At 69.1% G+C, this 56,851-nt stretch carries 53 protein-coding genes and 1 pseudogene (1 of these 54 cut by a window edge); 31 read left to right on the forward strand and 23 right to left on the reverse strand.

Annotated elements, in window-relative coordinates; all coding sequences use genetic code 11:
• A partial coding sequence (locus A5767_RS12725) for a hypothetical protein (RefSeq protein WP_231913183.1) occupies positions 1-579 on the reverse strand: 579 nt, incomplete at its 3' end.
• A 143-nt stretch (positions 580-722) separates the two neighbouring features.
• Between A5767_RS12725 and thyX the strand changes: the two genes are divergently transcribed.
• The 6 genes from thyX to A5767_RS12760 all read left to right on the forward strand — a co-directional run bounded on the left by thyX (position 723) and on the right by A5767_RS12760 (position 9,042).
• Positions 723-1,478, forward strand: a complete 756-nt coding sequence (gene thyX, locus A5767_RS12730) for an FAD-dependent thymidylate synthase (RefSeq protein WP_064852456.1) — start codon at positions 723-725, stop codon at positions 1,476-1,478.
• A gap of 83 nt (positions 1,479-1,561) precedes the next feature.
• Positions 1,562-2,467: a 4-hydroxy-tetrahydrodipicolinate synthase gene (dapA, locus tag A5767_RS12735; protein WP_064852441.1), complete on the forward strand. Its 906-nt coding sequence runs from the start codon at positions 1,562-1,564 to the stop codon at positions 2,465-2,467.
• Positions 2,467-4,272 carry a ribonuclease J gene (locus tag A5767_RS12740; protein WP_019289160.1) on the forward strand — a complete coding sequence of 602 codons (1,806 nt, stop codon included), beginning with the start codon at positions 2,467-2,469 and terminating at the stop codon, positions 4,270-4,272. The genes dapA and A5767_RS12740 overlap by 1 nt, the downstream gene beginning before the upstream one ends.
• A 77-nt stretch (positions 4,273-4,349) precedes the next feature.
• Complete coding sequence (locus A5767_RS12745) at positions 4,350-4,976, forward strand: TIGR03085 family metal-binding protein (protein ID WP_039587011.1); 627 nt, start codon at positions 4,350-4,352, stop codon at positions 4,974-4,976.
• 92 nt (positions 4,977-5,068) lie between these two features.
• A complete protein-coding gene (locus A5767_RS12755; protein ID WP_197483243.1) occupies positions 5,069-7,840 on the forward strand; it encodes a DNA translocase FtsK in 2,772 nt (923 codons plus the stop codon).
• Between the two features lie 218 nt (positions 7,841-8,058).
• Positions 8,059-9,042 (forward strand): TerC family protein, encoded by a 984-nt coding sequence (locus A5767_RS12760; RefSeq protein WP_006551278.1) that lies wholly within the window; start codon positions 8,059-8,061, stop codon positions 9,040-9,042.
• Here the strand turns inward: A5767_RS12760 and A5767_RS12765 are convergent.
• Positions 9,032-9,316, reverse strand: a complete 285-nt coding sequence (locus tag A5767_RS12765) for a YciI family protein (RefSeq protein WP_064256241.1) — start codon at positions 9,314-9,316, stop codon at positions 9,032-9,034. The genes A5767_RS12760 and A5767_RS12765 overlap by 11 nt on opposite strands.
• A 26-nt stretch (positions 9,317-9,342) precedes the next feature.
• Positions 9,343-9,870 carry an amino-acid N-acetyltransferase gene (locus A5767_RS12770; protein WP_228045020.1) on the reverse strand — a complete coding sequence of 176 codons (528 nt, stop codon included), beginning with the start codon at positions 9,868-9,870 and terminating at the stop codon, positions 9,343-9,345.
• 43 nt (positions 9,871-9,913) lie between these two features.
• On the opposite strand from A5767_RS12770, the gene pgsA reads away from it, so the two are divergent.
• From pgsA to pspM, 4 genes are all read left to right on the forward strand, one after another.
• Entirely contained in the window at positions 9,914-10,693 is a 780-nt protein-coding gene (gene pgsA, locus A5767_RS12775) for a CDP-diacylglycerol--glycerol-3-phosphate 3-phosphatidyltransferase (protein ID WP_064852442.1), read from the forward strand.
• A 210-nt stretch (positions 10,694-10,903) separates the two neighbouring features.
• Entirely contained in the window at positions 10,904-11,290 is a 387-nt protein-coding gene (locus A5767_RS12780; RefSeq protein WP_006551282.1) for a helix-turn-helix domain-containing protein, read from the forward strand.
• 200 nt (positions 11,291-11,490) lie between these two features.
• Entirely contained in the window at positions 11,491-12,297 is an 807-nt protein-coding gene (gene pspA, locus A5767_RS12785) for a phage shock protein PspA (protein WP_006551283.1), read from the forward strand.
• 26 nt (positions 12,298-12,323) lie between these two features.
• Positions 12,324-13,133 (forward strand): phage shock envelope stress response protein PspM, encoded by an 810-nt coding sequence (gene pspM, locus A5767_RS12790; RefSeq protein ID WP_006551284.1) that lies wholly within the window; start codon positions 12,324-12,326, stop codon positions 13,131-13,133.
• Positions 13,134-13,192: 59 nt separating this feature from the next.
• Here the strand turns inward: pspM and A5767_RS12795 are convergent, their stop codons facing one another.
• The 3 genes from A5767_RS12795 to A5767_RS12805 are packed head-to-tail and all read right to left on the reverse strand — an operon-like array spanning position 13,193 to position 15,088.
• Positions 13,193-13,798, reverse strand: coding sequence for a CbiQ family ECF transporter T component (locus tag A5767_RS12795; protein WP_019289168.1), 606 nt, complete (start codon positions 13,796-13,798; stop codon positions 13,193-13,195).
• The gene (locus tag A5767_RS12800; RefSeq protein WP_064256239.1) at positions 13,795-14,475 is read right to left on the reverse strand and encodes an energy-coupling factor ABC transporter ATP-binding protein; all 681 of its coding nucleotides are present in this window, start codon (positions 14,473-14,475) and stop codon (positions 13,795-13,797) included. The genes A5767_RS12795 and A5767_RS12800 overlap by 4 nt, the downstream gene beginning before the upstream one ends.
• Positions 14,476-14,491: 16 nt before the next feature.
• Positions 14,492-15,088 (reverse strand): biotin transporter BioY, encoded by a 597-nt coding sequence (locus A5767_RS12805; protein ID WP_033096533.1) that lies wholly within the window; start codon positions 15,086-15,088, stop codon positions 14,492-14,494.
• 248 nt (positions 15,089-15,336) lie between these two features.
• Here A5767_RS12805 and A5767_RS23385 point away from each other — a divergent pair, with 248 nt between their 5' ends.
• From A5767_RS23385 to recX, 6 genes are all read left to right on the forward strand, one after another.
• Entirely contained in the window at positions 15,337-15,510 is a 174-nt protein-coding gene (locus A5767_RS23385; protein WP_006551287.1) for a hypothetical protein, read from the forward strand.
• Between the two features lie 15 nt (positions 15,511-15,525).
• Positions 15,526-16,248: a PIG-L deacetylase family protein gene (locus A5767_RS12810; protein WP_033096535.1), complete on the forward strand. Its 723-nt coding sequence runs from the start codon at positions 15,526-15,528 to the stop codon at positions 16,246-16,248.
• A gap of 40 nt (positions 16,249-16,288) precedes the next feature.
• Positions 16,289-17,434 (forward strand): glycosyltransferase, encoded by a 1,146-nt coding sequence (locus A5767_RS12815; RefSeq protein WP_183079138.1) that lies wholly within the window; start codon positions 16,289-16,291, stop codon positions 17,432-17,434.
• Positions 17,435-17,471: 37 nt separating this feature from the next.
• The gene (locus A5767_RS12820) at positions 17,472-17,666 is read left to right on the forward strand and encodes a DUF3046 domain-containing protein (protein WP_006551291.1); all 195 of its coding nucleotides are present in this window, start codon (positions 17,472-17,474) and stop codon (positions 17,664-17,666) included.
• 277 nt (positions 17,667-17,943) lie between these two features.
• On the forward strand, positions 17,944-18,987 hold the full coding sequence (gene recA / locus A5767_RS12825; RefSeq protein ID WP_006551292.1) for a recombinase RecA: 1,044 nt from the start codon (positions 17,944-17,946) through the stop codon (positions 18,985-18,987).
• A 104-nt stretch (positions 18,988-19,091) separates the two neighbouring features.
• Complete coding sequence (gene recX / locus A5767_RS12830) at positions 19,092-19,709, forward strand: recombination regulator RecX (protein WP_033096537.1); 618 nt, start codon at positions 19,092-19,094, stop codon at positions 19,707-19,709.
• A gap of 56 nt (positions 19,710-19,765) precedes the next feature.
• Here the strand turns inward: recX and A5767_RS12835 are convergent, their stop codons facing one another.
• From A5767_RS12835 to A5767_RS12850, 4 genes are all read right to left on the reverse strand, one after another.
• Positions 19,766-20,674: an amino acid ABC transporter permease gene (locus A5767_RS12835; protein ID WP_064852443.1), complete on the reverse strand. Its 909-nt coding sequence runs from the start codon at positions 20,672-20,674 to the stop codon at positions 19,766-19,768.
• A complete protein-coding gene (locus tag A5767_RS12840) occupies positions 20,671-21,351 on the reverse strand; it encodes an amino acid ABC transporter permease (protein ID WP_006551296.1) in 681 nt (226 codons plus the stop codon). Before A5767_RS12840 ends, A5767_RS12835 begins: the two co-directional genes overlap by 4 nt.
• A 123-nt stretch (positions 21,352-21,474) precedes the next feature.
• Positions 21,475-22,308 (reverse strand): glutamate ABC transporter substrate-binding protein, encoded by an 834-nt coding sequence (locus A5767_RS12845; RefSeq protein ID WP_006551297.1) that lies wholly within the window; start codon positions 22,306-22,308, stop codon positions 21,475-21,477.
• A 68-nt stretch (positions 22,309-22,376) separates the two neighbouring features.
• Positions 22,377-23,105 carry an amino acid ABC transporter ATP-binding protein gene (locus A5767_RS12850; protein WP_006551298.1) on the reverse strand — a complete coding sequence of 243 codons (729 nt, stop codon included), beginning with the start codon at positions 23,103-23,105 and terminating at the stop codon, positions 22,377-22,379.
• A gap of 225 nt (positions 23,106-23,330) precedes the next feature.
• Here A5767_RS12850 and miaB point away from each other — a divergent pair, with 225 nt between their 5' ends.
• The gene (gene miaB, locus A5767_RS12855) at positions 23,331-24,860 is read left to right on the forward strand and encodes a tRNA (N6-isopentenyl adenosine(37)-C2)-methylthiotransferase MiaB (protein WP_033096540.1); all 1,530 of its coding nucleotides are present in this window, start codon (positions 23,331-23,333) and stop codon (positions 24,858-24,860) included.
• The gene (locus A5767_RS12860) at positions 24,848-25,441 is read left to right on the forward strand and encodes an Rv2732c family membrane protein (RefSeq protein ID WP_016692697.1); all 594 of its coding nucleotides are present in this window, start codon (positions 24,848-24,850) and stop codon (positions 25,439-25,441) included. The genes miaB and A5767_RS12860 overlap by 13 nt, the downstream gene beginning before the upstream one ends.
• 76 nt (positions 25,442-25,517) lie before the next feature.
• Here A5767_RS12860 and A5767_RS12865 read toward each other — a convergent pair whose 3' ends face one another.
• Positions 25,518-26,930 (reverse strand): DUF349 domain-containing protein, encoded by a 1,413-nt coding sequence (locus tag A5767_RS12865; protein ID WP_033096541.1) that lies wholly within the window; start codon positions 26,928-26,930, stop codon positions 25,518-25,520.
• A gap of 149 nt (positions 26,931-27,079) precedes the next feature.
• Here A5767_RS12865 and A5767_RS12870 point away from each other — a divergent pair, with 149 nt between their 5' ends.
• The 5 genes from A5767_RS12870 (at position 27,080) to A5767_RS12890 (ending at position 32,241) form a co-directional block, all read left to right on the forward strand.
• Positions 27,080-27,793, forward strand: coding sequence for a hypothetical protein (locus A5767_RS12870; RefSeq protein WP_064852444.1), 714 nt, complete (start codon positions 27,080-27,082; stop codon positions 27,791-27,793).
• A complete protein-coding gene (gene miaA, locus A5767_RS12875) occupies positions 27,790-28,752 on the forward strand; it encodes a tRNA (adenosine(37)-N6)-dimethylallyltransferase MiaA (RefSeq protein WP_064852445.1) in 963 nt (320 codons plus the stop codon). Before A5767_RS12870 ends, miaA begins: the two co-directional genes overlap by 4 nt.
• A 10-nt stretch (positions 28,753-28,762) precedes the next feature.
• Positions 28,763-29,629, forward strand: coding sequence for a diaminopimelate epimerase (gene dapF, locus A5767_RS12880; RefSeq protein ID WP_064852446.1), 867 nt, complete (start codon positions 28,763-28,765; stop codon positions 29,627-29,629).
• 105 nt (positions 29,630-29,734) lie between these two features.
• Positions 29,735-31,201 carry a GTPase HflX gene (gene hflX, locus A5767_RS12885; RefSeq protein ID WP_064852447.1) on the forward strand — a complete coding sequence of 489 codons (1,467 nt, stop codon included), beginning with the start codon at positions 29,735-29,737 and terminating at the stop codon, positions 31,199-31,201.
• Positions 31,201-32,241 (forward strand): hypothetical protein, encoded by a 1,041-nt coding sequence (locus A5767_RS12890; RefSeq protein WP_064852448.1) that lies wholly within the window; start codon positions 31,201-31,203, stop codon positions 32,239-32,241. The genes hflX and A5767_RS12890 overlap by 1 nt, the downstream gene beginning before the upstream one ends.
• Positions 32,242-32,243: 2 nt before the next feature.
• Here the strand turns inward: A5767_RS12890 and A5767_RS12895 are convergent, their stop codons facing one another.
• From A5767_RS12895 to A5767_RS12910, 4 genes are all read right to left on the reverse strand, one after another.
• Positions 32,244-32,501, reverse strand: coding sequence for an HPr family phosphocarrier protein (locus A5767_RS12895; RefSeq protein WP_006551308.1), 258 nt, complete (start codon positions 32,499-32,501; stop codon positions 32,244-32,246).
• 123 nt (positions 32,502-32,624) lie between these two features.
• Complete coding sequence (locus A5767_RS12900) at positions 32,625-34,715, reverse strand: PTS fructose transporter subunit IIABC (RefSeq protein ID WP_006551309.1); 2,091 nt, start codon at positions 34,713-34,715, stop codon at positions 32,625-32,627.
• Between the two features lie 8 nt (positions 34,716-34,723).
• Positions 34,724-35,713 (reverse strand): 1-phosphofructokinase, encoded by a 990-nt coding sequence (pfkB, locus tag A5767_RS12905; RefSeq protein ID WP_024100688.1) that lies wholly within the window; start codon positions 35,711-35,713, stop codon positions 34,724-34,726.
• Positions 35,710-36,477: a DeoR/GlpR family DNA-binding transcription regulator gene (locus tag A5767_RS12910; RefSeq protein WP_019289185.1), complete on the reverse strand. Its 768-nt coding sequence runs from the start codon at positions 36,475-36,477 to the stop codon at positions 35,710-35,712. Before A5767_RS12910 ends, pfkB begins: the two co-directional genes overlap by 4 nt.
• Positions 36,478-36,610: 133 nt before the next feature.
• Between A5767_RS12910 and ptsP the strand changes: the two genes are divergently transcribed.
• The 3 genes from ptsP to A5767_RS12925 all read left to right on the forward strand — a co-directional run bounded on the left by ptsP (position 36,611) and on the right by A5767_RS12925 (position 41,016).
• Positions 36,611-38,278, forward strand: a complete 1,668-nt coding sequence (ptsP, locus tag A5767_RS12915) for a phosphoenolpyruvate--protein phosphotransferase (RefSeq protein WP_064852449.1) — start codon at positions 36,611-36,613, stop codon at positions 38,276-38,278.
• A 131-nt stretch (positions 38,279-38,409) separates the two neighbouring features.
• Positions 38,410-39,702, forward strand: a complete 1,293-nt coding sequence (locus tag A5767_RS12920; protein ID WP_064852450.1) for a solute carrier family 23 protein — start codon at positions 38,410-38,412, stop codon at positions 39,700-39,702.
• A gap of 171 nt (positions 39,703-39,873) precedes the next feature.
• On the forward strand, positions 39,874-41,016 hold the full coding sequence (locus A5767_RS12925; protein WP_006551314.1) for an acyl-CoA dehydrogenase family protein: 1,143 nt from the start codon (positions 39,874-39,876) through the stop codon (positions 41,014-41,016).
• Between the two features lie 75 nt (positions 41,017-41,091).
• Here the strand turns inward: A5767_RS12925 and lexA are convergent, their stop codons facing one another.
• The gene (gene lexA, locus A5767_RS12930) at positions 41,092-41,802 is read right to left on the reverse strand and encodes a transcriptional repressor LexA (protein WP_006551315.1); all 711 of its coding nucleotides are present in this window, start codon (positions 41,800-41,802) and stop codon (positions 41,092-41,094) included.
• 565 nt (positions 41,803-42,367) lie between these two features.
• Here lexA and A5767_RS12935 point away from each other — a divergent pair.
• Together A5767_RS12935 and nrdR are read left to right on the forward strand one after the other, a co-directional pair.
• A complete protein-coding gene (locus A5767_RS12935) occupies positions 42,368-42,631 on the forward strand; it encodes a LysM peptidoglycan-binding domain-containing protein (protein WP_006551316.1) in 264 nt (87 codons plus the stop codon).
• 193 nt (positions 42,632-42,824) lie between these two features.
• On the forward strand, positions 42,825-43,295 hold the full coding sequence (gene nrdR, locus A5767_RS12940; protein ID WP_006551317.1) for a transcriptional regulator NrdR: 471 nt from the start codon (positions 42,825-42,827) through the stop codon (positions 43,293-43,295).
• Positions 43,296-43,337: 42 nt separating this feature from the next.
• Here the strand turns inward: nrdR and hrpA are convergent, their stop codons facing one another.
• Both hrpA and A5767_RS12950 read right to left on the reverse strand, forming a co-directional pair.
• Positions 43,338-47,231 carry an ATP-dependent RNA helicase HrpA gene (hrpA, locus tag A5767_RS12945; protein ID WP_064852458.1) on the reverse strand — a complete coding sequence of 1,298 codons (3,894 nt, stop codon included), beginning with the start codon at positions 47,229-47,231 and terminating at the stop codon, positions 43,338-43,340.
• Between the two features lie 67 nt (positions 47,232-47,298).
• Positions 47,299-48,100 (reverse strand): annotated as a pseudogene (locus A5767_RS12950) (LLM class flavin-dependent oxidoreductase).
• Positions 48,101-48,224: 124 nt separating this feature from the next.
• Between A5767_RS12950 and A5767_RS12955 the strand changes: the two are divergent.
• Positions 48,225-49,418 carry an aminotransferase family protein gene (locus A5767_RS12955; RefSeq protein ID WP_050993478.1) on the forward strand — a complete coding sequence of 398 codons (1,194 nt, stop codon included), beginning with the start codon at positions 48,225-48,227 and terminating at the stop codon, positions 49,416-49,418.
• Here the strand turns inward: A5767_RS12955 and A5767_RS12960 are convergent.
• On the reverse strand, positions 49,378-49,644 hold the full coding sequence (locus A5767_RS12960) for a hypothetical protein (protein WP_006551320.1): 267 nt from the start codon (positions 49,642-49,644) through the stop codon (positions 49,378-49,380). The two genes, A5767_RS12955 and A5767_RS12960, sit on opposite strands and share 41 nt — an antisense overlap.
• 72 nt (positions 49,645-49,716) lie before the next feature.
• Here A5767_RS12960 and A5767_RS12965 point away from each other — a divergent pair, with 72 nt between their 5' ends.
• Together A5767_RS12965 and A5767_RS12970 are read left to right on the forward strand one after the other, a co-directional pair.
• Positions 49,717-50,427 carry a hypothetical protein gene (locus A5767_RS12965; RefSeq protein ID WP_064852451.1) on the forward strand — a complete coding sequence of 237 codons (711 nt, stop codon included), beginning with the start codon at positions 49,717-49,719 and terminating at the stop codon, positions 50,425-50,427.
• Positions 50,428-50,528: 101 nt separating this feature from the next.
• Positions 50,529-51,458: a hydrogen peroxide-inducible genes activator gene (locus A5767_RS12970; protein ID WP_039587038.1), complete on the forward strand. Its 930-nt coding sequence runs from the start codon at positions 50,529-50,531 to the stop codon at positions 51,456-51,458.
• Positions 51,459-51,495: 37 nt separating this feature from the next.
• On the opposite strand, the gene A5767_RS12975 is transcribed toward A5767_RS12970, so the two are convergent.
• The 4 genes from A5767_RS12975 to A5767_RS12990 form a co-directional block, all read right to left on the reverse strand.
• Positions 51,496-52,260 carry a LysR substrate-binding domain-containing protein gene (locus tag A5767_RS12975; protein ID WP_006551323.1) on the reverse strand — a complete coding sequence of 255 codons (765 nt, stop codon included), beginning with the start codon at positions 52,258-52,260 and terminating at the stop codon, positions 51,496-51,498.
• A gap of 40 nt (positions 52,261-52,300) precedes the next feature.
• Positions 52,301-54,805 (reverse strand): DEAD/DEAH box helicase, encoded by a 2,505-nt coding sequence (locus tag A5767_RS12980; protein WP_006551324.1) that lies wholly within the window; start codon positions 54,803-54,805, stop codon positions 52,301-52,303.
• A gap of 67 nt (positions 54,806-54,872) precedes the next feature.
• Positions 54,873-55,910, reverse strand: coding sequence for an alpha/beta fold hydrolase (locus A5767_RS12985; RefSeq protein WP_064852452.1), 1,038 nt, complete (start codon positions 55,908-55,910; stop codon positions 54,873-54,875).
• Between the two features lie 174 nt (positions 55,911-56,084).
• Positions 56,085-56,851, reverse strand: the 3' portion of a protein-coding gene (locus A5767_RS12990; RefSeq protein ID WP_064852453.1) for a proteasome assembly chaperone family protein. 256 nt of this gene lie beyond the right edge of the window; the window shows 767 of its 1,023 coding nt (coding positions 257-1,023); its start codon lies beyond the right edge, outside the window; its stop codon occupies positions 56,085-56,087.

Below are 56,851 nucleotides of genomic sequence, written 5' to 3' on the forward strand. Positions count from 1 at the left end.
GGGGGCGGGGGGGCGGGGGGGGGGGGGGGGGGGCCCCGGGGGGCGGGGGCGCCCGGGTACGCCGGGGGAGGGAGGCGGGGAGGGGGGGGGGGGGGGGGGGGGGGGCTTCGCCCAGCCACCCTGACGGCGCCATTCGTCGGCGCGGCGCTGATAGCGCATCTGCTCCCGTAGGGCGCCCTGTACCGCCTGCGCCATCCAGGAGTTGAGTGACACTCCGCTCTGCTGCGCCGCTTCCTCGGCCTTGGTCTTGATCTGTTCGACGAGGCGCAGGGTGACCCGGCTGATGTCGCCCGTCATCTCCTCGAAGGACGGCGTCGGATCCTCGTGCGGGGGAGCGGGTTCGCTGTGGACGGCGAGGACGGCATCGGTGCCGTCGAGGCGCACCGTGACGGTGCGGTCGCCGAGTTCGTCGCTGATCTCGTTGGCCATGTCGGACAGTGCTGCCAGGACCGCGAGGCGGACGGGTGCGGCGATGGCGGTCGCGAGGGCTGCGGCGGTGCGTCGGGTCTGCTCGTCGCCGAGTTCGGCTGCGGAGATCACGGAGTCCGTGATGGCGGACGTGTATTTGTCGATGTCCATGACGCCAGTGTGACGTCACCGATGATGTCACGCAAGGTGTCATCGTGATGTCATCGATCGTCGCAGGTCGAGGCGCGTTAGTGTGCGGACGGAAGAGACGGCGCGTCCAGAGGATGCGCGACGACCGAGGCGAGGAGGAGACGATGGCGCCCGAACCCGCCGTTCCGAAGGTCCGGCTCATCGCCACGACGGAGTTCCACGTCCCCTACGACGTCGACTGGGACACCGACGCCGAGGGCGGCGAAGCGCTCGTCGAGTTCGCCGGTCGCGCCTGCTACCAGAGCTGGTCCAAGCCCAACCCCCGCACCGCGACGAACGGCGGATATCTCCGTCACCTGCTCACCGTGGGGCACCTGTCCGTTCTCGAACACGCGACGGCGACCTTCTACATCACCGGCATCTCCCGTTCGTGCACGCACGAGCTGATCCGGCACCGGCACTTCTCGTTCTCGCAGCTGTCGCAGCGTTTCGTCGCCGACGGTGAGGTGCCCGTGGTGGTTCCGCCCGCGATTGCGGGCGATGCCGAACTCGAGGAGTTGTTCTTCGCGGCCGCGGAGCGCAGCCGCGAGGCGTATGTGGCGCTGTTGGCGGCGCTCGACGAGAAGCTCTCGCATCTTCCCGCCGGTCCGTTGCGCGCCAAGCAGGTCCGGGAGGCCGCCCGGGCGGTGCTCCCCAACGCCACGGAGACCCGCATCGTCGTCACCGGAAACTACCGATCGTGGCGTCACTTCGTCGCCATGCGCGCGACCGAACATGCCGACGTCGAGATCCGGCGTCTCGCCGTCGAATGTGTGCGTCAGCTCGCGGATGCCGCACCGAACGCGTTCTCGGACTTCGCGATCACGAAGCTGGCCGACGGCAGCGAGATCGCAGCTCCCACGCTTGCGACCGACCTCTGATCGACCGCTACACCGATCTGTGATCCGTCTTCGGAGGGCAGGCATGTGTCGAGCCGGCCCTGCCACGCGGTAGCCTTCTGACCATGACCAACGGTGATTCCGCAACTGCTGTCGAGCTTCCGTTCGGCACCGTCGCCACAGCGATGGTGACCCCGTTCACTGCCGATGGCAAGCTCGACGTGGATGCGGGCGTGAGTCTGGCGAACTACCTCGTCGACGGTGGCTGTGACGCACTGGTTCTCGCCGGTACGACCGGCGAATCGCCCACGACGACCGAGAACGAGAAGATGGAGCTGATGCGGGCCGTGCTCGCATCCGTCGGCGACCGCGCCAAGATCATCGCCGGGGCCGGCAGCAACGACACCGCCCACAGCGTCGAGCTCGCCCGCGACGCCGCGCGAGCCGGTGCACACGGCCTGCTCGTGGTGACCCCGTACTACTCGCGGCCCCCGCAGGCCGGCCTCTACGCCCACTTCGTCGCGGTGGCCGACGCGACCGATCTGCCGGTCATGCTCTACGACATCCCACCTCGATCCGTCGTGCCGATCGAGACCGACACACTGCGTCTGCTCGCCGAGCACCCGCGGATCGTCGCGGTGAAGGACGCCAAGGGCGATCTGAACGCGGGCGCCGAGCTGATCGGTACCACCGACCTGAAGTTCTACTCGGGCGACGACCCCCTGAACCTGCCGTGGCTGTCCGTCGGCGCCGTCGGATTCGTCAGCGTCATCGGCCATCTCGTGCCCGGTCGCCTGCGCGAGCTGCACACCGCTTTCGAAGCCGGCGATCTCGAACTCGCCCGCCGCATCAATCTGTCGATGGTGCCCATCTATCGCGCCGTCGCTCGGCTGGGCGGCGTGAGCGCCTCGAAGGCCGCCCTGCGGCTGCTCGGCATCGACGTCGGAGAGCCTCGTCTGCCGCAGGTCGCCCCGGTGACCGCGCAGATCGACGCTCTCGCGGCGGATCTCCAGGCTGCGGGGGTGCTGTGATGAGCCGCCCCGCACGCGGCCGGGGCCGCGCCACCCGCAACGCCGGTCCGCCCGCCCGCGTTCCGCGGCGTGTCGCGCAGAACTCGGCGAACCCCCAGCGTCCGGACGCCCGCATCGTCGATCCCACCGAGCGATTGGGTCTGCCGCCGAAGGCTCCTCGCGACGGTCTGCGGGTCGTCGCGCTCGGCGGTATCGGCGAGATCGGCCGCAACATGACGGTCTTCGAGCACCAGGGCCGGCTGCTCGTCGTCGACTGCGGGGTGCTCTTTCCCGAGGACCAGCAGCCGGGCGTCGACCTGATCCTGCCCGACTTCCGGTACATCGAGGACCGGATGGACGACGTCGAGGCGATCGTCCTCACCCACGGCCACGAGGACCACATCGGTGCCGTGCCGTTCCTGCTGCGCCTGCGCCCCGACATCCCGGTCGTCGGGTCCAAGTTCACCCTGGCTCTCGTCGCGGCGAAGTGCCGCGAACACCGCCAGCGTCCCAACCTCGTCGAGGTCGTCGAGGGGCAGACCACCTCGCACGGTCCGTTCGAGTGCGAGTACTTCGCGGTCAACCACTCCATCCCGGACGCGATCGCCGTCGCGATCCGCACCGCTGCGGGCATCGTGCTGCACACCGGCGACATCAAGCTCGACCAGCTGCCGCTCGACAACCGTCTCACCGACCTCGCGGGCTTCTCCCGCCTCGGCGACGAGGGTGTCGACCTGTTCCTCGTCGACTCGACGAACGCCGAGGTCCCCGGCTTCGTCACACCGGAGCGCGAGATCGGCGGAGTGCTCGACACCGTCATCGGCAAGGCCGCCAACCGGGTGATCGTCGCGTCCTTCGCGAGCCACGTGCACCGCATCCAGCAGATCGTCGACGTCGCCGAGCGCTACAACCGGCGTGTGGCGTTCGTCGGCCGGTCGATGGTCCGCAACATGCAGATCGCGCAGGATCTGGGCTACCTGAACGTGCCCGACGGCCTCGAGGTCGACATCGACACCGCCGCGAGCCTGCCCGACGACCGGGTCGTGCTGGTCTCCACCGGTTCGCAGGGCGAACCGCTCTCGGCGCTGTCCCGGATGGCGCGCGGCGAGCACCGGCAGATCAACATCCGGGCCGACGACCTCGTCGTCCTCGCGTCGTCGCTGATCCCTGGCAACGAGAACTCCGTGTTCGCGGTCGTCAACGGCCTGGCCAAGCGCGGCGCGAAGGTCGTCACCCAGCAGAACGCGAAGGTGCACGTCTCCGGTCACGCGTCGGCCGGCGAGCTGCTGTATCTCTACAACGCGGTGCGACCCACCAACGCGATGCCCGTCCATGGCGAGTGGCGCCACCTGCGGGCGAACGCCGCACTGGCCGAGGCCACGGGTGTTCCCCGCGAGCGGATCGTGCTCGCGGAGGACGGTGTGGTCGTCGACATGGTCGACGGACTCGCGGAAATCGTCGGGCGCGTCCCGGTCGGTCACGTCTACGTCGACGGCCTGTCGGTAGGCGACGTGGGCGAGTCCACGCTGTCCGATCGTCTCGTCCTCGGCGAGGGTGGTTTCATCTCCATCTCAGTCGCGGTCGACGCCGCGACCGGCCGTGCGGTGAGCACCCCGGAGGTCTCCGGTCGCGGTTTCTCCGACGACCCGGACGCACTCGACGAGGCGGCGCAGCTCGTCGACAAGGCGCTCAACGAACTCGCTGCCGAAGGGGTCACGGAGACCCATCGCATCGCCCAGGGCATCCGCCGGGTCGTCGGCCGCTGGGTCGCCGAGACCTATCGTCGTCGCCCGATGATCGTGCCCACGGTGATCCCGGTCTCCTGATTTCGGTCCGCGCGGGCCCGCCGAACACGCGGGCTCGCGCGATGGGCGAGGGCAGGAGTGATCGCTAGAGTGGCGGAATGAGCCTCGCCCGAAGCGAACGACATGCCCTCGTCCGCACCATGTCCGAGGTCGGACCCGACGCGCCGACGCTCTGCGGCGACTGGACGGTCCGGGATCTCGCCGCGCACCTGCTCGTCCGCGAGCGCCGCGTGGACGCGATGCCCGGCATCGTCGTCCCGGCCCTGGCCGATCACACGGAGAAGGTGCGACGCTCCGCCACCGACCGACAGTGGGCACACGTGCTCGCCGACGTCGATTCCGGCCCGCCGAAGTGGTCGCCGATGTTCCTGTTCGACGCCGTCGCCAACGCGGCGGAGATGTTCGTGCACCATGAGGACGTGCGCCGCGCGCGGCCCGGATGGGAGCCGCGGACGCTGTCGGCGGACGATCAGGACCAGCTTTGGCGCATCGCGCGGATGATCGGACGCAACAGCTACGGCGGATGCGACGTCACGGTGATCTTCGAGAGGTCCGGTTCCGGCGAGCGGGTCGCCCTGCGCAAGCGCGGTCCGCGCACCGTCGTGCTGCGCGGCGAACCGTCCGAACTCGTGCTGCACGCCTTCGGCCGCGACCAGGTGCGGCTCGAGATCGAGGGCGACGAGTCGGCGGTCTCCGAACTGGCGGGATCGAAACGCGGCCTGTGAGCGCTCGCCCGGACGGCGTGTGACCAGTGCCGCCGACCGGTACCCGTGTTGCTGATGGTTCATGAGAGGTCCGTGCGGCTACCCTGGCGGATATGGCAGGAAAGTCGTCGGGCAGCCGCGGAACGTCGTCTACGACCTCTCGGTCGCGGACGGGGGCGCGGGGCTCGGGCGGCAGCACCTCCCGTGCTCGCAGCGCGGGTGCCTCCACCTCGAAGACCAGATCGACCGCGAAGACGAAGGCGTCCGGATCGACCCGGTCCACCCCTGCGCGTAAGCCGCGCGCCGCGGCCTCGACCGCGAACCGTCGCAGCGGCGGCACCGCACGTCGCGCTCCGGCCGCGAGTCGACGCCCCGCGCCCGCTCGTCCCCGGCGCAGTTCCGGGGGGATCCTCACCGCCGTGGGCCGCACCGTCGGCGCCGGTTGGATGATGACGGCCCGCGCTGTCGGAGCCACGACCCGCACGATGGGTCGCGCCACCGAGATCGAGTCCGGACACCGTCGCGACGGCATCGCGCTCGGATTGATCTCCATCGGTGTGATCATCGCCGGCACGGTGTGGTTCGGCGTCGGCGGCCCGGTGGGGGAGTGGGTCGAGACGGCCGTCCGCGCCATAACCGGTGGTGCGAGCGCGGTCCTTCCGCTCGTCGCGGTCGGCATCGCGGTGACGCTCATGCGCACCGAACCGCATCCCGAGATCCGTCCCCGGCTCGTCGTCGGCGGGCTGCTCCTCGGTCTCCCCGCACTGGGCCTGTGGCACGTCGCCTCCGGTTCACCCACCGACGCGGAGGGCCGCTCGGAAGGGGCCGGTTTCGTCGGTGCCGCCGTGGGCGGCCCGCTCACTTCCGGGCTCACCGTCTGGCTGTCCGTGCCGCTGATGCTCCTCGCGGCGGGCTTCGGGATCCTGCTGCTCACCGGCACCACGGTGCGGGAGCTGCCCGAACTGTTCCGCGACTACTTCGGCCTCGGCTACCGCGCCGACGGCGAGTACGGCGACTACGACGACGATTACGGCTACGACGAGCCGCCGATGTTCGACGCCGACGGCTACCCGATCGACGAGCCGCCCGCCCCCAAGCGGTCCCGCCGCCGGCGTACCCCGGTGGAGAACTACCCGCCTGACGAGTTCGACGGCGACGCGAAGACCGAGGTGCTCCCGCTGTGGGACGACCGCGCATCCGAACCCGAGGCGCCCGCCTCACCGCCGGCCACACTGGAGGTGCCCTCGGTCGCCGAGACCCCGGCGGCAGCGCCGGCCCCGGCTCCCGCCCGCAAGAAGCCGAAGGCCGCCCCGGTACCCGAGGTCGTCGACCAGACCTCCGAGCCGGAACCGGCCGAGACGTTCGTGCGCGACCGCGAGGTCGACGGCGACTACACGCTGCCCTCACTGGAGCTGCTCACCAAGGGCGACCCGCCCAAGACGCGGTCGGCCGCGAACGACCAGATGATCGAGGCGATCACCGAGGTCCTCGAACAGTTCAAGATCGACGCCGCGGTCACCGGCTTCACCCGTGGCCCGACCGTCACCCGCTACGAGGTCGAACTCGGCCCCGGCGTCAAAGTCGAGAAGATCACCGCGCTCGCCCGCAACATCGCGTATGCGGTTGCGACCGACAACGTCCGGTTGCTCGCACCGATCCCGGGCAAGTCCGCCGTCGGCATCGAAGTCCCCAACACCGACCGCGAACTCGTGCGGCTGTCGGACGTGCTCGCAGCACCGTCGACCCGCCGCGACCATCACCCCCTCGTCATCGGTCTCGGCAAGGACATCGAGGGCGACTTCGTCTCCGCCAACCTCGCGAAGATGCCGCACCTGCTGGTCGCCGGTTCGACCGGTTCCGGTAAGTCGAGCTTCGTCAACTCGATGCTCGTGTCGCTGCTCATCCGCGCGACGCCCGACGAGGTGCGGATGATCCTCATCGACCCCAAGATGGTCGAGCTGACGCCCTACGAGGGCATCCCGCACCTGATCACGCCGATCATCACGCAGCCGAAGAAGGCCGCGGCGGCACTGGCCTGGCTCGTCGAGGAGATGGAGCAGCGCTACCAGGACATGCAGGCCAACCGCGTGCGCCACATCGACGACTTCAACACGAAGGTGAAGTCGGGGGAGATCACCGCACCGCTCGGTAGCGAGCGCGTGTACCGGCCGTATCCGTACATCCTCGCCATCGTCGACGAGCTCGCCGACCTGATGATGACGGCCCCACGCGACGTCGAGGACGCGATCGTCCGCATCACCCAGAAGGCCCGCGCCGCCGGCATCCACCTCGTGCTCGCCACCCAGCGACCCTCGGTGGACGTCGTCACGGGTCTCATCAAGACGAACGTGCCCTCGCGACTCGCGTTCGCGACGAGTTCGCTCACCGACTCGCGTGTCATCCTCGACCAGCCCGGTGCCGAGAAGCTCATCGGTATGGGCGACGGACTGTTCCTGCCGATGGGTGCGGGCAAGCCGATCCGCCTGCAGGGTGCGTTCATCACCGACGAGGAGATTGCAGGGGTCGTCGACTTCGCCAAGAACCAGGCCGAACCCGAGTACAACGAGGGCGTCACCGCCCCGAAGGCCGGCGACAAGAAGGACGTCGACCCCGACATCGGCGACGACCTCGACGTCTTCCTGCAGGCCGTCGAACTCGTCGTCACGAGCCAGTTCGGTTCGACGTCGATGCTGCAGCGCAAGCTCCGCGTCGGCTTCGCCAAGGCCGGTCGCCTGATGGACCTGATGGAGACCCGAGGCGTGGTCGGGCCGAGCGAGGGCAGCAAGGCCCGCGAGGTGCTGGTCAAACCCGAGGAACTCGACGGCCTGCTGTACTCGATCCGTGGCGGCGGGGATCCGGTGGAAGTGCCTGCCGCAGAGCAGTGAGACATGCCCGTTCGACCGGCCGTCCCTGTTGCCTTCCGGCGGGAAGTGACGATGTGTGGCACAATCGTGGGAGCTGTGGAGGGGAGTATCCCCAGATCCGCGGCGGTCTCGTCAGCACGTTCGGCACCGATGCCGTCCCGGGGCCGTCGGTCCGGCGATAGTCCGGGCGGGAGAGACCTCCGGCAGGTACGCATACCTACCGGAAGGCCTATGTGCCCATGCACGTAAACCTGACTACCTGGTTGATCACGATCGCCGTCATCATCGGGTTGTTCATCTTCGACTTCTTCGCCCACGTCCGCAAGCCGCACGCGCCCACACTGCGCGAATCCGGTTTCTGGTCGGCCGTCTTCGTCGCCATCGCGATCCTCTTCGGCGTGATCGTCTTCGCGGTCTGGGGACCGACCTACGGCGGTGAGTACTTCGCCGGCTACATCACCGAGAAGGCGCTGTCGGTCGACAACCTCTTCGTGTTCGTCATCATCATGGCCACCTTCGCGGTGCCCCGTGAGTACCAGCAGAAGGTCCTCACCATCGGCATCGTGCTGGCGCTGGTCATGCGCGGAGCCTTCATCGCGGTCGGTGCCGCGGCGATCAACGCCTACAGTTGGGTGTTCTACCTGTTCGGCTTCTTCCTCATCTACACGGCGGTCAAGCTCATCCGCGACCACGGTGAGGACCCGCAGGCCATCTCGGAGAACCGGATGGTCAAGCTGGCCCGGAAGTTCCTGCCGGTGCACGACGAGTACGACGGCGACCGCCTCGTCACCCGCATCGACGGCAAGAAGTTCGTCACGCCGATGCTGCTCGCGCTCGTCGCGATCGGCTTCACCGACATCCTCTTCGCGCTCGACTCGATCCCCGCGATCTACGGTCTGACCAACGAGCCGTACCTGGTGTTCACTGCGAACGCCTTCGCGCTGATGGGCCTGCGCCAGCTGTTCTTCCTCATCGGCGGTCTGCTCGAGCGGTTGGTCTACCTGTCCTACGGACTGTCGATCATCCTCGCGTTCATCGGCGTGAAGCTGGTGCTCCACGCCCTGCATGAGAACACGCTCGGCTGGATCAACGGCGGCGAGCACGTCGCCGTCCCGGAGATCTCCACCGGCGTGTCCCTGATCGTGATCGTCGGAGTGCTGGCCGTGACGACGGTGGCCAGCCTGCTCAAGACGCGCGGTGAGAAGGAATCCGTCAGGAGTTGAACACGCCCATCACCGGGTTCCACCCGGTGATGCGCACGGCATCGACGAGGTCGCGCTGCGCGAACGGGTCCTGGGCCATCAGTTGGCGCGCCGCGGCCTCGTCGGCCACGTCGACGAGGATGAGCGCACCCGAACCGTCGGTCCACGGGCCGGTCGCCCGCACGATGCCCTGTTCGACGAGATCGCCGAGCCATGCTCGGTGCTTCGGGCGGTGCTCGTCGCGCGCCGAGGCGGTCGCATCCGAATAGGTGTACTCGACGGCGAACAGGGCCATGCGGGCCTCGCTTTCGTGGGTCTCGATCAGAGGGTGAGGAGCATCCGGGTGTTCCCGAGCGTGTTCGGTTTCACGTAGCTCAGGTCCAGGAACTCCGCGACGCCCGTATCGTACGACCGGCACATCTCCGCATAGACCTCGGCCGTCACCGGAGTCCCCTGGATCTCCGTGAAACCGTGCCGCGCAAAGAACTCCACCTCGAAGGTGAGCACGAACAGTCGTTCCAGCTCGAGTTCGCGGGCGACCTCGATGAGGCGCTCGACGATCAGGTGACCTGCGCCGTGGCCCTTGACGGACGGGTCGACGGCCACGGTGCGCACCTCGCCGAGATCCGACCACAGCACGTGCAGGGCCCCGCACCCGACGACCCGACCCCCGAGTTCGGCCACCCAGAACTCCTGGACGGCCTCGTACAGGGTCACCAGATTCTTCTCGAGCAAAATCCTGCCCGCATAGATGTCGATGAGCCGCTTGATCTCGGGCACGTCGGAGGTTCGGGCGCGCCGTACGACCATTCGATCGTTCGAGTCGTGGTTCGTCGGCGGTGTCGTCATGCGGTGAACAGTAGCGCGTGCGGCTACCGATATTGTGGGGCACATGAGCACGCCCCGCCAGCATGTCACCGCGTCGGGCGGGAGCGGCGCCGCACCGGGACCGCACGCCGGGAGCCCGCACGATCCGGTGCCGTTGTGGAACATCGCCAACATCTTGACGGTGGGTCGGATCGCGTTGGTACCGGTCTTCCTGGTGCTGCTCTTCGTCGGCGACGGGCACGACATCGGGTGGAGGCTCGCGGCGACCGGAGTCTTCGCGATCGCCGCCATCACCGACCGGATCGACGGTCAACTCGCGCGAAAGCACGGTCTCGTCACCGATTTCGGCAAACTCGCCGATCCTATCGCCGACAAGGCCCTCATCGGTGCCGCGCTGGTCGGGCTGTCGATGCTCGGTGACCTGTCGTGGTGGGTCACCGGGATCATCGCTGCTCGGGAGCTGGGGATCACCGCCCTGCGGTTCGCCGTGCTCCGGCACGCCGTGATCCCGGCGAGTCGCGGTGGCAAGCTCAAGACGCTGGTGCAGACGCTCGCCATCGGTGTCTACCTGCTGCCGCTGCCCGAATCGGTGGCGCCGGTGGCGATCGGCCTGATGATCCTGGCGGTCGCCCTGACGGTGGTGACGGGACTCGACTACGTGGTCCAGGCGATCCGGCTGCGTACCGGGGTGCGCCGGAGCGAGAGCGAGACCGCCCGTGCGGAGGACGTCCCGAGGGTGAACGTCCTGGGGGTGGACGTCGCGGGGGAGGACGCCGCGGAGGAGGGCGCCGCTGCCCAGGACACGCCGGGCGACGGCCGCACGGTGGGCGAGGACGCCCGGTAACCACGGGGCGGGACATGCGGGATCCGGCTCGGTGCGGTCGACACCGCTGTGTCGGGACTACGCTGTGTCGGGACTACTCGGGCGTCTGCAACCGCCGTCGGCGTTGTAATGTCTGGACACCGCGGTATCGAGGTCCGATCGATCTGCGGGAACCTCGCAGCGTCGTCGTGCGTTGACGAGGTGTCGGCACGACGGACGAAGGAGGATGGGATGGCGCTGTTGTTGCGTGAGGCACTCGGTGACAGCCTTCGGCGCACCCGTGTTTCGCAGAGCCGCACCCTGCGCGAAGTCTCCAGCAGCGCCCGGGTCAGCCTCGGCTATCTCTCGGAGATCGAGCGCGGCAGGAAGGAGGCCTCGAGCGAACTGCTCGCGGCCATCTGCGATGCACTGGAGGTCCCGCTGTCCGACGTGCTGTTCGATGTGAGCGGTCTGCTGGCGGACGGCCTCGACCGTCGCACGGACATGGAGACCACCGCAGCCGACACGGCACCGGCCGAGCGGTCCGACGACGGCGCCACCGCCGAGCCCGGGTTGCTCGCGCAGGAGCCGCGCATGGTGATCCCTGCACCCGCCGCACAGGCGCTGGCAGCCGCCTAACATGGACCACGAACCGTGCCGGTCTCGCCGGATACGGTCGTAAGCGACATCGAGCCGGGGCGTGGTGCGTGCACGGACCCGGCCGGGGCAGGTGGGTCGTCGGGGGTAGCAGCGGACCGGCGATCTTCGAACCGGGGCGCGAGGGCCGCGTACCGGGTCGCGTTCGGCGCGGCGTACCAGATGGAGGCAGGATCACACCCATGGCTAATCCTTTCGTCAAGGGCTGGAAGTACCTGATGGCGCTTTTCAACTCGAAGATCGATGAGAAGGCCGATCCGAAGGTCCAGATTCAGCAGGCGATCGAGGACGCGCAGCGTCAGCATCAGGCACTCTCGCAGCAGGCGGCCTCCGTTATCGGTAACCAGCGTCAGCTCGAGATGAAGCTCAACCGTCAGCTGGACGAGGTGGAGAAGCTCAACGCGAGTGCCCGCCAGGCCGTCATGATGGCCGACCAGGCCACGGCGGCGGGCGACACCGAGAAGGCGATCCAGTACACGAACGCGGCCGAGGCCTTCGCGGCACAGCTCGTCACCGCCGAGCAGTCCGTCGAGGACCTCAAGGTGCTGCACGACCAGTCGCTCCAGGCCGCCGCGCAGGCCAAGAAGGCCGTCGAGCAGAACGCCATGGCGCTGCAGCAGAAGGTCGCAGAGCGCACGAAGCTGCTCAGCCAGCTCGAGCAGGCCAAGATGCAGGAGCGCGTGAGCGAGTCGCTGCGTTCGATGGATTCGACCCTCGCAGCTCCGGGCACCACTCCGAGCCTCGATGCCGTCCGCGAGAAGATCGAGCGTCGCTACGCCAACGCTCTCGGTTCGGCCGAGCTCGCCCAGAACTCGGTGCAGGGCCGCATGCTCGAGGTTCAGCAGGCCACCGTCCAGATGGCCGGTCACAGCCGACTCGAGCAGATCCGGGCGTCGATGAAGGGCGAGGCGCTTCCGGGCACCCCCGCCAACCCTGCCGTCGACACGCGCAAAGAGCCCCCGAACGCTGCCGGTACCACCGGCCGCTGATCCGCACGCCTCGGAACTGATCCGCCGTGAACGTCTCCGGAGACGACCGGACCGGGAACATCCCCGGTTCGGTCGTCTCTGCGTTCCGCGATGCCACCGGCAACGCGATGGAGGCCGCGCGCCGCTGGCGCGATCCCGCCGCCCGCTTGCGGCGTAAGAAGCGTCGCGCGCGTCGGCGTGCCAGTTTCTTCGGTGCCGGCTCGGGCACCACGGCGATCGGCACCGCGACCCTGGCCGTCGCGTCGGCTCCCGAATGGACGCTCGTCGCGGCCGGGGGAGCGACGGCGGCTCTCGCAGTGCCTGCCGTCCTCGCCGTCCGTACCTTCCGTCGCCTCGATGCGGTGCCGCTGCCCCCACCGCCGCCGCGCCGCCGGTCGCTGCCACCGGCCGGTTCGGTCGCCCGCGCCCCGATGGAACGCCTCGCGGCGAACGAGGAGAGCCTGCGGCGCCTGCTCGGTGTGCTCGTGCGGTCGAACTCCGTGGCCCCCGACGACCTCACCGAGATCGACGACGCGGCCCGCGCAGCCGCATCCGCACTCGATGCCGTCGTCGAGGACGTCGTTGCCCTCGAATCCGCCGCGCAGGGCAGTGCGGCCGCCAAGACCCATCTGTCCGCGGCCATCGTCGACGCGGGCGAGCGTCTCGGGACGGGTGTCGACCAGTTCGAGGAACTCGTCGCCGCCGCAGCACGCCTCGCCGCGACCGCCGAGGGTAACCGGTCGCTGGCGATGCTCGACCAGCGACGCGCCGAACTGATCGCCACGTCCGACAAACTCGAGAGCTGGGCGCAGTCCTGGCGCGAGTTGGGGCAGATCGAGCAGCGTTACCACCCCTGAGGGGTGGAACACCCCCATCATCGACACCGCGAGCCGAACACGTCGGTCGTCGACACCTCTCAGTCGTCGACACCGCGAGCGGCGAGGGCCTCGCCCATCGCCTCCGCGGTGCGGAGGGCTCCCACCACCACCGGAACCACCAGCGCCCGCAACGAGAATCCGAGACCGCGCGCCTTGCGTGCCTCGGTCACGCGGGTGACCACGGTGCCGATCAGCGGGATCGCGCGGACGGTCATCACCAGCACGAGTCCCACCCGGTCGGGATCGACCCCGACGCGCGCGAGGGGACGGGCCGCCCGCACGATCGCGTCGAGCATGTCGGTGGTCCGCGTCGTGAGGGTCACCAGGGCGGCCAGGGCGACCGCCACGAGCAGCGACCCGCAGATCACCACCGCCCGTTCCCACCCCGCCACGAGCACCTGGAACGCTGCAATGATCGCCAGCATCCACACCAGCGGCCGCAGCTGCACAACCGCCAGACGCGGAGGTATGCGCGCGGCCGCATACGCGAGCACGGCCAAGGCCAGGGCGGGAAGCACCTGCCAGGGTTGCCGGATCCACAGGGTCAGCGCAAGGATCAGTGCTGCGACCGCGAGCAGCTTCGCTCCCGCCGGAAGCCGGTGCAGGACGGAGCGTCCGGGATGGTAGAGGCCGAACGTGTTCACCCGATCAGATTCCGGTAGAACGCGAGCGCGGACGCCGGTTCGTCGTCGGCGACGACCCGCCCCGAGTCGACCACCAGCACACGATCGAAGTCCACGAGGAGTTCGAGATTGTGGGTCACCGCGATCACCTGCTGCGGAAGGCTCGCGAAGGTGCGCGCGATGAGCTTCGTATTGCGCAGGTCGAGCAGGGTCGTCGGTTCGTCCGCGACGAGCACCGCCGGGTCGGTCACCATGATCGCGGCGAGCGCGAGCAACTGCTTCTGGCCGCCCGAGAGCAGGTGGCTGGGGTGGTCGTGATGCCCCGCGAGCCCGAAGTCGGCGAGGACCTGCCGTACCCGGGCTTCGCGCTCCTCTTTGCCGAGTCCGCTGCGTCTCAGCGAGAAGGCGACGTCCTCGGCGACCGTCGGCATGACGATCTGATGGTCCGGGTCGGTGAAGACGAATCCGACCTTCTTGCGGACCTCCCGGCCCTTGCGCGCCGTGTCGAGGCCGTCGACGGTCACCGAGCCGGACGACGGGACGAGCAGGCCGTTGATCATGCGCGCCATCGTCGACTTGCCGCTGCCGTTCGCTCCGACGATGCCGACGCGTCGTTCGGTGAGGACCACGTCGACCCCGTCGAGGACGGTGCGGTCGCCGTAGGCGTGCCGCACCTCCCGGAATCGGATCTCGCTCATCGACGGTCGGACTGCGTCAGTGCGCGGGATCCGCAGCGGGGCGGTGCGCGATGCGCGATGCCGCCAGTGCGGGATAGGCGCGATGCACCTGGGCGGCGACCGCTGCGGCGACGACCGCCTTGGCCAGATCGCCCGGCAGGAAGGTGACGTTGGCCGCGGCGGCGGCCCACACCGTGAGATCCGTGCGCAGGACCATGCCTGCGATACCGAAGGCGTAGAGGACGACGATGCCACCGAGGACGTTGACGGCCACACCGGGCAACGTGCGGTATCGCGGCAGCATCTTCATGCTCAGCCAGCCGATCACGGCGACGGCAGGGATCCAGCCGATGAGGAAGCCCACCGTGGGACCTGCCAGCGAGGTGAGGGTCGTGCGCCCGCCGGCGAGTACGGGCAGCGCCAGCCCCAGCACGATCACGGTGAGCACCGACAGGACACCTTTGCGTGCGCCGAGCAGTGCACCCGCGAGCATCACGCCCAAGGTCTGCAGCGTGATGGGCACGCCGGACGATCCGATACTGATCTGACCGGGCAGTCCCAGGGCGATGATCAGGGCGGCGAAGACGGCGATCTGCGCGAGGTCGCGCGCGGGGATACGGGGGGACGAGGACACGGTTACTCAGCCTTCTGGTATGGATGGCGAACCCGTAGAGCCTAAGCCGTACCGGCGTGCCGCGGGTCACCGACCCGTCTCCGGGTGCCCGTGGGCCACACAGGGGTGCGCCTCCGGGTGTCCCCTGATCTTTCCCTGATATCTGCGCTGGCCTGCTGTTTTTCATTGCTCGAGCTGTCAGGATCGAGGCGTACCGAGCAAACGGAGTCCGACTCGGAAGAGGTCGGCATCGAGGGTGGGAGTACCCAATGTTCTGGAAGATCGTAGGAATCGTCGCGGTGGTGTGGGTCGGTCTCGCCGTCCTCGGCGCCCTGCTCGACAACCTGTTCGGCTTTCTCGTACTCGGCGCCGTGATCTTCGGCGGATACCTGCTGTACAAGGCAGTATCGGGAGGTGACAAGCACGACCTGACACGTCTGTAGACGAAGGGGGCAGCTGTGGAGGCGGTACCGGAGAACTGGCAACGCGGACTCGTCGTCGTCGCCCACCCGGACGACATCGAATACGGCGCGGCGGCGGCGATCGCGCGGTGGACCCGACAGGGCAAGGAAATTTCCTACGTTCTGGCCACCAGTGGCGAGGCGGGCATCGCCGGTCTGTCGCCCGAGAAGAGCGGGCCGGTGCGGGAATCGGAGCAGCGCGAGTCCGCGCGGATCGTCGGAGTGGATACCGTCGAGTTCCTCGGGCACCCGGATGGTCGACTCGTCCCGAGTCTCGATCTCCGTCGCGACATCGCTTCCGCCATCCGACGTCATCGTCCTGAGATGGTGGTCACGCTCGCGTTCGGGCTGTCGCCCCGGCCCGGCTGGGTCAACAGTGCCGACCATCGGGCGCTCGGGATCAGCGTCCTCGACGCCGTCTCCGATGCCGCGAACGAATGGATCTTCCCGGAACTCACCGAACGCGGTCTGGAACCGTGGCACGGCGTGCGATGGGCTGCCGTGTGTCCGGGTTCGCCTCCGACCCACGCGGTGGACGTGACCGATACGGTCGAACTGGCAGTCGAGTCCCTCGCGGCGCACCGTCTGTACCTGCAGGCTCTCGACGACAGGCCGGTGGAGGCACAAGCGCGCGAACAGGTGGAGCGCGCATCGGCGCCGCTGCCGGGATTCGCTGCCGAGCGCGCCTCCGGGTTCGAGTTGTACACCTTCGCGGGATAGGAAGCGTCCCGCCGTCGGTGGCCTGTGGCAGGCTGTGCGCGTGCGAGTGGCGGTGGTGGCCGGGCCCGATGCGGGTCATGCGATTCCGGCGATCGCGTTGTCGCTGCGGCTCGCGGATGCCGGGCACGACGCGGTCGTCCTCACGGGCGAACGATGGCTCGGCCTCGAGCTGCCCGGTGTGACGTTCGCTGAGTTGAAGGGGCTGGCGCCCCGGCTCGGGGACGACGACGGCGACGCGGGGGCGAAGATCCACGCCCGCGCCGCCCATATCGCGAGCGAGATGCTCCCGGATCTCGGAGCCCTGCTACCCGACCTCGTCGTGGCGGACGTGCTCACCGCCGGCGGAGGGATGGCCGCCGAGCGCCTGGGGATCCCGTGGGTCGAGCTCTCGCCGCACCCGTTGTACCTGCCGTCGCGCGGGCTCCCGCCGATCGGCAGCGGTCTCGATGTGGGCAGGGGCGTGCGGGGCCGGTTGAGGGACGCCGCGTTGCGAGCGATGACCGCGAGATCGCTGCGGCAGGGGGAGCGCGAGCGTTCTGCCGCACGCGTCGGGATCGGTCTGCCGGCGCGCGATCCCGGGCCCCGGGCCCGGCTGATCGCCACCCTGCCGGCACTCGAGGTGCCACGTCCCGACTGGCCCGGGCACGCGCACGTCGTCGGTCCGCTGCTGTGGGAACCCACCGTGGAGATCCTCGATCCGCCGCCAGGGGACGGACCTCTCGTGATGGTCGCGCCGTCGACCGCGGTCACCGGCGTGACCGGGATGGTCGAGACGGTCTGCGACGCACTCGACGGGGCCGGGATGCGGGTCGCCGCGACGATGCTCGACCCTCCGCCGCAGTCGCTCCCCAGCTGGGCCGTCTCGGGTCGCGGCAGGCAGGACGTCCTGCTCCGACAGGCCGATGTCGTCGTGTGCGGGGGTGGGCACGGGATGCTCGCCAAGACGCTGAGTGCGGGGGTTCCGGCGGTGATCGTTCCCGGGGACGGCGACCAGTGGGAGCTGGCGAACCGCGCCGCACGGCAGGGGAGTGCGGTGGTGGTGCGTCCGCTCGACGCGGATGCGGTCCGCTCCGCGATCGACACCGTGCTGTCGTCGCCGGACTTCGCCGCCGCGGCTCGTGCGGCCGCGGACGGTGCCGGCGACGTGGAGGATCCGGTCGCGGTGTGCGAGGCTGCAGCGGACTGACTGTCGCGCCACACCGCGCGCGACTACCGTGGTCGGGGTGCGGTTGACGGAGTTCTACGAGGTGGTCCGGGACGAGTTCGGACAGATGCACGGCGATGCCCTGCTGCGCGATCACGTGCTGCTTTCGCTCGGTGGACGGACGGCGGCCGAGGCGATCGAGGCGGGACAGGAGCCCCGGGAGGTATGGCGCGCTCTCTGCGACGAGTTCGACGTCCCACCCGTGCGGCGGTAGCCGCGGAGCCGGTCGGGGCTGTTCCCGACCGGAATCGGTGCAGGAGTAGATGCCGGAATCGATTTTCTGTCCGACCGGGATGAGACCATTCCTGGCGTACACGAAGCGACCGGATTTCGAACACGTGTTCGGCTATGCTGGGAACGCCGGGTGGGTTGTCCACAGGTGGTGATTCCATCCACAGATACGGCGTTTCCGCAGTCGCGACAGCGAACTTGTCGGTGCCGGGTTCTAACGTCGTCGACAACAAGGACGAGATTCTATTAAGGGGACCAAGATGGCAGCACAGGCTCACGACCGCGAGAAGGCGCTCGAGCTCGCCCTCGCGCAGATCGACAAGAGCTTCGGTAAGGGCTCGGTGATGCGCCTGGGCGAGGACGTCCGTCCGCCCATCGCAGTCATTCCCACCGGGTCGATCGCACTCGACGTGGCTCTCGGTATCGGCGGCCTGCCGCGCGGGCGCGTCATCGAGATCTACGGCCCGGAATCCTCGGGTAAGACGACGGTGGCCCTCCACGCGGTCGCCAACGCGCAGGCCGCCGGCGGCATCGCGGCGTTCATCGACGCCGAGCACGCCCTCGATCCGGACTACGCGCGCAAGCTCGGTGTCGACACCGACGCCCTGCTCGTGTCCCAACCCGACACCGGTGAGCAGGCCCTCGAGATCGCCGACATGCTCATCCGCTCGGGTGCGCTCGACATCATCGTCATCGACTCGGTCGCGGCGCTCGTGCCCCGCGCCGAGATCGAGGGCGAGATGGGCGACAGCCACGTCGGTCTCCAGGCCCGCCTGATGAGCCAGGCACTGCGCAAGATGACCGGTGCGCTCAACAACTCCGGCACCACCGCGATCTTCATCAACCAGCTGCGCGAGAAGATCGGCGTGATGTTCGGCTCGCCCGAGACCACCACGGGCGGTAAGGCGCTGAAGTTCTACGCCTCCGTGCGTCTGGACGTGCGCCGGATCGAGACGCTCAAGGACGGCGGCGACGCGGTGGGCAACCGCACCCGCGTGAAGGTCGTCAAGAACAAGGTCTCGCCTCCGTTCAAGCAGGCCGAGTTCGACATCCTGTACGGCCAGGGCATCTCGAAGGAGGGCTCGCTCATCGACATGGGTGTCGAGCAGGGCTTCATCCGCAAGTCCGGCTCCTGGTACACCTACGAGGGCGACCAGCTGGGGCAGGGCAAGGAGAACGCCCGCAAGTTCCTGCTCGAGAACACCGATGTGCGCGACGAGATCGAGAAGAAGATCAAGGAGAAGCTCGGCATCGGTGCCGTTCTCACCGATCCGAGTGATGTCGAGGAGCCGGTCGACTTCTAGTCACCGCCCACGGCCCCACGGGGGCACGGACGCACGTCGTCCGTGCCCCCGTGGCGTATCCGCACCCGGCCGCGCTGTCGGTGCGTCCGGCTACTGTGCGCGTCATGGACGACTCCGAGGAACGACGCCCCGACGCTCGGCGCGAACGACGCGGACGGCGGCGCTCGGCTCGCACCGAGCAGGAACTGCCCGGCGGCGGCACCGAAGCGCAGGCCAAGGACGTCTGTCTCCGTCTGCTGACCGATCGGGCACGCAGCCGATCCGAGCTCGCAACGAAGCTCGAGCAGAAGGGGTTCGCGTCCGACGTCGCCGAACGTGCCCTCGACCGTCTCACCGAGGTCGGGTTGATCGACGACGCGGATTTCGCCAACCAGTGGGCACGTTCACGGCATCTGCACGCGGGGAAGGGTAAGCGCGCGATCGCACTCGAACTGCGCCGCAAGGGAATCGACGCCGACGACGCGGCGGCTGCCCTCGAGCAGATCGACACCGCCGACGAACGGGAACGGGCGGTCGAACTGGTCCGCAAGAAGCTCCGCACCCAGCCGCCGCTGCCCACCGAAGGGGATCGGCGCGAGATCGCGGCCGAACGCGACAAGTTGGTGCGGCGGCTGGTCGGGATGCTGGCCCGGCGCGGCTACGCGCAGGGGATGGCGTTCGATGTCGTGCGGGAAGAACTCGCGACGTTCGGTGCCGACGCGAGCGACCTCCCGCACGACTGAGCCCGACTGCGAAACGCCTGGGCTCGACTGCGAACTTCGCAACCGCAGTGCTGCTGCTACTTGCGGCCCTCGCCGCTCAGGTCCAGGCCTGGCACCGACATCGTGGGCATCGTCTGCGGCTCTTCGGCCGCCACGGCACCCTTCTTCCGCTTCCCGGATCGCAGACGCTTCTCGAGCCAGATCGCGAACTGTGTCAGCGCACTGTTGAGGATGATCATGATCGCCGCGACCACCAGCAGCGACGGCAGGTAGTTCTGGAAGAACGCGCCGAGCTGCTGGCCGGAACGCACCACTTCGACATAGCCGATGAGGTAGCCGAGCGCGGAGTCCTTGAGCGCGATCACCATCTGCGACACGATCGCCGGGAGCATGACCGTCACGGCCTGCGGCAGCAGGATCAGTCGCATGAGCTGGTTCTTCCGCATGCCGATCGCGTAGGCGGCCTCGCTCTGACCACGCGGAAGCGATCGGATGCCCGCGCGCACGATCTCGGCGATGACCGAGCCGTTGTACAGGGTCAGGCCGGTGATGACCGCCGCGAGCGCGAGATATCCGGACTTGAAGACGCGGTACTCGGCGAACACCTGGTAGGCGAAGATCATCAGGATCAGCACCGGGACGGCGCGGAACAACTCGACGATCGTGCCGGCGATCCAGCGGACCCACCGGTGGTCGGACAGACGCGCGATACCCAGGACCGTGCCGAGCACGAGTGCCAGCACAATCGACGCGACGGCCGCGATGATCGTGCCGCGGATGCCGGGCAGCAGATAGGTGGTCCAGCTGGACGATTCGACGAACGGCTCCCACTTGGCGGCCGTCAGCTGTCCGTTGGCGTCGAGCGCGCGGTAGACGATCCAGCCGACCAGGACGAGGAGCGCGACCACGACCACCGACAGGATCCGGTAGAGCGTCTTGGCGCGGGGCCCGGGTGCGTCGTAGAGAACGGTTCCGTGTGCACTCATCGGGCGACCTCGTATCGCTTGCTGAGCCGGCCGAAGAGCAGGCCGGTGGGAAGGGTGAGGATGACGAATCCGAGCGCGAAGATGCCACCGACGACGAAGATGGCCGCTTCGTTCTCGATCATCGTCTTCATCAGCAGCGAGGCCTCGGACACGCCGATGACGGAGGCGATCGTCGAGTTCTTGGTCAACGCGATGAGCACCGAACCGAGCGGGGCGATGACCGCGCGGAAAGCCTGGGGGAGGACGATCAGGCGCAGATTCTGGCTGAAGGTCAGACCCAGCGAGCGGCCGGCCTCCGACTGTCCGAGCGAGACCGTGTTGATGCCCGAGCGGAGCGACTCGCACACGAAGGCCGCCGTGTAGACGCTCAGGCCGAGCACAGCGAGCCGGAAGTTGTTGTCCACCAGGAAGGTCGGCGACGACTCGGAGGCCAGCTTGATGCCGAGCGTCTGGGACAGACCGAACAGGCAAAAGATGATGATGAGGGTCAGCGGGGTGTTCCGGAAGATCGTCACGTAGGCGGCGCCGACGGCACGCGCCACCGGGATGGGGGACACGCGCATCGCGGCGAGGATCGTTCCGAGGATCAGTGCACCGATCGCCGAGATGACGGTCAACTGGATCGTGGTCCAGAACGCGTCGAGTAGCTGGCTGCTGTACTTGCTCAACAGATCCACAGGTCACTCCGGGATCGAGGGGACGGGTGGGAGTCCGGAACGGTCCGGCCGGTCCGTGGGATTACGGACCGGCCGCACCGCCGGACGTGACGGGTGGTACCCGTACTCGGTGACGATCGACACTCAGTAGCGATCGACGCTCGGCTGCTCCGGGAGCTCGTAGCCCGAGGCGCCGACCGTCTCCTGGAATGCGGCCTCCCACGCACCGCTGGCGATCATCTCCTCGATCGCGTCGTTGATCGCATTGCGCGACTCGTCGTCGCCCTTGGCGAGACCGATGCCGTAGCGCTCGGTGGTGAACGGCTCACCGACGACCTTGAAGTCGCCCGGGCTCTGCGCGGCGTAGCCGGCGAGGATGATGTCGTCGGTGGTCACCGCGTCGACCGCGCCGTTGCGCAGCGCCTCGACACACAGCGAGTAGGTGTCGAACTCCTGGAGCTGGACGTCCTGCGCGTAGTTGTCCTTCACGTTCTGGGCCGGGGTCGAACCCGCCACCGAGCACAGGCGCTTGCCGCCGTTGAGCGAGTCGGGTCCGGTGATCTCGGTGTCGTCCGCGCGCACGAGGAGCGACTGGCCCGCAATGAAGTACGGGCCGGCGAAGTCCACCTTCTCCTTGCGGGAATCGGTGATCGAGTAGGTCGCGACGATGTAGTCGACCTCACCGTTCTGGATGAGGGTCTCGCGCTGGGCGGACGGAGCTTCCTTGAATTCGATGTTCTCCTCGGACACACCGAGCTGACCGGCGACATACTTGGCGACCTCGACGTCGAACCCGCTGAACGAACCGTCCGGGTTGCGCAGGCCCAGGCCCGGCTGGTCGAACTTGATACCGACCGTCAGGGTGCCGTTCTCCGCGGACTGCGAGACACTGCGCGTCTCGTCGCCACCGCACGCCGTGGCGACCACTGCCACGGCGACGGCGCCGATGCCCAGGCGGATGGAGCGGGACAATTTCATCGAATACCTCCGGTGCGGTTCGGAACTACGTCCGACGGACCGGGTGGCCCGTCGGTGCGGGAATCAGGTCAGTGACTGAGGATCTTGCCGAGGAAGTCCTTGGCGCGATCGGATTTCGGTGCGGTGAAGAAGGTCTCGGGATCGGTGTCCTCGACGATGCGACCGTCGGCCATGAACAGAACGCGGTCGCCGGCCTTGCGGGCGAATCCCATCTCGTGGGTGACCACGACCATCGTCATGCCCTCTTTCGCGAGGGAGGTCATCACGTCGAGGACCTCCTGGACCATCTCGGGGTCGAGGGCGGAGGTGGGCTCGTCGAACAGCATGACCTTGGGATTCATCGCGAGCGCGCGTGCGATCGCCACGCGCTGCTGCTGGCCGCCCGACAGCTGCGCCGGGTATTTGTCGGCCTGATTGGCGATCCCGACCCGGTCGAGCAACTGCATCGCCGACTCGCGGACCTTGTCCTTCTTGATCCTGCGCACCTTGAGGGGGCCGAGCATGACGTTCTCGAGGATCGTCTTGTGGGCGAAGAGGTTGAACGATTGGAACACCATGCCGACGTCCGAACGAAGGCGGGCGAGTGCCTTGCCCTCCTCCGGCAGCAGGGTGCCGTCGACGTGGATCTCTCCCGAATCGATCGGTTCGAGCCGGTTGATGGTGCGGCAGAGGGTCGATTTGCCCGAACCCGATGGGCCGACGACGATGACGACCTGTCCTCGCGGAATCTCGAGGTTGATGTCCTGCAGTACGTGCAGGGATCCGAAATGCTTGTTCACCCCGTTCATGGAGATCATGGACGAGCTGGTGTCCGACTTCTCGGACGGACGATCCGTTCCGGCGGCCGCTGATGTCATATCTGCAGACCCTATGCCGTCCGACGCCCGAGACTTCGCATTTCGGGACACCTTCGACACGCGCGTCACGGGATTTTTACTGCACGAGCAGTATCGGCTACCTCGACGGGGCACGCGCGGTCGGCGCGAGGAAAGGGGACCCGCCGAGGTGAGATACCCTGAGACGTGTCACTGATCGACGAAGAAGCCCCCCGTACCGGTGCCCGGACCTACGAGGTCCGCACCTACGGCTGCCAGATGAACGTACATGACTCCGAGCGTCTGTCGGGGTTGTTGGAGGACGCCGGCTTCACCAAGGCCGTGCCCGGCGCGTCACCAGATCTGGTGGTCTTCAACACCTGCGCGGTGCGGGAGAACGCCGACAACAAGCTGTACGGCAATCTGAGTCATCTGCGTCCGGTCAAGGACGACAACCCCGACATGCAGATCGCCGTCGGAGGCTGCCTCGCCCAGAAGGACCGCGACACGGTCGTGAAGAAGGCGCCCTGGGTCGACGTGGTCTTCGGCACGCACAACATCGGCAATCTCCCCGCACTGCTCGAACGCGCGCGGCACAATCGCCGTGCCGAGGTCGAGATCCTCGACGCCCTCGAGGCGTTCCCCTCGACGCTGCCCGCCAAGCGCGAGTCGTCGTACGCCGGATGGGTGTCGATCTCCGTCGGCTGCAACAACACGTGCACCTTCTGCATCGTGCCGTCGCTGCGCGGCAAGGAGGTCGACCGGCGCCCGGGTGACATCCTCGCCGAGGTGCAGGCGCTCGTCGACGAGGGCGTGCTCGAGGTGACACTGCTCGGCCAGAACGTCAACTCCTACGGCCGGTCCTTCGCCGATCCGGAGCAGCCCCGCGACCGGGGCGCCTTCGCGTCGCTGCTGCGCGCGTGCGGCGACATCGAGGGCCTCGAGCGGGTGCGCTTCACGTCCCCGCATCCGGCGGAATTCACCGACGACGTCATCGACGCGATGGCGCAGACCCCCAACGTGTGCCCGCAACTGCACATGCCGCTGCAGTCCGGCAGCGACCGGATCCTGCGCGCCATGCGCCGCTCGTACCGCAAGGAACGCTTCCTTGGCATCATCGAGCGGGTTCGGGCCGCGATGCCGCACGCCGCGATCACCACCGACATCATCGTCGGTTTCCCCGGTGAGACCGAGGAGGACTTCCAGCAGACCCTCGAGGTCGTCGAGAAGGCGCGTTTCACCAGCGCGTTCACCTTCCAGTACTCGAAGCGTCCCGGCACGCCCGCAGCAGACATGGAGGGTCAGGTCCCCAAGGCCGTAGTGCAGGAGCGCTACAACCGTCTGATCGCGCTGCAGGAACGCATCACCCTCGAGGAGAACCGCAAGCTCGTCGGCACGGAGGTCGAACTGCTCGTCGCGGCGGGGGAGGGTCGCAAGAACGCCGAGACCGCCCGGATGAGCGGGCGTGCCCGCGACGGCCGCCTCGTCCACTTCCGTCCCGAGGGCGCGATCGACACCGCGGTGCGTCCCGGCGACGTCATCACGATCGTCGTCAGCGACGCCGCGCCGCACCACCTCGTCGCGGACACCCCGATCCTCACGCACCGCCGTACACGTGCGGGTGACCACTTCGAACAGGGCCGGTTGCCCAAGACACCGCCGATCGGTGTCGGACTCGGACTGCCGAGCATCGGCGTCCCCGACCCGCTGCCGCCTCAGATGGGATGCAACGCATGACCACCGACAAGCCGCACGATCACCACGCGACGGGTGACGTACGCGCCGAACTCGAAGCCGCCGAACGGAAGGTGGCGAGCGACATCGACCCGGGCGCCCGGGCGATGTTCGTCGCGATCGCCGTCCTGATCCTGCTGGCGACCTTCAGCCTGCCCCACGCCGGATCCGCCAACGGGTGGGAGGTGCTGTCCTTCGCCCCGGACGCGACCACCGAGGAGATCGGTCTGCCGTCGCGGCTGTTCGTCGGCTTCGCAGTGGTCTTCGCCGGGCTGGGCTCGATTCTCGCGCTCGTCACCCGCAAGTGGGCGTTGGCGTGGGTGTCTCTGGCCGGCTCGGCGGTGACCATCGTCTTCGGCATGCTCGCGATCTGGTCGCGCCAGACCCTGCCCGTCGAGTCGTCCGCCGCGGGACCGGGATTCGGTCTCGTGATCGGTTGGTTCGCCGTCATGGTGATCGTCTTCCACTGGGCCCGCGTGGTGTGGGCGCGGACCTCGGCCCAGCTCGAGGCCGAGGCCGAGTTGCGGAAGGTCGCAGCACAGCACGAGCGGCCCCGCCTGATGCGCGACGACCCCGAGGCCTGACGCCTCCGGCACGAACACGACGATCCCCCTCTCCGGGACCGGGAGAGGGGGATCGTCCGTCTCGGATGTCGCGGGGTCAGCGCTCGCCGACGGCACCTTCGGCCGCGTCGGCCCACTCGCGCCACTGCGCGGCCTGGGCGAGAGCCTTCTCGGCCTCCTTCGCCCGGCCGGCGGCGGTCGCCTTGGCGGCCTGCTCCTCGAACTGACGCACCCGCTCACGGAACTGGGCCGCACGCGCGAGGGCCTCGGGATCGGTGCGGCGCCACTCGGAATCCGCGGCCTCGCGCACCTTCTTCTCGATGGCCCGCAGACGGCCTTCGAGATCGTGCATGCGCTCGCGCGGCACCTTGCCGATCGCCTCCCACTGGTCCTGCAGCTCGCGCAGGCGCGCCCGGGCACCTTCGAGATCGGCCGACGGGTCGATCGAGGAGGCCACCTCGAGCAGGGCCTCCTTCGCGCGGGCATTCTCCTCGAACTCGGCGTCGCGCTCGGCGTTCGCGGCGTTGCGTGCGGCGAAGAAGACGTCCTGGGCGCCCTTGAACCGCTTCCACAGCTGGTCGTCGGCGTCCTTCGGTGCCCGTCCGGCCGCCTTCCACTCGGCGAGCAGGTCGCGGAAGGCCGCGGCGGTGGCACCCCAGTCGGTGGAGTTCTGCAGCTCCTCCGCCCGGGCGACGAGTTCTTCCTTGCGGCTCTTCGCCGCGGCGCGCTCGCGGTCGAGTTCGGCGAAGTGGGCTCCGCGACGCCGGTTGAACGCCTCGCGTGCCTTCGAATAGCGACGCCACAACACGTCGTCGACCTTCCGGTCGACCCCGCGGATGGTCTTCCACTCCTCGAGGATCTCGCGCAGCCGGTCGCCCGCGGCCTTCCATTGGGCGGATTCGGCGGCGATCGTCTCGGACTCGGCCGCGAGGGCCTCCTTGCGGGCCGTGCTCTCGGCGCGCCGACGCTCCTTTTCCTGCTTGGCGAGAGCCGCAGCCTCCTCGGAGTGCTCGATGATCGCGGTGAGCCGGGCGGCGAGCGCATCGAGATCACCGATGACGGCGGCGGTCGGCAGCGACTCGGCCAGTGCCTCGGCGGCCGCGCGGGTCTTCTTCACGTCGGCGGTGCCGGAGGTCAACCGGGTCTCGAGGATCGCCACCTCGGTGACGAGATCGTCGTAACGGCGTCCGAAGTGCGCGAGGCCCTCGGCGGCGTCGCCTGCCTGCCACGATCCGATGCACCGCTCGCCCTCGCTCGTGCGGACCCATGCGGTGCCGTCCTCGTCGACGCGTCCGAACCGACTCGGATCGCTCGCGGGCACCGCCGGGACGTGGGGGTGCGTCTGGGCCGCGACGGGATGCGGCTTCGGGGGTGCTGCGGTGGAACTGCCGTTCTCTCGGCCCGCGGGGCCGGGCGTCGCAGCATGGGCTCGGGGTGTGGCGGGACCGGGACGCGGGGTCCGCTCCTGCGTCGACTCGCCGGTTCGGTCCTGTGCGTTCGGGTCGCTCATCGATACCTCATCTCTGCCGCGCGGCACGGCTGCCTGGTCGCATGGGTCTACCGCCGGTCGATCCCGGGGCTCCGCGATCGTGTCCGCTCACTATTGAAACAGGTCGTGTCCATGCAGGGCGCCGGGTCCGGTGGACTACGGTTGCCGATGTGTTGACCGCCGCGGCGTTCGTGCCGTCCCCACCGCTGCTCGTCCCCGAGCTCACCGGTCTCGCCGTCTCCGAGACCGACGATCTGCGCGAGGCGGTTCTCGAGGTCGGTCGCAGCCTGTCCGGTGCCGCGGAATGGGTGGTCGTGGGAGCCGAGACGGCCGAACAGACCGTTCCTTCCACCGCGCGCGGAACCTTCCTCGGGTTCGGTGTCGACGTCACGGTGCAGCTCGGTCCTGAGGCCGCCGGTGAACCCGATCCCGCGCTCGCGTTGACCGCGCTGGTGGCCGGCTGGATCCGCGACCGCACGGCACCCGGCACCCACGTGACGACCCACGTGGTGGCCGCCGACGCCGACGCCGCCCACTGCGCCGATCTCGGCCGCGACCTGCGTGCGGAGCTCGACCGCGACGATCTGCCGCGAGCACTGCTGGTCGTCGCGGACGGAGCGACGACCCTCACCGCCAAGGCGCCCGGCGCCTACGATCCGCGCTCGGAGGAGGTCGAGGCGGCCCTGGCCGCAGCGCTCGGCGCCGGCGACACGGAGGTGCTCGCGGCGCTCGACCCCGACCTGTGTTCGGACATCAAGCTGACCGGCCGCGCTGCCTGGCACGTCCTGGCGGCCACCCTCGGAGCGTGCCCGCGCTCGGCGTCCGTCACCTACTCCGCCGCGCCCTACGGCGTGGGCTACCACGTGGGGATCTGGACACCGTGAGCGCAGAAAGCACCGGTCCCGCCGACACGCTCGTACCGATCGCGGTGGTGGGCCCCACCGCCACGGGCAAGTCCGATCTCGGACTGGACCTCGCCGAAGCGCTCGGCGGCGAGATCGTCAACATCGACGCGATGCAGCAGTACCGCGGGATGGACATCGGGACGGCCAAGCTGGCACCGGACGAGCGTCGCGGGATCCCGCACCATCAACTCGACGTCCTCGACGTCACCGAGACCGCGACGGTCGCCCGCTACCAGCAGGCCGCGATCGCCGACGTCGAGGCGATCCTCGGCCGCGGCCGCCTCCCGATCGTCGTCGGCGGATCGATGATGTACGTGCAGGCACTGCTCGACGAATGGCAGTTCCCGGCGACGGATCCGCAGGTCCGTGCCAAGTGGGAGGCGGTGCTCGAGACCGAGGGGCCCGCCGCGGTCCACCGGGCGCTGCAGAGCGCCGATCCCGCCGCCGCGGCGACGATCCTGCCCACCGACGGCCGCCGCATGGTCCGCGCGCTCGAGGTCGTCGAGCTGACCGGGCAACCGTTCGCGGCGTCGCAGCCGACGATCGGTGAGCCCCGCTGGGGCACCGTGATCCTGGGCGTCGACCGCGACACCGCCGAACTCGACGACCGCATCGCGCGGCGCACCGACCTGATGTTCGAACGCGGCCTCGTCGACGAGGTGCACGGACTCCTCGAAGTCGGGCTGCACGAGGGCGTCACCGCACGTCGCGCGATCGGCTACGCACAGGTGCTCGCGTACATCGACGGGGAGTACGACCTCGACCACGCACGCGAGCGGACGTTCATCGGGACCCGGCGCTACGTGCGACGGCAACGCTCGTGGTTCCGCCGCGACCCGCGCATCCACTGGCTCGACGGCGCCGACCCCCACCTGCTCGACGTCGCGTCGCGGGCCGTCCGGGACGCACGCACATCACCGGCCTCACCAGCCCGATAAGGTAGCGCGCATGGAGTTCAGCAAAGGGCACGGAACCGAGAACGACTTCGTGATCCTTCCGGATCCCGACGCCCGCCTGGACCTCGACGCAGGCCGGATCGCGGCCCTGTGCGACCGGCGTCGCGGGCTCGGCGCCGACGGTGTGCTCCGCGTGGCCCGGGCCGGGGCACTGGTGTCGGCCGGCGCGCTCGGAGAACTGCCCGAGGGCACCGACGCCGACGACTGGTTCATGGACTACCGCAACGGCGACGGATCCATCGCCGAGATGTGCGGCAACGGTGTGCGGGTGTTCGCGCACTATCTGACCGCGCACGGGTTCGAGGACCGCCGCGAGTTCGTCGTCGGCAGCCGGGCGGGAGGCAAGCCCGTCACCGTGCACGAGACAGGACCGGTCCTCGGCGAGGTGACCGTGGACATGGGGACGGTGCGCACCCTCGGCGAGTCGGCGGCGACCATCGACGGGCGGGTCTATCCGGGCATCGGCATCGACGTCGGCAACCCGCACCTCGCGTGCGTGGACCCGCACCTGAACGGCACGAGCCTTGCCGGTCTCGACCTCACCTCGCCCGGCTTCGACCCGGGCTTCTTCCCGCACGGGGTCAACATCGAGTTCCTGACCCCGATCGCGGCCGGGACGGTCCACATGCGCGTCCACGAACGCGGCGTGGGGGAGACCCGCTCGTGTGGAACCGGCACGGTCGCCGCGGCTGCTGCAGCCCTGCGCTTCGACGGCGCATCCGACGGCGCGGTGCAGGTGCGGATCCCCGGTGGCTCGGTCGAGGTGCGCATCGAGAACGGTCGCGCCTGGTTGCGCGGGCCGTCTGTGCTGGTCGCGACGGGTGAACTCGACGACACCTGGTGGTCGGCGCCGATCTGATCGGCGCCGCTCGGCCCGGCCGGCGCGCACTTGGGTACCCCCCGCGCGGATGCGGCAGAAAAACTCGAATGCACCGATTCGGGCTTCGTGACACCATGGAGGTGTATGACGAACACACAGCGCATGCATCGCGCAACCACAGATGACAGCACTCCGACCGCGTACGACGCATCCGGAGGCTGGACCGCCGAGGATCCGTCCGTCGGCGAGATGCAACTCGAAGACCGTAGCGCGTTGCGGCGTGTGGCCGGTCTGTCCACCGAACTCGAGGACATCACCGAGGTCGAATACCGCCAGCTCCGACTCGAGCGTGTCGTGCTCGTCGGTGTCTGGACGGGCGGAACGGCCGCCCAGGCGGAAGCGAGCCTGGCCGAGCTGGCCGCGCTCGCCGAGACTGCGGGCTCCGAGGTCCTCGAAGGCCTGGTCCAACGTCGTGACCGGCCCGATGCCTCCACCTACATCGGCTCCGGCAAAGCCGACGAACTCCGGGAGATCGTCCTGTCCACCGGCGCAGACACCGTGATCTGCGACGGCGAACTCACCCCCGCCCAGCTCACCGCGCTGGAGAAGGTCGTCAAGGTCAAGGTCATCGACCGGACCGCGCTGATCCTCGACATCTTCGCCCAGCACGCCACCTCGCGAGAGGGCAAGGCACAGGTCTCCCTCGCACAGATGGAGTACATGCTCCCGCGTCTGCGTGGCTGGGGCGAATCGATGTCGCGGCAGGCCGGTGGCCGTGCCGGCAGCAACGGCGGTGTGGGCTTGCGCGGTCCCGGTGAGACGAAGATCGAGACCGACCGTCGCCGGATCCGTGAGCGGATGGCCAAGCTCCGTCGCGAGATCAAGGCGATGAAGGCCGCGCGCGACACCAAGCGCACCCGGCGTCTGCGCAACAAGATCCCGTCCGTCGCGATCGTGGGATACACCAATGCCGGTAAGTCGAGCCTGCTCAACAAGCTCACCGGCTCCGGTGTCCTGGTGCAGAACGCACTGTTCGCGACCCTCGACCCGACGACCCGCCGGTCGGCGCTGCCCGACGGCCGCGAGTACGTGCTCACCGACACCGTCGGTTTCGTCCGGCACCTCCCGACCCAGCTGGTCGAGGCGTTCCGGTCGACTCTCGAGGAGGTCGCCGACGCCGATGTGCTGCTCCACGTCGTCGACGGCTCCGACCCCATGCCCACAGAGCAGATCAAGGCGGTGCGCGAAGTCGTCACCGAGGTGCTCCGCGAATCGGACGCATCGCCGCCGCCGGAACTGATCGTCGTCAACAAGATCGATGCCGCCGACCCGGTCACCCTGACGCAGTTGCGCAGCGCGATCCCCGGCGCGGTGTTCGTCTCCGCGCACACCGGCGTGGGCGTCGAGGAGTTGCAGACCCAGCTCGCGGGTCTGCTCGAGGATCCCGACGTCGAGGTGAAGCTGCTCCTGCCGTACACCCGCGGTGATCTGCTCGCGCGCATCCATTCGGACGGTCAGATCCTGTCGTCCGAGCACGAGGTGGACGGCACGCGGGTGCACGCGAAGGTGCCGGCAGCGCTGGCGTCGGCATTGGTCGACTTCGCGGCCTGATGCGGGTCGTACGCCGGGCGGCGCTGCTCGCTGCCGTCGCGGCGTTCGTGCCGGTCTCGCACGCAGGCGCGCAGGACACCGGGATTCCGGTCGCCGATCTGCCGACCGAGATGCTGTGTACCCCCGACGATCCCGTGCTCACCGAACTGTCCGGCCTCGCGACGATCGGCGACCGGCTGTTCGCGACGCCCGATGCCGGGGAGGACGAACGCATCGTCGAACTCGACGACGATTGCTCGGTGCTGCAACGCGTTCCGTCGCCCGTCGATCCCTACGACGTCGAGGATCTCGCCGCGGGGCCCGACGGCCGGTTGTGGCTCGGGGATCTCGGCGACAACACCCGCGTCCGCGAGACGATCGCGCTCATCTCCCTCGACCCCGACACCGGGCAGGGAGATCTGCACCGGCTGACCTATCCAGACGGTCCCCGCGACGCCGAGACCGTGCTCGTCTCCGCGACAGGCGAACCTGTGATCGTGACGAAGGCGCTGTTCGGCTCGAGCAATGTCTACCGGCCCGCACGCGGACTCACGATCGACGGCCTCCCCGTCCCGGGACCTGCCCCCCTCGAGAGGGTCGGGTCGCTGGCACTCGGACCGTCGGACACCCCCGGCGGTCCCATTCCCGGTGCGTCCTCCTCGATGATCACCGGCGGTGCGGTCAACGCCGACGGGACGGTCGCGGCGGTCCGCACCTACACCGACGTCTACCTGTTCCACGTCCCCGACGGCGATCTCGCGTCCGCTCTGGTCGCCGGTCCGCGCTTCCGCGTCCCGGTCCCGGACGAACCGCAGGGCGAAGCCGTCGCATTCACCGCCGACGGTGACCTGGTCACCGCGTCCGAGCGCGGCGCGGCAGGCACGGAGAATCCACCGATCCATATCCGTCGCGGTGCGACCGATCTCTTCGCACCCGCGGACGACGATGCCGCGGACGAGATGTCGCCCGCGGCACTGCCGGTCGTCGGTGCGAGCGTGGCCGCCGGAGTCATAGCCCTCGGGGTGCTCGGACTCGTCGTCCGGCGCCGCGCCCGCCGCTGAGATCAGGCGTCGAGGTCCGCGGCGACCAGCTCCGCGACCTGCGCGAGGACCGCGTCGTCATCGCACGAGATCGTGACCTGCGTGCCCTTTTCTGCGCCGAGCGTCATGATCATCAGGGCCGAACCGGCGTCGACGGGCTCGCCGCCGTCGACCGCGAGGGTCACGGGGACACCGGCCGCGACCACGGCCTCGGCGATGATCCCTGCAGGACGGGCGTGCAGGCCGATGGACGAACCGACGGCAACGGTGGTGCTGGGCATGGGAATCTCCTTCGTGGTGGGGAAGTGCAGGAAGTCGGGTAGATCAGGCGCGTGCCGCTGTGATCAGGAGCGTGCCGCTGTGATCAGGAGCGTGCCGCTGTGATCAGGAGCGTGCCGCTGTGATCAGGAGCGTGCCGCTACGGGCTGGGGGTTCGCCTCGTCGGCGGCAACCCGGGCGGGACGCGTGATCGACTTGGCGATACTGACCGCGAGTGCGGCGACCACCGTACCGGCTGCCAGTGCGATCAGGAACCACACGACGCGGTCCATCGCGAACAGCACGAACAATCCGCCGTGGGGAGCGGTGAGCGTGACACCCGTCGCCATGACGATGCCGCCGGTCACGGCGCCGCCGAGCATCATCGACGGGATGACCCGGAACGGGTCGGCCGCCGCGAACGGGATGGCGCCCTCCGAGATGAACGATGCACCGAGCAGCCAGGCGGCCTTGCCGTTCTCGCGTTCGGCCGTGCTGTAGAGACGCGGACGCACCAGCGACGACAGCGCCATGGCGAGCGGCGGAACCATACCGGCGGCCATGACCGCCGCCATGATCTCGAGCGAACCGGTGTTGGCGACGTCGAGACCCGCGACCGCGAAGGCGTAGGCGGCCTTGTTGACCGGTCCGCCGAGGTCGAAGCACATCATCAGGCCGAGGATCGCACCGAGCAGCACCGCGGAACCACCGGACAGACCGTTGAGCCAGTCGGTGAGACCGGTCGTGATCGCGGCGAGCGGGCGACCGAGCAGCAGGAACATGAGCCCACCGACGATCAGGCTCGCGAGCAGCGGGATGATCACCACAGGCATCAGGCCACGAGCCCAAGTGGGCAGCGGGATACGGCCGACCCACAGGGCCGCGAAGCCGGCGATGATGCCACCGACCAGACCGCCGATGAAACCGGCGCCGACGAAGACGGCCACCGCACCGGCGGTGAAGCCCGGAGCCAGACCCGGACGGTCCGCGATCGCGAAGGCGATGTACCCGGCCAGTGCCGGGACGAGGAACGAGAACGCCAACGAGCCGATCTGGTACAGCACCGCACCGAGATAAGTGCCGAGCCCACCCTCGGGAAGGTTGGTGAGCGTGTTGTCGAGGACGATGTCGGCGGCCGAGTCGGTGATGTCGGGACCGGCGAGCAGGAAGCCCAGAGCGATGAGCAGACCACCGGCCGCGACGAACGGGATCATGTAACTCACACCGGTGAGCAGGATCTGCCGCAGCCGGGTACCCCAACCGAGGTCGCTGCCGCTCTCCGACTCACCCGCCGGGGCGCCCGCGGTGCCCTCGACGGTGCGTGCGGACGGATCGGTGGCGGCCCGCAGGGCCTCGTCGACCATGGTGTCCGGTTCGTTGATCGCGCGCTTGACGCCCGATGCGATCACGGGCTTCCCGGCGAACCGTTCGCGGCCCTTGACCCCCACGTCGGTGGCGAAGATGACGGCGTCGGCGCCGGCGATCACGTCGGGGGGCAGGGGAGTGCTGCCGCTCGATCCCTGCGTCTCCACCCGGACCGTCACGCCCGCGCGTTCACCGGCGGCGGCCAGCGCATCGGCGGCCATGTAGGTGTGCGCGATACCGGTCGGGCACGCGGTGACCGCGACGATCGTGCGGCCTCCGGGCTGTTCCGCGCTCTGCGGAGGCGCGACCGCCGGCTTCGCAGCGGCTGTCGGTGACGGCTGTTCCGGCGCTGCGGTCGAGCCGGCAGGAGCGCTGCCCGACGACTCCGGTCGGGGCGGGAGGACGTCCTCGACCAGCGCGATGACCTCGTCCGCGGACGCGGCCGCGCGCAGCGACGCGACGAAGTCCGGGCGCACGAGTGCACGAGCGAGAGCGGTGAGCAGCTTCATGTGGTCGCCGCCCGCACCTTCGGGCGCGGCAATGAGGAAGACGAGGTCGGCGGGTCCGTCGGGCGCACCGAAGTCGGCCTTCGGGGACAGCCGGGCGAAACCGAGCGACGGCGTGGTCACCGCTTCGCTGCGTGCGTGCGGGATCGCGATCCCGCCGGGAAGGCCGGTGGCGGACTTGGCCTCCCGTTCGAGAACGGCCGCGGTGAGTGCGTCGGCGTCGGATGCGCGACCGTTCGCTGCGAGACGCTCGGCGAGCGCGGCGATGACGGAGTTCTTGTCGGATCCCAGGTCTACATCGAGCGAGACGAGTTCCGTGCCGATGATCGAGGAACCGCCTGCGGAGCCGGAGGTGGTGTCGGACATGACGTTCCTTAGGAGTGGGAGGGGAGCGGTCGGGGTCGGCGGTGGACGTCGGTGACGTGCACTCGGGATGGATCGACGGAATCGGGTGTGGGCAGGGCTGTTCCGGGGAGCGTGACGGCTGCGGTTCCGTACGCCACGGCGAGGCGCAGGCACTCGTCGGGGGTGTGACCGGCCTGCTCGGCGAGCAGATATCCGGCGAGCGACGAGTCGCCCGCGCCGACCGTGCTGCGGACCGTGACGTCGTCGGCGGTGGCCCGCCACGCGCCGGTGGCGGTGACCAGCACCGCGCCCGCACCGCCGAGGGTCGCGAGTACCGCGCCGACCCCGCGTTCCACCAGCACCCGTCCCGCGTCGACCACGGCGCCGACGTCTCCTGCGGCGGCGCCGGATTCGAGTTCGTGGGCGTCCGCGCCGGTGAGCTGGGCCAGTTCGTCGGCGTTCGGCTTGATCACGTCCGGGGCCGCCGCGGGGAACCGCTCGGCGAGGGCGAGCAGTGGCCGCTCGGAGGTGTCGACCGCGATGCGGCATCCGAGACCGCGCAGGGCACCCACGAGATCGGCATACCACGACTCGGGCACACCGGGAGGAAGAGAACCGGACAGGACGGTCCACGCGGCTCCCTGCGCGCATTCCAGCAGGACTGCGTGCAACTCGCCGAGTGTGCGTCCGGTGCAGGGGGTTCCGGGTTCGTTGAGTTTGGTCGTGGTGCCGTCGGGTTCGGCGACGGTGATGTTGTTGCGCGTCGGCCCGGAGGTGGGCACGGCCCGATGGGCGATGCCCTGCTCGTCCAGCGCGGCGAGCAGAGGATCGCCGGCGTTGGCCGGGAGAACGGCGACGACCTCGGTCGTCGCGGCGTGCAGCACACGCGCGACGTTGATCCCCTTGCCGCCCGGATCGACGGTGGATCGCTCGGTGCGATGCACCTTCCCGCGCTCGAGCGGGCCCGTCAGCCCGACCGTGCGATCGAGACTGGGGTTGGCCGTGAGCGTGACGATCATGTCGTCACCACCTCGATTCCGTGTTCGATGAGTTGCCGACGGTCGGTGTCGTCGAGATCGGTGTCGGTGACCAGAACGTCGATCGGTTCGAGCGACGCGAAGCTCAGCAGATTGCGCCGACCGACCTTCGACGAATCGGCGACCACGACGACCCGGTCGGCGGTGCGCACCATCGCGCGCTTGACCGCGGCCTCGTCGGCGTCGGGGGTGGACAGGCCGTGGTCGATGCTCAGCGCGTTGGTGCCGATGAAGGCCACGTCGACGTGCACCGTCGACAAGGTGGCGAGGGCCTCGGCACCCACCGCGGCCTGCGTGACACCGCGGACGCGACCGCCGAGCAGGTGCAGCTGCACGGTGCTCATTGCGGCGAGGCGCGCGGCGATCGGCACCGAGTTGGTGACGACGGTGAGGTCGACCTCGGGCGGCAGCGCTCCGACGATCCTGCCGGTCGTGGTGCCGGCGTCGAAGAGCACGCTTCCGCCGGACGGCGGGAGGAAGGACGTCGCGGCGGCGGCGATGCGGTCCTTGTGTTCGGCGCGGGTGTGTTCGCGCTCGGAGAGGGCAGGCTCGGCCACCGAGAGCGAGGCGGCCGGGATCGCGCCGCCGTGAACCCGCCGCACGAGGCCCAGGCGTTCGAGGTGTGCGAGGTCGCGGCGCACGGTCTCGGTGGTGACGCCGTACCGGTCGGCGAGCACTGCGACCGACACGCGGCCACGTGCCGCCACCAGTGCTGCGATCGCCTGCTGCCGTTCCTCTGCGTACACCGACACTCCTGGGGGTACCCGATCTGTGGGGAAAACAATGTTGGTTTATGTTGTTTTACGCCCGTCTGTGTTGACATGTCAAGGCTTCCGAGTAATCTGAGTCACAACGAACTACTGCGGTGAGGAGATCTCCATGGAGCAGTCGGCGTCCGTCCTGCACGGCACCCCCGTCGTCCCCGGTATCGGATACGGGCCGGTCATCCGTCCCGTCGCGCGTCCTGTGGTCCCGGCGCAGGGCGCCTCGATCCCCGACACGGCGCGCGAGGCCGAGGTGGGCCGGTTCGAGGACGCCGCGAAGGTCGTGGCCGAGCGGCTGCGCGCCCGCGCCTCGCGTGCATCGGGTGCCGCGGCAGAAGTGCTCCAAGCCACCGCTGTGCTGGTCGAGGACCGCGCCTGGCGCGGGGCGACCGCGACGAAGATCCGGTCCGGATCCGACGCGGTCGGTGCCACCGTCGCCGCCACCGACCAGTTCGCGGCCCTGTTCGAGAAGATGGGCGGGCTGCAGTCCGAGCGGGTCACCGACCTGCTCGACATCCGCGACCGCGTGATCGCCGAACTGCAGGGCGCCCCCGAACCCGGTCTCGAGATGCCCGATTCGCCGTCCGTGCTCCTCGCGGCCGATCTCGCACCCGCCGACACCGCCGGACTCGACCCGTCCGTCGTCGTCGCGCTGGCCACCTCCCTCGGAGGACCCACGAGCCACACCGCGATCATCGCGCGCCAGCTCGGCATCCCGTGTGTCGTCGCGGTGGCAGGTCTCGACGACGTCCCTGCCGGCACCGAGGTGCTGGTCGACGGCGCGACGGGCCGGATCGTGATCTCCCCGGACAGCGCCGAGGCCGCAGCCGAGGTCGAACGCGACCGCGTCGAGCGCGAGCGGGTGGCGGGCTGGTCCGGTCCCGGCGCCACCGCCGACGGTCACCCGGTCGAGATCCTCGCCAACGTGCAGGACGGATCGGGTGCCCGCGCGGCGCGCCGGACGCCGGCGCAGGGCGTCGGACTGTTCCGCACCGAGTTGTGTTTCCTCGACCGCGACACCGAACCGACGGTGGACGAGCAGGCCGACATCTATGCGGAGGTCTTCGAGGCGTTCGAGGGACGGAAGGTCGTCCTGCGGACCCTCGACGCCGGCTCCGACAAGCCCCTCCGGTTCGCCAACCACCCCGACGAACACAATCCCGCCCTCGGCGTCCGCGGTATCCGCATCACGACCACGGCGCCGGGAGTCCTCGACCGTCAGCTCGACGCGGTGGCCGCCGCGGCCTCGCGCACCGGCGCCACGCCGTGGGTCATGGCACCGATGGTGGCGACCGTCTCGGAGGCGGCCGATTTCGCCGCGCGGGTGCGCGAGCGCGGGCTGTCACCCGGCGTCATGATCGAGGTTCCGTCCGCGGCGCTGCTCGCCGATCGGTTGCTCGAACACCTGGACTTCCTGTCGATCGGCACCAACGACCTCGCCCAGTACACGATGGCGGCCGATCGGATGTCGCCGCAGCTGGCCGCACTCACCGACCCGTGGCAGCCCGCGGTGCTCGCACTCGTGGCCCGCGCGGCGCAGGCCGGGGCGGCCGCGAGCAAGCCGGTGGGGGTGTGCGGCGAGGCGGCGGCCGACCCGCTCCTCGCCTGCGTCCTGACCGGAATGGGCGTGACGTCCCTGTCGTGCGCCGCGTCGGCGGTGACGGGTGTCGGCGCCCGGCTCTCCTCGGTCCCGATGGACCGTTGCCGTGAGGCGGCCGAGGCGGTCCTCGCGAGCGACGACCCCGTCGCGGCACGTGCCGCGGCAGCGAAACTGCTGGACTGAGCGGCGCGGCCGGGACGGCCTGTTCTACGCGGCCGGGACGGCCTGTTCTACGCGGCCGGGACGGCCTGTTCTACGCGGCCGGGACGGCCTGTTCTACGCCGATGAGGCTGCCGGTTCTACGATGACCTGTCGTGACCGAACGAGCGAACACGACCGGACGCACGACCACACGCCGCGGCTGGACCCTGCACGGCGACGGACGTCGCATCAACCCCGGTGCGGTGGTCGCACCGCACGAGCGACTGTCGTGGCCGCGCACCATCGGCATCGGGATGCAGCACGTCATCGCGATGTTCGGCGCCACCCTGCTCGTGCCGACGATCACGGGCTTCCCCGTCACGACCACGCTGCTGTTCTCCGGTATCGGCACCGCGCTGTTCCTGATCATCACGCGCGGCCGGGTGCCCAGCTATCTCGGTTCGTCTTTCGCGTTCATCGCGCCGCTCAGCGCCTCGGCCGGTTCCGGTCCGGCAGCGCAGCTCGGCGGGATCGTCGCCGTCGGTATCGTGCTGGTGCTTGTCGGCCTCGTGGTCAAGGCGGTGGGTTCGCGCATCATCGACGCGGTCATGCCGCCGGTGGTCACCGGGGCGATCGTCGCCCTCATCGGCCTCAACCTCGCGCCGACGGCCACCGGATCGTTCGAAGCCCAACCGCTCGTCGCCACGATCACGCTCGTGGTCACACTGCTCGTGACGGTGGTCGGCCCGGGCATGCTCGGCCGCCTCGGCATCCTCGTCGGTGTGATCGTCGGATGGATCTTCGCGGCGTTCACCGGGGCGATCGCGTCCGAGCGCATCGACGCCATGCGCGACGCGGCGTGGTTCGGTCTGCCCGATCTGCACGGCCCCACTTTCGAACTGTCGGTCGTGCTGTTGGCGCTGCCCGTCGTCGTCGTGCTGGTCGCGGAGAACGTAGGCCACGTCAAGGCGGTCGCCGCGATGACCGGTCGAAACCTCGACGACATGGCCGGCAATGCGCTCATCGCCGACGGCCTTGCGACCACCCTCGCGGGTGCGGGCGGCGGCTCGGGCACGACCACCTATGCCGAGAACATCGGCGTCATGGCGGCCACGCGCGTGTACTCGACCGCTGCATACGCCGTTGCGGCGGTCACCGCCGTCGTGCTGGCCTTCTCGCCGAAGTTCGGTGCGCTGGTGTTCACCGTGCCCGAGGGCGTCCTCGGCGGCGCGACCCTCGTGCTCTACGGCCTGATCGGCATCCTCGGTGTCCGCATCTGGACGGAGGCGAAGGTCGACTTCACGGATCCGGTCAACCTCACGGTCGCGGCCGCGGCGCTCGTCGCCGGCATCGGCGACCTGACCCTGTCGATCGGCTCGGTCGAACTCGGCGGTATCGCCTGGGGTTCGATCGGCATCCTCGTCGCGTACCCGCTGCTGCGCAGACTCGCGGATCTGCGCCGCTGACCGGAACCCGGCGCATCGGCCGACACCGACCCGTGCCCGCGGGTCGTTCGATACCGACGCGTACCCGCCGGGGTCGTCCGGGTCACAAAATGCGCTCGGTTGTGTCAGCGTCACCGCACCCTCGTCTGCATACCGTGAGTATGTCGAACGACGTCTCACACAGGAGCGCAGATGCAACGCACCCTTTTCGAGCCCGAGCACGACCTCTTCCGGGAGTCGTACCGGAAGTTCCTCGAACAGGAGGTGGCCCCCTTCCACGAGCAGTGGGAGAAGGACAAGATCGTCGACCGTGAGGTGTGGAAGAAGGCCGGCGCGCAGGGCTTCCTCGGCATGGCGGTGCCGGAGGAGTACGGCGGCGGTGGCATGGACGACTTCCGCTACAACGCCATCATGGCCGAGGAGACCACCAAGCTGGGCTTCAGCGGTCTGGGCTTCATGCTGCACAACGATGTCGTCGCTCCCTACCTGCTCGAGCTCGCCAACGAGGAGCAGAAGAAGCGTTGGCTCCCGGGCTTCTGTTCGGGTGAGCTGATCACGGCCATCGCGATGACCGAGCCGGGCACCGGCAGCGACCTGCAGGGCATCAAGACCCGCGCGGTGCGCGACGGTGACGACTGGGTCCTCAACGGCGCCAAGACGTTCATCACCAACGGCATCCACTCCGATCTGGTGATCGTCGTCGCATGCACCGACCCGGAGAAGGGCGCCCAGGGCTTCTCGCTGCTCGTCGTCGAGCGCGGCATGCCGGGCTTCGAGCGGGGACGCAACCTCGACAAGATCGGCCTCGACGCGCAGGACACGGCGGAGCTCAGCTTCAACGACGTTCGCGTCCCGGCGGCCAACCTCCTCGGCCAGGAGGGCATGGGCTTCATCTACCTGATGCAGAACCTGCCGCAGGAACGTCTCGCGATCGCCGTCGTCGCCGCTGCTGCGATGGAGCGCGTGCTCGACGACACGATCCAGTACTGCCGCGACCGCAAGGCGTTCGGCAAGCCGATCGGCAAGTTCCAGAACACCCGCTTCGAGCTCGCCGAGCTCGCCACCGAGACCCAGCTGGCCCGGGTGTTCGTGGACCGGTGCATCGAGCTGCTCAACGAGAAGAAGCTCACCGTCCAGGAGGCCGCGATGGCCAAGTACTGGACCACCGACAAGCAGGTCGAGCTGATCGACCGCTGCCTGCAGCTGCACGGTGGCTACGGCTACATGCGCGAGTACCCGGTCGCCAAGGCGTACCTCGATGCCCGCGTGCAGAAGATCTACGGCGGCACGAACGAGATCATGAAGGAAGTCATCGGGCGCGGCCTCAACGTCTGAGGCACGTACGAGAGGGCCTGGGTGGCTTCGCTGTGCGGAGCCACCCCGGTCTCGTTCGTCTCCGGTGGCCCGGGGTCAGATCTTGCGGACGACCGTGACGACCTTGCCGAGGACGACTGCGTCGTTGCCCGGGATGGGTTCGAACATCGGGTTGTGCGGCATGAGCCAGACGTCGCCGTCGACCCGCTTGAACGTCTTGACGGTGGCCTCGCCGTCGAGCATCGCGGCGACGATATCGCCGTTGTCGGCGACGTTCTGCTGCCGGACGACCACCCAGTCGCCGTCGCAGATGGCCGCGTCGATCATCGACTGGCCGACGACCTTGAGCAGGAACAGCGAGCCCTGACCGACGAGTTCGCGCGGCAGCGGGAAGACATCCTCGACCGATTCTTCGGCCAGGATCGGACCACCGGCAGCGATCCGGCCGACGACGGGAACCATTGCCGCCGAAGGGATGTCGTCGGTCGACGAGCCGGCGACCACCTCGGGCGAGGACTCGGGTGCGGGGGTGGGCTCGAGACCGCGGACGTCCACGGCACGCGGACGGTTCGGATCCCGGCGCAGAAAGCCCTTCCGTTCGAGCGTGCGCAGCTGGTGTGCGACGGAGGATGTGGAGTTGAGGCCGACGGCGTCGCCGATCTCACGGATGCTCGGCGGGTACCCCCGTTCGCTGACGGAATCGCGGATGACCTCGAGCACACGACGCTGACGCTCGGTGAGGCTCGCGGTGGGATCGTCGGTCGCGGGTCCGCCCCGGCGGGCTGTGGATGTTCCGTCCGCCTTCATCGTGACCTCCGTGCGGCGAGTGTCGGATGGGTTGCAAGTTGCCTTTCGAATCTATCGAGATCCCGCGCGTATATCAAACAGATGTTCGAGATTCACCCTCCGAGGAGCTGCCGTCAGGCTGTGACTCGTGATAAAACATTCGAACAGACTTTCGTTCGAACACATGATCGAGTGGTCGGACGGGGTCGGAAAGCCACGCACAGCGACACGGACGGGGTCGGAAGACCACGCACAGCGACACGGAGGATTTCCGATGAGCAGAGCGGTTCGGATCGACACGGCGGTTCCGGTGGGTACGGCGCGACAGGGCGCGGTGGTCCGAACCGGTGCCTCAGTCAGGACGAGCACGGCAGGGCGGACCGTCGTGGGCCCGCCGGGAGCAGGTGTGCCCGGGGCGGCGGCATATCGCATCCGGCCGATCGCGACGTCGACGCTGCACCATCGCACCCGTGTCCCGGCGCGGACGAGACCGCGCGTCGCCGCGCCCTCGCGGGAACCCCTGCACCGCCGTTCGGAGATCGCACCGCGCAGTCGCCGGCCTGCGAAGGGGACGAGTTGGCGGCAGATGGCCACGACGGTGCTCCTCACCGCGCTCGCGACCACGATGCTCCTCGTGCTCGCCCACGTGCGCACCGATGAGGTGATCTCGCAGAGCGCCGGCACCACGGTCGTGCGAGAGGGGGAGAGCCTGGAGGCCTTGGCCGCTCGCGTGTGGCCCGACGTCCCGGTCGACGTCACGGTCGCGAGGATCGCCGACCTCAACTCGCTCGACGGTACGGCCGTGCAGGCCGGAAGCCGCCTCCTCTTGCCGGATTCCAGCCGGGAATGAGGGCGTCGTGGCCCCGCCCGACCCGCGATCCGCTCCCGAGCCGGACAGGCGGGTATTGTCTAACACTGTCAGTCACACCACTCCGTGTGGTTGCGGCGGTGTCGGCCCACTCGCGGGTGGAGACGGTTCCGGTCGGGAGACATCGCTTCGGCGCCGACGTCGCGACCCGCACGGGCACGACGAAGGAACCGACATGTACTGCCCGTATTGCCGCCATCCCGATTCCCGGGTGGTCGATTCGCGCGAGGCAGACGAGGGTGCCGCGATCCGTCGTCGGCGGGCGTGTCCCGAATGCGGACGCCGCTTCACCACAGTCGAGACGGCCGTGCTGTCCGTCGTCAAGCGCAGCGGCGTGACCGAGCCGTTCAGCCGCGAGAAGGTCGTGCGCGGCGTGGCCCGCGCCTGCCAGGGGCGCGATGTCGACAACGACGCACTCAACAAGCTCGCGCAGCAGGTCGAGGACGCGGTGCGGGCGAAGGGCTCACCCGAGGTCCCGAGCCACGAGGTCGGACTGGCGATCCTCGGACCCCTACGAGATCTCGACGAGGTTGCCTATCTTCGATTCGCCTCGGTCTACCGTTCCTTCAGTTCTGCAGAGGATTTCGAACGCGAGATTCAGGAACTGCGCGAGCACAAGAAGTCCTGCTCGGTCGAGACCGACTGAGCGACCCGGTCGAAGCCGACCGCACGCCGGCCGGTCCGGTCGCTACCGGATCCCGTCGATCGCCTTCAGGACGCGCTTCTCCGACACCGGGATCCGCGTTCCGAGACCCTGCGCGAACAGGCTCACGCGCAGTTCCTCGATCATCCAGTAGATCTCGACCACCTCGGGCGCGGCGCGCCGTTCCTCCGGCAGTCGTGCGAGTAGCTTGTCGTAGGCGCCGTAGACGCGATCGAGCACATCCATTCCCGCGGCATCGCGATGCGCACTCGCCGGCAACGCCTCCAGTCGTTGCGCGGCCGCGGTGAGATAGCGCGGCAGGTCGGCGATCCGCCGCGACCCCAGATCGGTGACGAAGCCGGGGAACAGCAACGACTGCAGCTGTTCGCGTACGTCGTCGGCAGCCTCGCCGTCCGACCGATCGAGGAGCACACCCACCTCGTGGGCGCGGGACAGCACGGGCACAACCGCTTTCAACAGACGGGCCACGCGCCCCGGCAGGTGTGACCGCACCGTGGACGCGAGCGCCTCGAACTCGTCGGGCGTGCGCACGGGTGCGCCGTGTGCGGCGATGAGTTCGTCCACCGCGCAGGCACGGCAGTCCTCGATCAGCGCTTCGAACGATCCGTCGGGGTTCCGCCCGAGCGCGAGCCGCTCCATGTTGGTCAGCCCCGAGGTCACGGCCTTCGCCTTCGTCGGTGCCGACGACAGAAGCAGGGCACGCAACCCCTGACGCGTCGCGTTCTGCTGGGCCTGCGGTGTGCTGAGCACGCGCACCGCGACGCCGTCCTTCTCCGCGACCAGGGCAGGGTAACCGGTGACCTTCCGGCCACCGACCTCGCGGGTGACGGTCTCCGGCAGGTTCCCGAGGGTCTCGGCCGTCCACACCACCGCCGCGGGACGTTCGGTGCCCGCAGCGGCGCGCGAGACCTCCGCTTCGACCCGCGGAGCCAACTTCTTCCGCAGGGCCGCCAGGCTCTTGCTGCGGCCGAGCACGGTGCCGCGCTCGTCGACCGCGGCGAAGGTCATCCGCAGATGGTCGGGCAACGCACCGGTATCGAAGTCCGAGGACTCGATCGTGCACCGGCCGAGCCGGGACAGCTCGCGGGCCATCGCATTGACGAGCGGTTCGGAGCGCGGCGTCACCGAGGCGAGGGCGGCCGCTGCGAAATCGGGAGCCGGTACGACCTGCCTCCGGAGGTGTTTCGGCAGGGTCTTGATGAGGGCCGTGACCAGCTCGGTCCGCATCCCGGGTACCAGCCAGTCGAAACCGACGGACTTGAGGTTCGCGAGCAGCGCGACGGGGACGCGGGCGGTGACACCGTCCTCCTCCGTGCCCGGCTCGAACTGGTAGGTGAGGGGGAACTGGATCTCGCCCTGGCGCCACGCGTCCGGATAGTCGCCCTCGAGCACCGAGGCGGCGTCCTGGTTCACCACGGTGTCCGGCGTGAACGTCAGCAGGTCGGGTTGCTGCCTGCGGGTCTTCTTCCACCACGTGTCGAAGTGCCGGGCCGAGATCGCCTCCGGGCCGACCCGCTGGTCGTAGAAGTCGAACAGGGTCTCGTCGTCGACGACGATGTCGCGCCGGCGCGCACGGTGTTCGAGTTCCTCGACGTCCTCGAGCAGCGCCCGGTTGTCGTGGAAGAACTTGTGCTGCGTGCGCCATTCGCCTTGCACGAGGGCGTGGCGGATGAACAGTTCGCGCGAGACCTCCGGATCGATCCGTCCGTACGGCACGGGACGCTGGGCGACCAGGGGGATGCCGTAGAGCGTGACGCGTTCGTAGGCCATCGCCGACTCGCGGCGCGTCGACCAGTGCGGCTCCGAGTAGGTGCGCTTGACCAGGTGCGGAGCGAGCTTCTCGACCCATTCGGGTTCGATGCGCGCGGCCGTCCGCGCCCACAGCCGTGAGGTCTCCACGAGTTCGGCGGCCATGACCCAGCGCGGAGGCTTCTTGAACAACGACGATCCCGGGAAGACGGCGAACCGTGCGCCGCGGGCACCGAGGAAGTCGCGCTTGTCGCCCTCGCGAAGACCGATGTGCGACAGCAGACCTGCAAGCAGGGACTTGTGGACGTCGTCGGGATTCACGTCGCGGTGGTGCGTCTGCCAGCCCATGTCGACAGTGATCTGACGGAGCTGCCCCTGCAGGTCCTGCCACTCACGGATCCGCAACCAGTGCAGGAACTCGTCGCGGCACAACCTGCGGAACCTGCTCGACGACAGTTCCCGCCGTTGCTCCTTCAGGTAGTCCCACAATCGCAGGAAGGCCAGGAAGTCCGAGCCCTCGACCGCGAACCGGGCGTGCTTCTCGTCGGCGGCCTGCTGGAACTCGGTCGGGCGTTCGCGCACGTCCTGGATCGACAGGGCCGCGACGATGATGAGCACCTCGCGCAGACATCCGTTCCGGTGGCCCTCGACGATCATGCGGGCCATGCGCGGATCGACGGGCAGGCGGGCGATCTCGCGGCCCGTCGCGGTCAGGCGCGGCGTCTCGCCCTTCTTGGCGGGTTCGAGCGCGCCGAGCTCCTCGAGCAGAGCGATGCCGTCGCGGATCGCGCGGGGATCCGGGGCCTCCACGAACGGGAACGCCTCGATGTCGCCGAGACCGAGCGCCGTCATCTGCAACACTACCGACGCGAGGTTGGTGCGCAGGATCTCGGGCTCGGTGAACTCCGGCCGGCCGTCGAAGTCGTCCTCCGAGTACAGACGGATGCAGATGCCGTCGGCGACACGACCGCACCGTCCGGCGCGCTGCCGCGCCGAGGCCTGCGAGATCGGCTCGATCGGCAGTCGCTGCACCTTCGTCCGCACCGAGTACCGCGAGATACGTGCGGTGCCGGGGTCGACGACGTAGCGGATGCCGGGAACCGTCAGGGACGTCTCGGCGACGTTGGTGGACAACACGACCCGCCGGCCCGTGTGCGGTGCGAAGACCCGGTGCTGTTCGGCCGCCGACAGGCGTCCGTAGAGCGGGAGGATCTCGGTGTTGCGGAGCTTGCGGTCGCGCAGTGCGTCGGCGGTGTCGCGGATCTCGCGCTCGCCGGAGAGGAAGACCAGGATGTCGCCGTCGCCCTCGCGCTGGAGTTCCTCGACGGCCTCGCACACCGCGTCGACGGGGTCGCGGTCGACCAGCGTGTCGCCCACCTCGACGGTCAGCGGCCGGTAACGCACCTCGACGGGATAGGTGCGGCCGGAGACCTCCACGATGGGGGCAGGCGTGCCGTTCGCGTCGGCGAAGTGGCGCGCGAAACGTTCGGGGTCGATCGTCGCCGAGGTGATGATCACCTTCAGGTCGGGGCGACGCGGAAGCAGCTGCGCGAGGTAGCCGAGCAGGAAGTCGATGTTGAGGCTGCGCTCGTGCGCCTCGTCGATGATGAGCGTGTCGTACTGGCGCAGCAGGCGGTCGCGCTGGATCTCGGCGAGGAGGATGCCGTCGGTCATCAGCTTGACGAGTGTCGACTCGGTGACCTGATCGTTGAAGCGCACCGTGTATCCGACGGCGTTGCCGAGCTCGGTGTCCAGTTCCTCCGCGAGTCGCTCGGCGACGGCGCGCGCGGCGATACGGCGCGGCTGGGTGTGGCCGATCAGGCCGCGAACCCCGCGCCCGAGTTCGAGGCAGATCTTCGGGATCTGCGTCGTCTTGCCCGAACCGGTCTCTCCGGCGACCACTACGACCTGGTGGTCGCGGATCGCGGCGGCGATGTCGTCCTTGCGCTGCGAGACCGGTAGGTCCTCGGGATAACGGATCTCTGGGACCGACGACGCACGGGACGTGAGCCGGGCGCGGGCGGTCTCGATCTCGGCGGCGACCTCGGTCAGCGCCTCGCCGCCCCGCGCCCGGTCGAGCCTGCGACGGAGGCGGTTCTCGTCGCGGAGGGAGACCTCGGACAGGGCAGCGCGCAGTTCGCGACGATTCGGGGCGGGGGAGATGGACATGCTGATCACACAGCCTAGCGAAACGACCCGGTCGGGGCCGGTCGGGGAGGGCAGGCAGGCCAGGTGGTCAGCCCGCCAGAGCACGCACCCGGCCGATCACTTCACCGAAGGTCTCCCGGTACGGGGCGTGGACCGTGAAGTGGGTGAACCCGTAGCGCTCCCGGCTGTGCAGGATCTGCCCGGCCATCTCGTCGACCGTCCCGATCAGCACGAACGGCGAGTCGAGCAGGTCGTCGGCCTCGGCCGCGGTGGCGATGCGGAACGTCCCCGGTGGCCTCCCCGGCAGCAGGACGGCACCCGCGACACTCACGATGTCGGCGTGGGCGGCGACGACGGAAAAGATCCGGTCGCGGTGCCTCCGACGATCAGGGGCGGGCCGTAGCCGCCGAATCCGCGCCGCTGCACCGGACGGAGCACGGGCAGGTCGAACGCTTCGCGCAACGCCGCCTGCTCGTCGAAGCCGGGCCCGGTGAACGATCGCTGCAGTTCCTGCACGGTGGATTCGAGACGCTCGGCGCGCTCGTCGAAGCGTTCCCACTCGATCCCGGCCGCCTCGAACTCCCATCTCATGTGGCCCCTGCTCCGAGGCCGATCTCGAGCCGGCCGCCGGTGAGCACATCGGTGGTCGCGATCTCGCGAGCGAGCAGTGCCCGATTCCAGGAACCGGCATCGAGCACCATCGTGCCGACCCGCAGACGCTCGGTGGCACCGGCGGCGGCGACCAGGACGGGGAACGACGTGGGGACACCGAGATGGTCGGCCGCGTACACCGCGTCGAAACCCGCGTCCTCGACGGCGCGGCACCAGCGAACGAACGCATCGGGAGACCCGACCTCGAAGATGTTGACGGAGAAGCGGAACTCGGTCATGGCACCCGGGTGGCGGGTACGGGCCTCCGGCGCCAGAGTCGTTTCCTCCGCATACGATGACGGGTGTCGTGATCGTCGTGGACGGGAGTTGGTCGTGGGTGCGTTGTGGCACGGATTCGCCGATATGGGCGCGATCGAACGGGACGGCGCATTCGTCGTGTCGCGCGGGGAAGGCGCGTACATCTGGGACGACGCCGGCAAACGCTACCTCGACGCCACCGCCGGACTGTGGTTCACCAATGTAGGTCACGGCCGCACCGAGATCGGCGAGGCGATCGCAGCGCAGGTCGCCAAACTCGCCCACTACTCGAACTTCGGCGACCTGACCTCCGAGCCCGCCGTCGAACTCGCCGAGCGTCTCGCGGGGGTCGCCCCGGTTCCGGGCAGCAAGATCTTCTTCACCTCGGGCGGATCCGACTCCGTCGACTCGGCGGCCAAGCTCGCGCGGCGGTACTGGCAGGAGCTCGGGAAGCCCGGCAAGCGGCTGCTGGTCTCGCGCGAGAAGGCGTACCACGGCATGCATGTCGGCGGCACCTCGCTCGCCGGTATCCCCGTCAACGGTGAGGGCTACGGCCGCCTGTGGGAGGACACCGCGCGGGTTGCCTGGGACGACGCCAAGGCGCTGCTCGAACTCATCGATTCGGTCGGTGCCGACTCCATCGCGGCCTTCTTCTGCGAACCCGTCATCGGTGCGGGCGGGGTGTACCTGCCGCCGGACGGCTATCTCGCCGAGATCCGCGACATCTGCCGCGACCACGACATCCTGTTCGTCGTCGACGAGGTCGTCACCGGCTTCGGTCGTATCGGTGGTTCGTGGTTCGCGTCGTCGCGATTCGACCTGGCTCCCGACATGGTCACCACGGCCAAGGGACTCACCTCCGGCTACCTGCCGATGGGCGCCCTGTTCGTCGCTCCGCGCGTCGCCGAACCGTTCTTCGCCGGAGACGTGTGGTGGCGCCACGGCTACACCTACGGTGGGCACGCCGCGGCTGCGGCGGCCGCGCTCGCCAACCTCGACATCATCGAGCGTGAGAATCTGCTCGCCGAGGCGGCGCGGATCGAGCGGACTCTGCACGAGAAGCTCGCTCCGTTGGCGGACCACCCGCGGGTGGCCGAGGTGCGCAGCGGCCTCGGTGCGGTGGCGGCCGTGCAGCTCGCCGATCCGTCCGAAGCTCTCGGTTTCGTCAAAACCCTGCGGCAGCATGGGATCTCGGGACGCGCGGCCGGTCAGGGCGCGATGCAGATCTCCCCCTCGTTCGTGATGACCGACGAGCAGATCACCGATCTCGCCGACGGAATCGCCGCAGCACTCGGCTGATCCGTTCCTTCGGCCCGATCGGTACCTCGGCGAGGGGGAGTTCGGCGCTGCCGTCGCGTGCGGCGAGTGAACGGGCATAGCGCTCGTGCAACACCGAACGCACCTCGTCGGGGCTGTAGTTCCGTCGCTGTCGCTCGTTGCGGGCGGCGACAGCACCGGTCGCCGCGACTCCCACGATCCCGGCGAGTCCGACGAGCTTCCACCACTTGCCACCGCGCAGTGCCATGGGGCGACCCTAGCGGTCCGTCGGGGTCATGGGGACGACCCCAGCGGCCGTCGGGCATGGCAGGCTGACGGCATGGACACTTCGTCGGCAGATCGGTCCGCCGGTGCGCGTTCGCGTCTCACCCTCGACGAGGCCGTGGCGACGACCCGCACGGGGGACCTGTGGATCTTCCGCGGCGCCACCCCGGCCGACCGAGCAATCCAGACGCTGACCAACGCACCGGTGAACCACGTGGGGATGACGGTCGCGCTCGAGGACCTGCCGCCGCTGATGTGGCACGCCGAGCTCGGACGCAGTCTCCCGGACATGTGGACCGGGCGGCACCAGCGCGGCGTGCAGTTGCACGACCTGCGCAGTGCGGTGCAGGTGTGGGCCGCGCGTTACGGCCAGCGCGGCTGGCTGCGGCAGATCTCGGTGGCGGCCACCCCGGACCAGGAGGACCAGCTGCTGCGCACGATCGCGCGGCTCGACGGCACACCGTTCCCGTCGACGACGAAACTCACGGGGCGATGGTTCGCGGGCCGGCTCCCGCGCCGTCGCCGGGCGGCCGTACCGTCCGGTGGGCTCGAGAGCGCGTACTGCGCCGAAGTGGTGGGGCTGACGCTGGAGGAGATGGGGTTGCTGCGGCAACGGCACCGGGGGATCAACTGGTACGACCCCGGCCGGTTCTGGAGCGGCGACCGGCTGCCGCTCGCTCCCGGTGTGGAGTTCGGTGGCGAGATCGAGGTCGTGCTGGACGAGGACGACCTCGCTGCCGGAAGAGCGGCGGGCTCGGCGTCGTAGGACCTGGCAGTCGGCGCAGCGAGCGCCCGTCTCGTGGTCGACGCACGACCGTCCGATAGCTGCGAAAGGTAGAGGCGATAGGTCGCACTACACTGATAGGCGTGACCGATCAGAGCTACCAGCCCACCCTCTCGCAGCTGCGTGCCTTCGTCGCGGTGGCCACCTACCGCCACTTCGGCACGGCAGCAGCGCGACTCGAGGTCAGCCAGCCCACCCTGTCCCAGGGGCTGGCGGCTCTCGAGAACGGCCTCGGCGTCCAGCTCATCGAGCGGAGCACCCGCCGCGTGCTCGTGACACCGGTGGGAGCGCGCCTGCTTCCCTACGCGGAGGTGGTACTCGACGCCGCCGACGGCTTCGTCGACGCGGCTGCAGGAGTGTCCGACGGACTCTCGGGCCCGCTGCGGGTGGGCCTGATCCCCACCGTCGCGCCCTACGTCCTGCCCGAGATCCTGCCCGCACTCGACCGGACGATGCCGGCGCTGTCGCTGCAGGTCGTCGAGGACCAGACCGCGCGTCTCCTCGACGCCCTGCGCGCCGGAACCCTCGACGTCGCCGTCCTCGCCCTGCCCGCAGACGTCTCGGGTGTCATCGAAGTGCCGCTGTACGACGAGGATTTCGTCCTCGTCCTGCCGACCGGACACGAACTCGCCGGGCGCACCGACCTCTCGGTCTCCGCGCTCGACGACGCACAACTGCTGCTGCTCGACGAAGGCCACTGCCTGCGCGACCAGACACTCGACCTGTGCCGGTCCATCGACGCGCGACCGGCACTCGGCGACACCCGCGCGACCTCCCTGTCCACCGTGGTGCGCTGCGTCGCAGGACGATTGGGTATCACCCTCGTCCCGGCCTCCGCGGTCGCCGTCGAAACCGCCCGGGGAGACCTCGAGGTCGCGCACTTCGCGGACCCGGCACCCGGCCGCCGCATCGGACTGGTGTTCCGCTCGTCGTCCCCGCGCGGAGTCGACTACCGCATCCTCGCCGAGACCATCCGCGGCTGCGTCCCGCCGACCTGCCGCCCCGTTTCCTGACGAAGACCCCGATCAGCACCGACCGCGGCAGTGTCGATCAGCGCTTACCGCGCCGAGGCTTCCCGGGGCGCTTCCGCGCGGACGTCCCCGCCCGGCGGGACGTCTTGGGCTCGGGCGCGCGGCGCTTCGGGGTCGAGCCCTTGCGTTCGCCACGACGCGAGGTGCCGCCCGACTCGGCGTCCGGCTCGGAATCGCTGCGGCCACGGGAACTGTTGGCCGTCCGTCCCCGGACGATGCCCACGAACTCGTCGACGTGATCGGTCGTCCGGTCGGTGACCCACACGAGACCCACCTGGGACGCGGGCGCGTCGACGACGGGACGGTAGGTCAGGTCGCGGCGGTGGTGCAGGCGGGCGAGCGACTGCGGCGTGACGAGCACACCCACCTCCGAGGCGACGTGCGAGATCGCGTCCTCGGTGGTCGCGGGCCGCTCGAACGCCTCCTCACCGGGTAGGGCGACCCAGTCGAGCACGTCGTCGAGCGGATGCAGCACCGTCTCGTCGGCGAGGTCGGACACCGACACCTCGTCGACCGCCGCGAACACGTGCTCCTTGGGCACCACTACGACGGAGACCTCGGTGTAGAGCGGGATGACCGACAGGCCGTCCCGCTGCAGCGGCAGGCGCAGCAGCGCGATGTCGGCGACGTCCTCGCGTAGCGGATCCGCACCGCCCGTGGGTTCGACGGGGACCAGTTCGATCGGGACGTCCGGCATCCGCTCGTTCCACACCCGCACCCACTTCGCGGGGGTGACACCCGGGACGTAGGCCAAGCGGAAGGGTTGCACGGTCGGTTCGCTCACCGAGTCAGGCTACCGCTCCCGAGGTCCGCCGCTGCGACGATCAGCCCTCGACGATCTCGAACTCGTCGAACACCACTTCACCGGCCGCATCGGACTCGCGGAGGTTCACCTCGCCGATCAACGCCCAGCCGTGATCGCCCTGCGGATCGTGCAGGGTCTGACGCACCCGCCACAACTCGGGACCCATCTCGACGGTGAACAGCAGCGGTCCACGCGCGTCGGGGCCGGTACCGATCTCGTCGTACTCGTCGAAGTACAGCTCGAGCAGGTCTTCCCAGTCCTCGGCGTCGAGACCGTCGCCGAGGGCCGCGAGTTCGTCCCAGCGTCGACGCGAGGCCAGTTCGACCCGCTTGAACATCGCGTTGCGGACCATGACCTTGAACGCGCGGACGTTCGCGGACAACGGGCGAGGGGAGTCGACGCCGAACGCGATCTGCTGGTCGTCGGATTCCACCCCGGGATGGGTGAGGGACTCCCACTCGTCGAGCAACGATGAGTCGACCTGCCGGATCAGCTCGCCGAGCCACTCGATGATGTCCTCGAGTTCCTCCGTGCGCGCGGCGTCCGGCACCGTCTGCCGCAGCGCGCGGTAGGCGTCGGCGAGATAGCGCAGGACCAGCCCCTCGGAGCGGGCCAGGCCGTAGTGCGAGACCATCTCGGAGAAGGTCATGCTGCGCTCGATCATGTCGCGCACCACCGACTTCGGGGACAGGGGGAACTCCGACACCCAGGGATGCCCACCCCGGTACGTCTCGAAGGCCGGCTCGAGCAGCTCCACCAGCGGCTTGGGCCAGGTGATCTCCTCGAGCAGTTCCATCCGCTCGTCGTACTCGATGCCGTCGGCCTTCATCTGTGCGACGGCCTCACCGCGTGCGGCATGCTGCTGCGCCATGAGCACCTGACGGGGATCGTCGAGGGTCGATTCGATGACCGACACCACATCGAGCGCGTAGGTGGGGGAGTCGACGTCGAGCAGTTCGATCGCTGCGAGGGCGAACGGCGACAGCGGCTGGTTGAGCGCGAAGTCGCGTTGCAGGTCGACGGTGAGGCGGGCCCGGCGCCCGAACTCGTCGGGCTCGTCGAGTTGCTGCACCACACCCGCTTGGAGCAGGCCCCGGTACAGCGAGATCGCCTTGAGGATGTGCTTGCGCTGCGCCGGACGGGGTTCGTGGTTGTCCTCGAGCAGATGCCGCATCGCGTCGAAGCAGTTGCCCGGTCGCGCAATGACGTTGAGCAGCATCGAGTTGCTCACCGAGAACCGCGACTGCAGCGGTTCGGGTGACGCCGCGATCAGCTTGTCGAAGGTGCCCTCACCCCACGAGACGAACCCTTCGGGTGCCTTCTTACGCTGCACCTTCCGGCGCTTCTTCGGGTCGTCCCCGGCCTTGGCGAGGGCCCGGACGTTCTCGATCTCGTGCTCGGGGGCCTGTACGACGACGGTGCCCATCGTGTCGTATCCCGCGCGGCCTGCGCGACCGGCGATCTGGTGGAACTCGCGCGCCTTGAGCTGCCGGGTGCGGGTGCCGTCGAACTTCGTCAGGCCCGTGAGCAACACGGTGCGGATCGGCACGTTGATGCCGACGCCGAGCGTGTCGGTTCCGCAGATGACCTTCAGGAGCCCGTCCTGCGCGAGCTTCTCGATCAGGCGCCGGTACTTCGGCAGCATGCCCGCATGGTGCACACCGATACCGTGCCGGACGAGACGCGAGAGGGTCTTGCCGAAGCCGGTGGAGAACCGGAAGTCGCCCAGCGCGGTGGCGATTGCCTCCTTCTCGGCCTTCGTGCACATGTTCACGCTGGTCAGGGCCTGGGCGCGCTCGAGGGCCGCGGCCTGGGTGAAGTGCACGACGTAGACGGGTGCCTGATGCGTGGTGACGAGTTCTTCGATCGCTTCACCGATGGGTGCCTGCGAGTACGAGAAGGTCAACGGGACGGGTCGTTCGGAGCCCGAGACCTCCACCGTCGGCCGTCCGGTGCGGCGGGTCAGATCCTTCTGTAGGAAGGTCACGTCGCCGAGCGTCGCGGACATGAGCAGGAACTGCGCGTGCGGCAACTCGATGAGCGGAACCTGCCACGCCCACCCGCGGTCGGGTTCGGAGTAGAAGTGGAACTCGTCCATCACGACCTGGCCGATGTCGGAGTCCGGTCCCTCACGCAACGCGAGATTCGCGACGATCTCGGCGGTCGCGCAGATGATCGGCGCTCCGGCGTTGACCGATGCGTCGCCGGTCATCATGCCGACCTTGTCGGCACCGAAGACGTCACACAGGGCGAAGAACTTCTCGCTCACGAGCGCCTTGATCGGGGCGGTGTAGAAGGTGCGCTTCCCGGCAGCGAGCGCGAAGAAGTGCGCGCCGAGCGCTACCATCGACTTTCCCGAGCCGGTGGGCGTGGCGAGGATGACGTTGGAGCCGGCGACGAGCTCCATGAGCGCTTCCTCCTGCGCCGGATACAGCGAGATGCCACGATCCGTCGTCCAGGTGGTGAACGCGTCGAACAGCGCGTCGTCGTCGACGGGGTCGGGTATCAGATCGGGAAGCAGCACTTCTCCAGGCTAGTCGGAAGGACCCGACCCACCGCCGCGGGTCGCGTGGCCCGGCGTGTAGTGCAGGTCAGGTGGCGCTGCGCTCGTCCGAACCCATCGCGCCGAGCACCGCCATGCGGGTCTCCGGGCCACCGCTGATCTGCGACTCGCTCACACCCGACACGAGGAGCCGGCGCCAGCGGTCGAGGTCGAACTCCAGGGGAGCGGTGGTCTCCAGGAAGTTCTCGACCACCCGCAGGAAGCGCAGCGGGTCGTCGCGGAACGGGAAGTGGCCGGAGCCCCGGAAGATCTCGAGACGTGAACCGGGCATGGCCGAATGCGCGAGATAGGCGTGGGCGATGGGGATGACGCTGTCGTGATCGCCCCAGATGAGCTGGACGGGAAGGTTCTCCGTCAGATAACAGCGGTCGAGCATGGTCACCACCTGACCGCGCCAGTCGACCACCGCGCGCAGCGTGCGCAAATACGCTTCGTAGGCCGTGGGGTCGGGGAGGTTCCCCAGTACGCGCACCAGATCCGAGGTGTCGTGCAGCAGGGCACCGGGCCTCAGTGGCGATCCGTTGACCCGGTTCAGCATCGCGCCGGCAGCGCGCAGGACGGGCATCGCCCCGGGCAGTCGCAGGACCCGCAGCGCGTCGCTGACGATCGGCACCGAGATCAGCCGCAGGGCAAGATGGACGTCCTTGGTGACACCGCCGGACGCGACGAGCACCAGACGCTCGACCATGTGCGGGAACTGGTAGGCGAACTGCATCGCCACCCCGCCGCCGAGCGAATGGCCGATCACCGTGACCGATTCGATCCCGAGGACCGACAGCAGGTCGCGCATACCGTTCGCGTAGGCGGCCACCGAGTAGTCGGCCCGCGGCTTGTCGGATCGACCGTGCCCGAGCAGGTCGGGGGCGATCACGGTGTACTTCTCCGCCAGGTGCGGGATCACGTCCTGCCAGGTCGACGAGTCGTCACCGATTCCGTGTACGAGCAGCAGTGCGGGACCGCTTCCGGCCAGGCGGAACGCGCGTCGGTAACCGTGGATCGTGCGGAACACGATACGGGGTTCGTTGTCCGGAACCGGGCGGAGCGTCCGGGCGCGCGGTGGAACCATGAGCGTCTCCTGCGACGTCGGTGATCGCGTGGTGGTAGTCAGGCTGCCCGACCCGTGGCCGAGAACCGGACACAACTACCACTGTGGCATGTCGCCGAAGCGTACATGTCTGTATGTGACGTCGACAACGACGATTGTGATGATCATGAAACATCCGGCGAACCCGCCGTGGTGTCAACGCGGAGCGGGATCGTCCCCGTCGTCCGGGTCGAACTCGCCGAATCCGCCGTCGCCGGTTCCTCCGTCGTCCGGACCGGGGAGATCGCCGCCGGGACCGGCGCCGCGCCGGTCGTATTCGGCGAGGAACCGCTCGAACTCCGCCCCGATCTCCTCACCCGTCGGCAGACTCTCGTCGGTCGGCAGGGGAGAGGTCTGCTGTTCCTGGGCGGCGACGTAGCTGTCGTATTGCCGCTCGAGCGCGTGCACCACGCCGAGGACCTCGGCATTGTCCTCGATGTGCTCGTCGATCTGCTCCCGCACCCGCGCCGCGGCCTCACCGAGCGCCTGCAGAGACAGCTCGAGGCCGCCGACCTCTGCGACGTTCGTCAGCAGCGTCTCGGCGGCCGCCGGATAGTCGGTCTGGGCGAGATAGTGCGGCACGTGCACGGAGAAGCCTACGGACTCGTGCCCGTGCTGGCCCATGCGGTATTCGAGCAGCGACGACACTCCCGCGGGCACCTGGAGCTCGCCCGACCAACGGTGGTGCCCCGCGATGAGGTCCTTGTTCGTCGAGTGCGCGGTGACCGCCAACGGCCGGGTGTGCGGGATCGCCATGGGGATCGCGTTGAGTCCGATGGTCCGCCGCACCCCGAACTGCTCGGCGAGCAACCGCACCGCGGTGATGAAACGCTCCCACTTCAGATCCGGCTCGGCACCCGCGAGCAGCAGGAACGGGGTGCCGGCCTCATCGATGAGCGCGTACAGGTTCAGTTCGGGCTCGG

The organism is Rhodococcus sp. 852002-51564_SCH6189132-a, from assembly GCF_001665495.1.
Taxonomy (GTDB): Bacteria; Actinomycetota; Actinomycetes; order Mycobacteriales; family Mycobacteriaceae; genus Rhodococcus; species Rhodococcus pyridinivorans.

What these genes read in the sequence shown, in the direction of transcription:
- thyX (WP_064852456.1), top strand. Translation starts at nt 723, where the DNA reads ATGGCGCCCGAACCCGCCGTTCCGAAGGTCCGGCTCATCGCCACGACG.
- dapA (WP_064852441.1), top strand. Translation starts at nt 1,562, where the DNA reads ATGACCAACGGTGATTCCGCAACTGCTGTCGAGCTTCCGTTCGGCACC.
- A5767_RS12740 (WP_019289160.1), top strand. Translation starts at nt 2,467, where the DNA reads ATGAGCCGCCCCGCACGCGGCCGGGGCCGCGCCACCCGCAACGCCGGT.
- A5767_RS12745 (WP_039587011.1), top strand. Translation starts at nt 4,350, where the DNA reads ATGAGCCTCGCCCGAAGCGAACGACATGCCCTCGTCCGCACCATGTCC.
- A5767_RS12755 (WP_197483243.1), top strand. Translation starts at nt 5,069, where the DNA reads ATGGCAGGAAAGTCGTCGGGCAGCCGCGGAACGTCGTCTACGACCTCT.
- A5767_RS12760 (WP_006551278.1), top strand. Translation starts at nt 8,059, where the DNA reads ATGCACGTAAACCTGACTACCTGGTTGATCACGATCGCCGTCATCATC.
- A5767_RS12765 (WP_064256241.1), bottom strand. Translation starts at nt 9,316, where the DNA reads ATGGCCCTGTTCGCCGTCGAGTACACCTATTCGGATGCGACCGCCTCG.
- A5767_RS12770 (WP_228045020.1), bottom strand. Translation starts at nt 9,870, where the DNA reads ATGACGACACCGCCGACGAACCACGACTCGAACGATCGAATGGTCGTA.
- pgsA (WP_064852442.1), top strand. Translation starts at nt 9,914, where the DNA reads ATGAGCACGCCCCGCCAGCATGTCACCGCGTCGGGCGGGAGCGGCGCC.
- A5767_RS12780 (WP_006551282.1), top strand. Translation starts at nt 10,904, where the DNA reads ATGGCGCTGTTGTTGCGTGAGGCACTCGGTGACAGCCTTCGGCGCACC.
- pspA (WP_006551283.1), top strand. Translation starts at nt 11,491, where the DNA reads ATGGCTAATCCTTTCGTCAAGGGCTGGAAGTACCTGATGGCGCTTTTC.
- A5767_RS12800 (WP_064256239.1), bottom strand. Translation starts at nt 14,475, where the DNA reads ATGAGCGAGATCCGATTCCGGGAGGTGCGGCACGCCTACGGCGACCGC.
- A5767_RS23385 (WP_006551287.1), top strand. Translation starts at nt 15,337, where the DNA reads ATGTTCTGGAAGATCGTAGGAATCGTCGCGGTGGTGTGGGTCGGTCTC.
- recA (WP_006551292.1), top strand. Translation starts at nt 17,944, where the DNA reads ATGGCAGCACAGGCTCACGACCGCGAGAAGGCGCTCGAGCTCGCCCTC.
- recX (WP_033096537.1), top strand. Translation starts at nt 19,092, where the DNA reads ATGGACGACTCCGAGGAACGACGCCCCGACGCTCGGCGCGAACGACGC.
- A5767_RS12835 (WP_064852443.1), bottom strand. Translation starts at nt 20,674, where the DNA reads ATGAGTGCACACGGAACCGTTCTCTACGACGCACCCGGGCCCCGCGCC.
- A5767_RS12845 (WP_006551297.1), bottom strand. Translation starts at nt 22,308, where the DNA reads ATGAAATTGTCCCGCTCCATCCGCCTGGGCATCGGCGCCGTCGCCGTG.
- A5767_RS12850 (WP_006551298.1), bottom strand. Translation starts at nt 23,105, where the DNA reads ATGATCTCCATGAACGGGGTGAACAAGCATTTCGGATCCCTGCACGTA.
- A5767_RS12860 (WP_016692697.1), top strand. Translation starts at nt 24,848, where the DNA reads ATGCAACGCATGACCACCGACAAGCCGCACGATCACCACGCGACGGGT.
- A5767_RS12865 (WP_033096541.1), bottom strand. Translation starts at nt 26,930, where the DNA reads ATGAGCGACCCGAACGCACAGGACCGAACCGGCGAGTCGACGCAGGAG.
- dapF (WP_064852446.1), top strand. Translation starts at nt 28,763, where the DNA reads ATGGAGTTCAGCAAAGGGCACGGAACCGAGAACGACTTCGTGATCCTT.
- hflX (WP_064852447.1), top strand. Translation starts at nt 29,735, where the DNA reads ATGACGAACACACAGCGCATGCATCGCGCAACCACAGATGACAGCACT.
- A5767_RS12890 (WP_064852448.1), top strand. Translation starts at nt 31,201, where the DNA reads ATGCGGGTCGTACGCCGGGCGGCGCTGCTCGCTGCCGTCGCGGCGTTC.
- A5767_RS12895 (WP_006551308.1), bottom strand. Translation starts at nt 32,501, where the DNA reads ATGCCCAGCACCACCGTTGCCGTCGGTTCGTCCATCGGCCTGCACGCC.
- A5767_RS12900 (WP_006551309.1), bottom strand. Translation starts at nt 34,715, where the DNA reads ATGTCCGACACCACCTCCGGCTCCGCAGGCGGTTCCTCGATCATCGGC.
- pfkB (WP_024100688.1), bottom strand. Translation starts at nt 35,713, where the DNA reads ATGATCGTCACGCTCACGGCCAACCCCAGTCTCGATCGCACGGTCGGG.
- ptsP (WP_064852449.1), top strand. Translation starts at nt 36,611, where the DNA reads ATGGAGCAGTCGGCGTCCGTCCTGCACGGCACCCCCGTCGTCCCCGGT.
- A5767_RS12925 (WP_006551314.1), top strand. Translation starts at nt 39,874, where the DNA reads ATGCAACGCACCCTTTTCGAGCCCGAGCACGACCTCTTCCGGGAGTCG.
- lexA (WP_006551315.1), bottom strand. Translation starts at nt 41,802, where the DNA reads ATGAAGGCGGACGGAACATCCACAGCCCGCCGGGGCGGACCCGCGACC.
- A5767_RS12935 (WP_006551316.1), top strand. Translation starts at nt 42,368, where the DNA reads ATGGCCACGACGGTGCTCCTCACCGCGCTCGCGACCACGATGCTCCTC.
- nrdR (WP_006551317.1), top strand. Translation starts at nt 42,825, where the DNA reads ATGTACTGCCCGTATTGCCGCCATCCCGATTCCCGGGTGGTCGATTCG.
- hrpA (WP_064852458.1), bottom strand. Translation starts at nt 47,231, where the DNA reads ATGTCCATCTCCCCCGCCCCGAATCGTCGCGAACTGCGCGCTGCCCTG.
- A5767_RS12955 (WP_050993478.1), top strand. Translation starts at nt 48,225, where the DNA reads ATGGGCGCGATCGAACGGGACGGCGCATTCGTCGTGTCGCGCGGGGAA.
- A5767_RS12960 (WP_006551320.1), bottom strand. Translation starts at nt 49,644, where the DNA reads ATGGCACTGCGCGGTGGCAAGTGGTGGAAGCTCGTCGGACTCGCCGGG.
- A5767_RS12965 (WP_064852451.1), top strand. Translation starts at nt 49,717, where the DNA reads ATGGACACTTCGTCGGCAGATCGGTCCGCCGGTGCGCGTTCGCGTCTC.
- A5767_RS12985 (WP_064852452.1), bottom strand. Translation starts at nt 55,910, where the DNA reads ATGGTTCCACCGCGCGCCCGGACGCTCCGCCCGGTTCCGGACAACGAA.